The organism is Psychrobacillus soli (assembly GCF_006861775.1).
GTDB lineage: Bacteria > Bacillota > Bacilli > Bacillales_A > Planococcaceae > Psychrobacillus > Psychrobacillus soli.
This window is the reverse complement of record NZ_VDGG01000015.1, coordinates 1-57,671: the sequence shown is the minus strand read 5'-3', so window position 1 is coordinate 57,671 and position 57,671 is coordinate 1. Positions and strand designations below refer to the sequence as shown.

48 protein-coding genes and 2 pseudogenes (1 of these 50 running past the window's edge) are annotated in these 57,671 nt (G+C 36.4%); 42 read left to right on the top strand and 8 right to left on the bottom strand.

Going from position 1 to position 57,671, the window contains the following annotated elements:
* On the bottom strand, positions 1-1,194 hold the 5' portion of the coding sequence (locus FG383_RS09030) for a sensor domain-containing diguanylate cyclase (RefSeq protein ID WP_142607059.1). 123 nt of this gene lie to the left of the window's left edge; only the first 1,194 of its 1,317 coding nucleotides appear in the window; its start codon is at positions 1,192-1,194; its stop codon lies off the left edge, out of view.
* A 577-nt stretch (positions 1,195-1,771) separates the two neighbouring features.
* Here FG383_RS09030 and ltaS point away from each other — a divergent pair.
* Complete coding sequence (gene ltaS / locus FG383_RS09025; RefSeq protein ID WP_142607057.1) at positions 1,772-3,739, top strand: lipoteichoic acid synthase; 1,968 nt, start codon at positions 1,772-1,774, stop codon at positions 3,737-3,739.
* Between the two features lie 75 nt (positions 3,740-3,814).
* Here the strand turns inward: ltaS and FG383_RS09020 are convergent, their stop codons facing one another.
* Positions 3,815-4,255 (bottom strand): YtoQ family protein, encoded by a 441-nt coding sequence (locus FG383_RS09020; RefSeq protein ID WP_142607055.1) that lies wholly within the window; start codon positions 4,253-4,255, stop codon positions 3,815-3,817.
* A gap of 338 nt (positions 4,256-4,593) precedes the next feature.
* Here FG383_RS09020 and FG383_RS09015 point away from each other — a divergent pair, with 338 nt between their 5' ends.
* The 6 genes from FG383_RS09015 (at position 4,594) to FG383_RS08990 (ending at position 10,998) form a co-directional block, all read left to right on the top strand.
* Positions 4,594-5,565, top strand: a complete 972-nt coding sequence (locus FG383_RS09015; protein WP_142607053.1) for a tRNA dihydrouridine synthase — start codon at positions 4,594-4,596, stop codon at positions 5,563-5,565.
* A 30-nt stretch (positions 5,566-5,595) separates the two neighbouring features.
* Complete coding sequence (locus FG383_RS09010; RefSeq protein WP_142607051.1) at positions 5,596-6,162, top strand: DUF4256 domain-containing protein; 567 nt, start codon at positions 5,596-5,598, stop codon at positions 6,160-6,162.
* A gap of 159 nt (positions 6,163-6,321) precedes the next feature.
* A complete protein-coding gene (locus FG383_RS09005) occupies positions 6,322-6,975 on the top strand; it encodes a M48 family metallopeptidase (RefSeq protein ID WP_142607049.1) in 654 nt (217 codons plus the stop codon).
* A 196-nt stretch (positions 6,976-7,171) separates the two neighbouring features.
* The gene (locus tag FG383_RS09000; protein WP_142607047.1) at positions 7,172-8,089 is read left to right on the top strand and encodes a LysR family transcriptional regulator; all 918 of its coding nucleotides are present in this window, start codon (positions 7,172-7,174) and stop codon (positions 8,087-8,089) included.
* Positions 8,090-8,194: 105 nt separating this feature from the next.
* Complete coding sequence (locus FG383_RS08995; RefSeq protein WP_142607045.1) at positions 8,195-9,559, top strand: MFS transporter; 1,365 nt, start codon at positions 8,195-8,197, stop codon at positions 9,557-9,559.
* A 248-nt stretch (positions 9,560-9,807) separates the two neighbouring features.
* Positions 9,808-10,998, top strand: coding sequence for a DHH family phosphoesterase (locus FG383_RS08990; RefSeq protein WP_142607043.1), 1,191 nt, complete (start codon positions 9,808-9,810; stop codon positions 10,996-10,998).
* A gap of 113 nt (positions 10,999-11,111) precedes the next feature.
* Here FG383_RS08990 and FG383_RS08985 read toward each other — a convergent pair whose 3' ends face one another.
* Positions 11,112-12,674: an alkaline phosphatase family protein gene (locus tag FG383_RS08985; protein WP_142607040.1), complete on the bottom strand. Its 1,563-nt coding sequence runs from the start codon at positions 12,672-12,674 to the stop codon at positions 11,112-11,114.
* 294 nt (positions 12,675-12,968) lie between these two features.
* Between FG383_RS08985 and FG383_RS08980 the strand changes: the two genes are divergently transcribed.
* Positions 12,969-14,246 (top strand): glycosyltransferase family 2 protein, encoded by a 1,278-nt coding sequence (locus FG383_RS08980; protein ID WP_246096940.1) that lies wholly within the window; start codon positions 12,969-12,971, stop codon positions 14,244-14,246.
* Between the two features lie 134 nt (positions 14,247-14,380).
* Here FG383_RS08980 and FG383_RS08975 read toward each other — a convergent pair whose 3' ends face one another.
* The gene (locus FG383_RS08975; protein WP_246096935.1) at positions 14,381-16,063 is read right to left on the bottom strand and encodes a methyl-accepting chemotaxis protein; all 1,683 of its coding nucleotides are present in this window, start codon (positions 16,061-16,063) and stop codon (positions 14,381-14,383) included.
* A 330-nt stretch (positions 16,064-16,393) separates the two neighbouring features.
* Here FG383_RS08975 and FG383_RS08970 point away from each other — a divergent pair, with 330 nt between their 5' ends.
* From FG383_RS08970 to phoU, 6 genes are all read left to right on the top strand, one after another.
* Positions 16,394-18,763 (top strand): polyprenyl synthetase family protein, encoded by a 2,370-nt coding sequence (locus FG383_RS08970; RefSeq protein WP_142607038.1) that lies wholly within the window; start codon positions 16,394-16,396, stop codon positions 18,761-18,763.
* A 330-nt stretch (positions 18,764-19,093) separates the two neighbouring features.
* Positions 19,094-19,933 (top strand): phosphate ABC transporter substrate-binding protein, encoded by an 840-nt coding sequence (locus FG383_RS08965; RefSeq protein ID WP_142607036.1) that lies wholly within the window; start codon positions 19,094-19,096, stop codon positions 19,931-19,933.
* 63 nt (positions 19,934-19,996) lie between these two features.
* Complete coding sequence (pstC, locus tag FG383_RS08960) at positions 19,997-20,911, top strand: phosphate ABC transporter permease subunit PstC (RefSeq protein WP_246096934.1); 915 nt, start codon at positions 19,997-19,999, stop codon at positions 20,909-20,911.
* 1 nt (position 20,912) lies between these two features.
* A complete protein-coding gene (gene pstA / locus FG383_RS08955; protein WP_142607034.1) occupies positions 20,913-21,740 on the top strand; it encodes a phosphate ABC transporter permease PstA in 828 nt (275 codons plus the stop codon).
* A gap of 62 nt (positions 21,741-21,802) precedes the next feature.
* Positions 21,803-22,573: a phosphate ABC transporter ATP-binding protein PstB gene (gene pstB, locus FG383_RS08950; protein ID WP_142607032.1), complete on the top strand. Its 771-nt coding sequence runs from the start codon at positions 21,803-21,805 to the stop codon at positions 22,571-22,573.
* Positions 22,574-22,586: 13 nt separating this feature from the next.
* Positions 22,587-23,246, top strand: a complete 660-nt coding sequence (gene phoU, locus FG383_RS08945) for a phosphate signaling complex protein PhoU (RefSeq protein WP_142607030.1) — start codon at positions 22,587-22,589, stop codon at positions 23,244-23,246.
* Positions 23,247-23,394: 148 nt separating this feature from the next.
* Here the strand turns inward: phoU and FG383_RS08940 are convergent.
* A pseudogene (locus tag FG383_RS08940) lies at positions 23,395-23,835 on the bottom strand (SLC13 family permease); the annotation flags it as partial.
* A 110-nt stretch (positions 23,836-23,945) separates the two neighbouring features.
* Here FG383_RS08940 and FG383_RS08935 point away from each other — a divergent pair.
* The 12 genes and pseudogenes from FG383_RS08935 to FG383_RS08880 all read left to right on the top strand — a co-directional run bounded on the left by FG383_RS08935 (position 23,946) and on the right by FG383_RS08880 (position 36,940).
* A complete protein-coding gene (locus FG383_RS08935) occupies positions 23,946-24,452 on the top strand; it encodes a YehS family protein (RefSeq protein WP_142607026.1) in 507 nt (168 codons plus the stop codon).
* A gap of 157 nt (positions 24,453-24,609) precedes the next feature.
* Positions 24,610-25,974, top strand: coding sequence for a sigma-54 interaction domain-containing protein (locus FG383_RS08930; protein WP_142607024.1), 1,365 nt, complete (start codon positions 24,610-24,612; stop codon positions 25,972-25,974).
* A gap of 633 nt (positions 25,975-26,607) precedes the next feature.
* Positions 26,608-28,164 carry a long-chain-fatty-acid--CoA ligase gene (locus FG383_RS08925; protein ID WP_246096931.1) on the top strand — a complete coding sequence of 519 codons (1,557 nt, stop codon included), beginning with the start codon at positions 26,608-26,610 and terminating at the stop codon, positions 28,162-28,164.
* A gap of 18 nt (positions 28,165-28,182) precedes the next feature.
* On the top strand, positions 28,183-28,974 hold the full coding sequence (locus tag FG383_RS08920; protein ID WP_142607022.1) for an enoyl-CoA hydratase: 792 nt from the start codon (positions 28,183-28,185) through the stop codon (positions 28,972-28,974).
* Positions 28,975-29,019: 45 nt separating this feature from the next.
* Positions 29,020-30,375, top strand: a complete 1,356-nt coding sequence (locus FG383_RS08915; RefSeq protein WP_142607020.1) for an acetyl-CoA carboxylase biotin carboxylase subunit — start codon at positions 29,020-29,022, stop codon at positions 30,373-30,375.
* Between the two features lie 13 nt (positions 30,376-30,388).
* Entirely contained in the window at positions 30,389-30,601 is a 213-nt protein-coding gene (locus FG383_RS08910) for an acetyl-CoA carboxylase biotin carboxyl carrier protein subunit (RefSeq protein WP_142607018.1), read from the top strand.
* Positions 30,602-30,613: 12 nt separating this feature from the next.
* A complete protein-coding gene (locus FG383_RS08905) occupies positions 30,614-31,534 on the top strand; it encodes a hydroxymethylglutaryl-CoA lyase (RefSeq protein WP_142607016.1) in 921 nt (306 codons plus the stop codon).
* Complete coding sequence (locus tag FG383_RS08900) at positions 31,527-32,321, top strand: enoyl-CoA hydratase (protein ID WP_142607014.1); 795 nt, start codon at positions 31,527-31,529, stop codon at positions 32,319-32,321. The genes FG383_RS08905 and FG383_RS08900 overlap by 8 nt, the downstream gene beginning before the upstream one ends.
* Positions 32,322-32,333: 12 nt before the next feature.
* Positions 32,334-33,872, top strand: coding sequence for an acyl-CoA carboxylase subunit beta (locus FG383_RS08895; RefSeq protein WP_142607012.1), 1,539 nt, complete (start codon positions 32,334-32,336; stop codon positions 33,870-33,872).
* A gap of 33 nt (positions 33,873-33,905) precedes the next feature.
* Positions 33,906-34,346 carry a MaoC/PaaZ C-terminal domain-containing protein gene (locus tag FG383_RS08890; RefSeq protein ID WP_142607010.1) on the top strand — a complete coding sequence of 147 codons (441 nt, stop codon included), beginning with the start codon at positions 33,906-33,908 and terminating at the stop codon, positions 34,344-34,346.
* Positions 34,347-34,504: 158 nt separating this feature from the next.
* Positions 34,505-35,959, top strand: coding sequence for a GntP family permease (locus tag FG383_RS08885; RefSeq protein ID WP_142607008.1), 1,455 nt, complete (start codon positions 34,505-34,507; stop codon positions 35,957-35,959).
* Positions 35,960-36,229: 270 nt separating this feature from the next.
* A pseudogene (locus FG383_RS08880) lies at positions 36,230-36,940 on the top strand (DUF421 domain-containing protein).
* A 94-nt stretch (positions 36,941-37,034) separates the two neighbouring features.
* Here FG383_RS08880 and FG383_RS08870 read toward each other — a convergent pair.
* Positions 37,035-38,408 carry a PepSY-associated TM helix domain-containing protein gene (locus FG383_RS08870; protein ID WP_142607004.1) on the bottom strand — a complete coding sequence of 458 codons (1,374 nt, stop codon included), beginning with the start codon at positions 38,406-38,408 and terminating at the stop codon, positions 37,035-37,037.
* 223 nt (positions 38,409-38,631) lie between these two features.
* Between FG383_RS08870 and FG383_RS08865 the strand changes: the two genes are divergently transcribed.
* Positions 38,632-39,645 carry a glutathione S-transferase family protein gene (locus FG383_RS08865; protein ID WP_142607002.1) on the top strand — a complete coding sequence of 338 codons (1,014 nt, stop codon included), beginning with the start codon at positions 38,632-38,634 and terminating at the stop codon, positions 39,643-39,645.
* A gap of 22 nt (positions 39,646-39,667) precedes the next feature.
* Positions 39,668-40,171, top strand: a complete 504-nt coding sequence (locus tag FG383_RS08860; RefSeq protein ID WP_142607000.1) for a GNAT family N-acetyltransferase — start codon at positions 39,668-39,670, stop codon at positions 40,169-40,171.
* A gap of 73 nt (positions 40,172-40,244) precedes the next feature.
* Here FG383_RS08860 and FG383_RS08855 read toward each other — a convergent pair whose 3' ends face one another.
* The gene (locus FG383_RS08855; RefSeq protein ID WP_142606999.1) at positions 40,245-40,616 is read right to left on the bottom strand and encodes a helix-turn-helix domain-containing protein; all 372 of its coding nucleotides are present in this window, start codon (positions 40,614-40,616) and stop codon (positions 40,245-40,247) included.
* A gap of 264 nt (positions 40,617-40,880) precedes the next feature.
* On the opposite strand from FG383_RS08855, the gene FG383_RS08850 reads away from it, so the two are divergent.
* The 4 genes from FG383_RS08850 (at position 40,881) to FG383_RS08835 (ending at position 44,692) form a co-directional block, all read left to right on the top strand.
* Positions 40,881-41,174 carry an RNA polymerase alpha subunit C-terminal domain-containing protein gene (locus FG383_RS08850; RefSeq protein WP_142606997.1) on the top strand — a complete coding sequence of 98 codons (294 nt, stop codon included), beginning with the start codon at positions 40,881-40,883 and terminating at the stop codon, positions 41,172-41,174.
* Positions 41,175-41,401: 227 nt separating this feature from the next.
* On the top strand, positions 41,402-43,042 hold the full coding sequence (locus FG383_RS08845) for a GGDEF domain-containing protein (protein WP_142606995.1): 1,641 nt from the start codon (positions 41,402-41,404) through the stop codon (positions 43,040-43,042).
* A gap of 11 nt (positions 43,043-43,053) precedes the next feature.
* Positions 43,054-43,251, top strand: a complete 198-nt coding sequence (locus FG383_RS08840; protein WP_142606993.1) for a cysteine-rich CWC family protein — start codon at positions 43,054-43,056, stop codon at positions 43,249-43,251.
* Positions 43,252-43,358: 107 nt separating this feature from the next.
* Positions 43,359-44,692, top strand: a protein-coding gene (locus FG383_RS08835) for an IS3 family transposase (RefSeq protein ID WP_142606991.1) whose coding sequence is annotated in 2 segments (ribosomal slippage) — positions 43,359-43,743 and positions 43,743-44,692 — 1,335 coding nt in all. Because the reading frame shifts where the segments join, the coding sequence is not laid out codon by codon here.
* Between the two features lie 401 nt (positions 44,693-45,093).
* On the opposite strand, the gene pepF is transcribed toward FG383_RS08835, so the two are convergent.
* Positions 45,094-46,905: an oligoendopeptidase F gene (gene pepF, locus FG383_RS08830; RefSeq protein ID WP_142606989.1), complete on the bottom strand. Its 1,812-nt coding sequence runs from the start codon at positions 46,903-46,905 to the stop codon at positions 45,094-45,096.
* A 446-nt stretch (positions 46,906-47,351) separates the two neighbouring features.
* Between pepF and FG383_RS08825 the strand changes: the two genes are divergently transcribed.
* The 10 genes from FG383_RS08825 to FG383_RS08780 all read left to right on the top strand — a co-directional run bounded on the left by FG383_RS08825 (position 47,352) and on the right by FG383_RS08780 (position 57,230).
* The gene (locus tag FG383_RS08825; protein WP_142606987.1) at positions 47,352-48,554 is read left to right on the top strand and encodes an ABC transporter substrate-binding protein; all 1,203 of its coding nucleotides are present in this window, start codon (positions 47,352-47,354) and stop codon (positions 48,552-48,554) included.
* A gap of 88 nt (positions 48,555-48,642) precedes the next feature.
* Entirely contained in the window at positions 48,643-49,518 is an 876-nt protein-coding gene (locus FG383_RS08820; protein ID WP_142606985.1) for a branched-chain amino acid ABC transporter permease, read from the top strand.
* A gap of 13 nt (positions 49,519-49,531) precedes the next feature.
* Positions 49,532-50,482, top strand: a complete 951-nt coding sequence (locus tag FG383_RS08815) for a branched-chain amino acid ABC transporter permease (protein ID WP_142606983.1) — start codon at positions 49,532-49,534, stop codon at positions 50,480-50,482.
* Entirely contained in the window at positions 50,472-51,260 is a 789-nt protein-coding gene (locus FG383_RS08810; protein ID WP_142606981.1) for an ABC transporter ATP-binding protein, read from the top strand. The genes FG383_RS08815 and FG383_RS08810 overlap by 11 nt, the downstream gene beginning before the upstream one ends.
* Entirely contained in the window at positions 51,253-51,960 is a 708-nt protein-coding gene (locus FG383_RS08805; RefSeq protein WP_142607114.1) for an ABC transporter ATP-binding protein, read from the top strand. The genes FG383_RS08810 and FG383_RS08805 overlap by 8 nt, the downstream gene beginning before the upstream one ends.
* A gap of 688 nt (positions 51,961-52,648) precedes the next feature.
* The gene (locus FG383_RS08800) at positions 52,649-53,827 is read left to right on the top strand and encodes an ABC transporter substrate-binding protein (RefSeq protein ID WP_142606979.1); all 1,179 of its coding nucleotides are present in this window, start codon (positions 52,649-52,651) and stop codon (positions 53,825-53,827) included.
* Between the two features lie 85 nt (positions 53,828-53,912).
* On the top strand, positions 53,913-54,788 hold the full coding sequence (locus FG383_RS08795) for a branched-chain amino acid ABC transporter permease (protein ID WP_142606978.1): 876 nt from the start codon (positions 53,913-53,915) through the stop codon (positions 54,786-54,788).
* 13 nt (positions 54,789-54,801) lie between these two features.
* Positions 54,802-55,752 (top strand): branched-chain amino acid ABC transporter permease, encoded by a 951-nt coding sequence (locus FG383_RS08790; RefSeq protein ID WP_142606975.1) that lies wholly within the window; start codon positions 54,802-54,804, stop codon positions 55,750-55,752.
* The gene (locus tag FG383_RS08785) at positions 55,742-56,530 is read left to right on the top strand and encodes an ABC transporter ATP-binding protein (RefSeq protein ID WP_142606973.1); all 789 of its coding nucleotides are present in this window, start codon (positions 55,742-55,744) and stop codon (positions 56,528-56,530) included. Before FG383_RS08790 ends, FG383_RS08785 begins: the two co-directional genes overlap by 11 nt.
* On the top strand, positions 56,523-57,230 hold the full coding sequence (locus FG383_RS08780; protein ID WP_142607113.1) for an ABC transporter ATP-binding protein: 708 nt from the start codon (positions 56,523-56,525) through the stop codon (positions 57,228-57,230). Before FG383_RS08785 ends, FG383_RS08780 begins: the two co-directional genes overlap by 8 nt.
* Positions 57,231-57,671: the final 441 nt, after the last annotated feature.

Below are 57,671 nucleotides of genomic sequence, written 5' to 3'. Positions count from 1 at the left end.
AGGGGAGTGATGTGAAATTGTTGTGGCAACGCCAATACTTATAGTTATGTAAAGACTTGTTTGTGAATTTGCATGCGGAACTTTTAATTCCTCTACTTCATAACGAAGTTTATTGGCTAAGGAGATGGCTTGATCATTGTTTATGTTAGGTAATATAATACAAAATTCTTCTCCACCGATCCTACAGACAAAACCTATATCGCTTACATGACTTTTTAACGTATTTGCGACTAACGAGAGGCATTGGTCTCCCTTTGGGTGTCCGTACGTATCGTTATATTGTTTAAAATAATCAATGTCAATCATTAATAACGAAAAATCATTTTTAGAATGAATACTTTTCTTATATTCCTCATTTAGAATTTTATTGAAAAAACGTCGATTATGTACACCTGTCAATTCATCAATAAAAATGGCCTTTTGTAATCGATGTGTTTCTCTTTCTAGTTGGTTCAATTTTAATTTTTCTGTTGTTACATCTCTGGAAATGCAAAGGATTTCTTCACACTCTCCATTAGAAGCTAAAAATACTTGACATTTGGTTTCAAACCAAATGTACTTTCCATTTTTGCAGCGAATTCGATACGTTATGGTTTGAATTTTATCTTCATTTTGTATTAAATCTTGTAAGGATGTAAACAAATTTACATCTTCTGGGTGTATAAACGCTTCAGCAGATTTTCCAAGCATCTCAGAAGAATCATAACCGAGTGTTAGGTTACACATATGAGAAATATATGTGTACACGCCGTCAAGCGTTTGGGTAGAAATAAAATCAGTTGAACTTTCAGCAATCAGTCGATAGTAATTCTCACTTCTTTGTAAATTGAATTCTATTAATTTCTGATTTGTAATATCAACATGGGATACGATAACAAAAGAATCATCATCGGCATTATTAATAAAAGGCGTTGCACGTAATAAAAACCATCGTATTTCTGTTTTAGAGTGACAAGAATATTCGAAAATAAAATGACTTTTCCGTCCAGTTAAAACGCATTCAATACCCTTTCTTACTTTTTTCTTACAAACATGAAGGTAATTACTCCCAATTCCACTCGTAGATAAATCACCATCATTCTCATGAGAAAAGTTAATCCATGATTTATTAACAGCAATGATAAGTCCATCTTGATTTATAACTGCTATTTGGTCTAGAAGGGAATCGAGTACTTGCTGATTTATATGAGTCATGTAAATCCTACCTTTCTCGAAAATTTTAGGGTAACAATCTAATTAGTATTGTATAGAATAATGATACCTCAAATTCTACCTGTTTTTTTACATAAAGTTACAGGATGTTGAAAACTTTCTCTATTCCAGTGGTCGAAAAATATGAATTCATAAGGATTATACAATTGTTTCACAAAGGAAATAGAATCATCTTGTACAATTCTTATTCATTTTAATAGATTCGCATGAACTTGTAATCAATTCCAATAAAAAATTTAGCCATTATTATGTTTGACTTGAATCGGAAGGTCGCATATGTCAATGATCTGTTTGCTCAAACATAAAAAGCAGACGGTTTAGAAGTGCTATAATGCACCTCTAATAGGCCGTCTGCTTTTGCTGTTGTTTTATGAATGAAGGGAGCTAAGATTGCGATAGTAACAATTCAATATTGTAAGCTCAATAGATTTTTCTCCTTGACAGAAGTCCGGAAAAGATGTAGGCTATATAAGCTTTTAAAAAATATGAAAAACTATATTTTACCAAATTAATGTTTTAATGTAAATATTAATTTTTAGAATAATAGGAAGGTGAAAAAATGGATAGTTTAAATATTAAAAAGGGTGCCTTTTTAAATAAGTTTTTTGGCTTTTATTTAGTTGCCGTTTTCATGCTATGGATTAAAACATATATCACACAAGTAACACAATTTAACTTAGGGGTAGAAGGATTCCTACAACAATTCCTTTTACTTTTAAATCCTCTCGGTTCAGCTATGTTGTTTCTTGGATTTTCATTCATTTTCAAAGGGCCGAGGAAATATACATCACTTGTTGTAATTTACTCACTCATGTCCATGCTTTTATATGCAAATGCAGTTTATTATAGATTTTTCAGTGACTTTATTACATTGCCAACGATTTCTCAAACACAAAACTTTGGAGACTTAGGCGGCAGTATTATCTCTTTATTAAAACCCTACGATATATTGTTCTTTGTTGATGTATTTTTGTTGATTTACTTATGTTTATCTAAAAAAATACAAAAAGATAATAGTAGAGTTAGATACAAAAAAGCAATTCCAGTGATTGCTTTTGCTTTAGGGATATCTGCTTTAAATTTAGGACTAGCTAATGCTGATCGTCCGCAGCTATTAACTCGTGGTTTTGATAGAAACTATATTGTTAAGTATTTAGGTATGTATAACTATACGATATATGACGCTACAGAAACTATTAAGGCGTCTTCAAAAAGGGCTTTAGCTGATAGCGATGATATAACAGAAGTTATTAACTTTACAAAATCTAACTATGCGGAACCTAATAAAGAATTTTTTGGCGTAGCGAAAGATATGAACGTCATCTATATTCATTTGGAGTCATTCCAAAGCTTTTTGATGGACTATAAATTAAACGGTGAAGAAGTAACACCATTCTTAAATTCATTAACTAAAGATGAAAATACATTATACTTTGATAACTTCTTCCATCAGACAGCTCAAGGTAAAACTTCAGATGCTGAATTTATGCTTGAAAACTCTTTATTTGGTTTACCACAAGGATCTGCCTATATTACAAAAGGTCAGAATACGTATCAAGCAGCTCCTGCAATATTAAAAGAGAATGGATATGCATCTGCTGTATTTCATGGGAACAGCGGAAGTTTCTGGAATCGGAATGAGATCTATAAATCATTCGGGTATGACCATTTCTTTGATGCTAATTATTACGACACTAGTTCTGCAGAAGATATGGCTGAATATGGTCTATTGGATAAGCCATTCTTTGAACAATCATTAGATCTTGTAAAGACTTTACCTCAACCTTTCTATTCGAAATTTATAACGGTTGCGAACCATTATCCTTATAAAATGAATCAAGACTTATCAACAATTAGCAAAGCTGATACTGGAGATGCAAGTGTAGATAATTATTTCCAAACTGCTCGTTATGCGGATGAAGCGATTGAACAGTTTATGGATGAATTAAAAAAATCTGGCTTATATGATAACAGTATGCTTGTTTTTTATGGAGACCATTACGGTATTTCAGAAAATCATAATAAAGCCATGGAACAAATCATAGGAAAAGAAATCACCCCTTACGAAAGTACTAATTTGCAACGTGTGCCATTAATTATTCACGTTCCAGGAATGCAAGGGGGGATTAATCATACTTACGGAGGGCAAATAGACCTTCTTCCAACCTTATTACATTTACTTGGGATTGATTCTCAAAGTTACATTCAATTTGGTACCGACATATTATCAAAAGAGCATAATGAAATAGTTGCCTTTAGAAATGATGATTATGTCAGCCCTACTTTCTATTCAATTGATGGGAAATTTTACGATGCTACAAATGGTTTACCAATAAATGATGCAAATCAATTAGAAAAAGCGAATGAGTACAAAAAAGAAGTAGATAATAAATTACGAATTTCTGATAAAGTCGTGAATGGTGACTTATTGAGATTCTATACACCGACAGGATTTACTATAGTCGATCCTTCACAGTATAATTACAATAAGGATTTGACGGAAAGAACTGATAATAAAGAAAAGTAAATTCATTAAAAAAGGAGTAAGCGAACAAAAGTATTTTTTGTTTGCTTACTCCTTATTAATTTTCATTTTTTTATTTCAATCAAAAATATAACTGATAACCTCCATTGCTTGATCAACGGTTTCTACAGTTACATTTGCTTTGTTTGAAAGCTCTTTTAATGGGTGAATTAATGATTCAGGTCTAATGATAATCGTAGGCTTGTTCATGGCAATGGCCATGCTAGCGTCCATTGCTGTATTCCATTGTTTATATTTTTCTCCGAATAAGGCTATGACGATATCTGCTTTCTGCATTAACACTTGAGTTCTAAAATTATTAATATCTGACGCTGCATCATCTTTATATAGATTAGATGGCTGTTTTCCCAAAATTTCTTCGCCGATATTGTCTGAACGATCATGATTTGTTTGCGGGGCTACAAAACGAAGCGGAAGATTTTTTGACTTTGCTTTTTGTGCAACTTCATCTCTCCAATCATCATGAATCTGACCCGCTAAATAAACAATAAGTTCCATTCTGATTCCTCCAATACTATTTGTCCTGAATTATATACTACCTAATTTAATGAAGTTTTCAAAGTAATTACCAATAAACCATATGTGATAACAGCTTGTGAAGCGGTCAAGTAGTTGGACCTGTTATGATAAAAAAAGTTTCTATCATCTGCATTTTGGTTTAGAAAAATACCATTCAGGACAGATATAGGTTAAAATAAACATTGTCGATTTTCGTAGGTAGTTTTGCACAAATGAAATATCCAAATATACTTGTGTTTGATAATAAGTTATGTGGCTTTATATTTTTAAGCCGGGAGTTTAAAGTAATACCCATAGTGAGAGGATTTGAGTTTAAAATGATAGATAATTTTTGGCGTGATTTACCACGACCATTTTTTGTACTTGCGCCAATGGAAGATGTGACGGATGTTGTTTTTCGTCATGTAGTGAGTAAAGCAGGTAAACCTGATGTGTTTTTTACAGAGTTTACAAACTCGGATAGCTATTGTCATCCAGAGGGGATGAAAAGTGTGCGCGGCCGTTTGATTTTTACAGAAGATGAACAGCCGATGGTGGCACATATTTGGGGGGATAATCCCGAATATTTCCGCCAAATGAGTATTGGCATGGCAGAGCTAGGATTTAAAGGCATCGATATTAATATGGGCTGCCCAGTACCGAATGTAGCAACGAGAGGGAAAGGTAGCGGTCTTATCTTACGTCCGGAAGTAGCGGCAGAGCTTATTCAAGCAGCTAAAGCGGGAGGACTACCTGTCAGTGTGAAAACACGACTTGGTTTTAGCGAAGTTGACGAGTGGAAAGAGTGGCTAACACATATTTTCAAACAGGATATTGCGAATCTTTCTATTCATTTACGTACAAGAAAAGAAATGAGCCAAGTAGATGCGCATTGGGAACTGATCCCTGACATTAAAAAATTACGGGATGAAATAGCCCCAAATACGTTGCTAACAATCAATGGAGATATTCCTGACCGTCAAACTGGGCTAGAGCTTGTTGAGAAATATGGTGTTGATGGAGTTATGATTGGGCGAGGTATTTTTAAAAATCCTTTTGCTTTTGAAAAAGAGCAAAAAGAGCATAGCACTACGGAATACCTTGATCTTCTAAGATTCCAACTGGATCTTCAAGATCAGTATTCAGCAGAATTACCACGTTCCATCACGGCACTACATCGCTTTTTCAAAATTTATGTCAAAGGATTCCGTGGAGCTGGCGAATTAAGAAATCAATTGATGAACACGAAATCCACAGATGAAGTGCGTACATTGCTTGATAACTTTGAAAAAGAACAATCTAGTATATAAACGAGTAAAAACAATAAGGGTGAAACTAATATGACAAAGCAAAATTTGGAGTTGCCACTAGAACAACGGGAAGAACTACTCAGCGTATTAAAAGAACGTTTTGAGAAAAATATGAACCGTCATGACGGGATTGAATGGAGTAAAGTTCAAGCGAAGCTGGAAAAGAACATCGAAAAACTTTGGTCGCTCAATGAAATGGAAAAAACAGAAGGGGAACCGGATGTTGTTGGTTATGACAAAGAGAATAACGAATATATTTTCCATGACTGTTCCGCAGAAAGTCCTAAAGGTCGCAGAAGCGTCTGTTACGACCAGGAAGCATTGGAGTCAAGAAAAAAACATAAACCCGAAAATAGCGCCATTGATATGGCAACTGCGATGGGCATTGAACTTTTAACGGAAAAACAATATCGGGATTTGCAGAAACTTGGAAAATTCGATTTGAAAACGTCGAGCTGGGTGCAAACACCTGATAATATTAGAAAATTGGGTGGAGCCTTGTTTTGTGATTGTCGCTACGATACAGTCTTTGTGTACCACAATGGAGCAGACTCCTACTATGCTGCAAGGGGATTCCGTGGCTCGTTAAGGGTTTAGATTATATGCCGAGCTATCACCAGTGGAAGGTTATTTTATACTTCAACTTATATAAATTTAGAGTTAAGGTGTCAGATTCTAAAACAATTCAACATTGTATTAGGATCTGATGCCTTTTACTACATACGGCTTTAATCAAGCGAGAAACGGAGGCTAGTTATGAAAATTGAAATTGAAAATACTATGATAGAATTTAATGTTCAGTATGGAAATAGGAAGAAGCTATCAATTCATATAGATTCGGTGGGTTTCATAACTGTTAAAGTCCCAAAGGACACTAGTAAAGAAATTATTGTTAGTGCAATAGAAAGTAAAGGGAAATGGATACTAGAGAAAATCCATGAAATTGGTGTGGCTCGAGAAATTCCTAAGGCGAGAGAGTATCACGCTCAAGGGAAGTTTTTATACCTTGGAAAAGAGTGTTTTCTTCATGAATTAATAGATAGTAATGAGTTAAATGAAGAGGCACTAAAAAGAAATCTAAAGAAGTTCTATATCAATAGATGTAAGGCGATTGTAGGAGAACGGATAAAAATATATCAAAAACAACTGAAAGTAAAGCCTAAGATCATTGAAATAGTAGAATCTAAAACCAAGTGGGGTAGTTGTAGTTCGGATAAAAAGCTAACATTTAATTATCGTTTAGCTATGGCCCCGGTGGAAGTTATTGATTATGTGATAATCCATGAATTATGTCATTTAATACACATGAATCATGATCGTTCATTTTGGAGACGTGTTGGAAGTATTATGCCAGACTATAAAGAAAAAGAAGCATTTTTAGAAAGACACGGACATTCCATGTTACTTTAAAAATTCGGTAATATTTCGAGGGAAATAAACAATGGAAGATAAAATATTAACACCAGTGTTTGTGAGTTGAATTGGATTCCACTCTGCACTTATACATAACTGATTAATCATTTCTTTAGGGACGGAGAAATGATGACACATATCTTCTTTACGAAAACTACAAATTACATAATATAATAGAAAGAGGTACAAAATAATGACATTACAACAGTTAAAATATGTAATTGAAGTTGCAAGAAGTCGTTCCATCAGTAAAGCTGCGCAAAATTTATTTATTAGCCAACCAAGCCTTTCCAATGCACTAAAAGAGTTAGAAAATGAAATAGGAATTATAATTTTTTTGAGAACGAATAAAGGAATTATTATGACAGCTGAAGGGGCAGAGTTTTTAGGGTATGCACGACAAGTAGTGGAACAAGCTGCTCTTCTAGAAAATCGATATTCCAATACGCAATCATTACAACAACATTTCTCTGTATCGGCTCAGCACTATGCGTTTGCGGTAAGTGCATTTGTACGCCTGCTAAAAGAATATAATCGGGATGAGTACGAGTTCACGTTAAGAGAAACAAAGACCTATGAAATTATTGAAGATGTGAAAAATCTCCGTAGTGAAATTGGTATTTTATATGTAAATGATTTCAATAAAAAAGTGATTTATAAATTTCTTAGAGAAGGTAATCTCCTTTTTCACGAACTATTTGAAGCAAAGCCCCATGTATTTATTAGTTCACGAAATCCACTCGCAAAGCAAGACTTTGTGACATTATTTGATTTATATCCCTATCCATATCTTTCCTTTGAACAAGGGGACTATAATTCTTTTTACTTTTCGGAGGAAATTTTAAGTACCATTTCTAGACCTAAAAATATTACCGTCAGTGATCGGGCTACACTCTTTAATTTATTAATTGGCTTAAATGGCTATACGATTTCAACGGGTGTGATTAGTCATGAACTAAATAGTAAAGATATCGTTGCTGTTCCTTTACATGTAGAGGAACGGATTACCGTTGGGTATATTACACATAAAAATGTCAAAAATAGCCCTTTAGCAAACATTTATATTGAGTATTTAAAAGAAACAATTGCTGAAGAACAAACTCGACTATAGTTTAAAACTATGGCTAGTGATACATTTTATGTGTTATATGCTAGCTATTCTATCGTGCTACAATCTCCTTACATTACAGACTAAATTCGCATCGGAGAGGTTAGCATGAATACAGTAAATCCTATTGAAATAGTTAATCAGAGTAAATTAAAAGGCTTTCATTACATACTTATTCTTTGTTTATTTTTTATCATGATGTTCGACGGTTATGATGTTGTCATTTATGGCGCGACGATTCCTTTGTTAAAAGAAGACTGGGGCATCACGGATATAGTAGCAGGGTCGATCGGTAGTTATACGACAATTGGTACGGCAATTGGTGCTGTTTTATTTGGGCTGTATGCAGATCGTTTCGGAAAAAAACGCATTATTATTTTTACAACTTTCTTATTTAGTTTCTTTACATTATTATCTGGATTTGCACCGACACCTATATTCTTTGTTATTTGTCGTATTATTGCAGGGTTAGGTTTTGGTGGTGTTATGCCAAATATCGCTGCTTTAATCTCAGAATACGCTCCGACCAAATACCGTGTTGCCATTATTTCATTCATTTTTTGCGGTTATTCTGTTGGTGCAATGACTGCATCATTTAGCGGACAAGTATTTCTCGAAAAATTTGGTTGGCAACCAGTTTACTGGATTGGTGGATTACCACTTCTTTTGTTACCATTTGCTGCACGTATCCTCCCAGAATCGATTAGTACTTTAATGAAACAAAAGGATACAAAAAGTCTTGTCACTGTCCTTCGAAAAATAGAGCCAACGCTTTCGCAAGTTGTCCAATTTACATATGTTCAACAGGAAAAGTTACAAAAATCATCGGTTCGTGATCTTTTTAAAAACAAACTTGCTTTAAGCACGACGATGTTCTGGCTCTCTTGCTTCTGTACTTTCATATTGATGTATTCTTTAAATACATGGCTTCCGACATTAATGATGAGTGCAGGATATGATCTAAAATCAAGTCTTTTATTTGTTGCGGTGCTACAAATAGGGGCAATTATTGGAACACTGGTATTCGGAAACCTTATTCAATTACTTGGTTTCAAACGTGTTCTAATCCCACTTTATATAGTAGGGGCTGTATCATTGGTGCTGATCGGCTACTCGAAAAATATTTATATTGCTTACGGGCTAATTGCGCTTATTGGGGCTGCTTCAGTTGGTTTACAAAATATGTCTAATGCATATGTAGCGGAGTATTATTCGGTCGATGTTCGAGCAGCAGCACTCGGTAGTACAATGGCATTTGGACGTCTCGGTTCCATAGTAGCTCCAACTTATATGGGAATTCTATTAACTTTTAATCTTCAACCACAGTTTAACTTTTTTGCAATTAGTATTGCTGCGATTTTTGGTGCAATAGCAATGAGCTTTATTCGGGAAGACCGTGCAGACTATGCAGTAGAAAAACAAGTAACTTCTAAAAAAGTCACTATTTTAAAATCTTCTACGAATAGATTATAAACTTTCAACTACATCCAGCAAATGTTTTTTTACGACCAGCTTGCACCGAAGTGTATTTGATAAAGTACTTAATGGACTTTTTTAAAAAGGAACATATGACACCTGAATAATAGATGGTTTAATGGAATCGGTGTGAGATTTATTCATGCTGATTCCTTTTTATCATTTTGCGACATGCATTTCCTCCATACGTTTTCTTCCTTATAAAATACGCGTTTCATAACCATACTACGATGGAGGTGAAGTGGATGTATAAATTATTGTCCCATAATGATTTGGATGGTGTCGGATGTGGCATTTTAGCAAAACTTGCTTTTGGAAAGCAAGTGAAGGTGCGATATAATTCGGTAGCGTCGCTTAATCGAGAAATTGAATTCTTTTTAGAAAATGATCATCCCGAAACGTTTTTGTTTATTACTGATTTATCACCAAATAAAGAAAATGAAAAAAGGCTGCAAGATTTTTATGTTACAAAAGAGAAAGTCCAACTAATTGATCATCACAAAACAGCTACACATTTGAATGATTATAAGTGGGGCTATGTTTTAGTAGAGGATGATGAAGGCAAATTAACTTCAGCTACCTCCTTATTTTATCAATATCTTGTTGCGCATAAAGTTTTGGAAGCAAAGGATGCTATTACTGAATTTGTAGAGTTAGTGCGGCAGTATGATACATGGGAGTGGGAGAAGAATGAAAACCATCAAGCTCATTCGCTAAATTCACTCTTCTATTTAGTGTCTATTGAAGATTTTGAAGAAAAAATGATCGACCGACTTCTTACAAGTGAACATTTTGATTTTGATGAATTCGAAAAGAAAATGCTGAACATGGAAGAAGACAAGATTGATCGTTATATACGTCGGAAAAAAAGGGAAATCGTACAGTCAGAAACTGGAGAGTATATGGCTGGTATCGTTTATGCAGAATCGTACCATTCCGAACTAGGAAATGAACTAGGGAAAGAATATCCCCATCTTGATTTCATTGCTATATTAAATATGGGGGGAAAACGAATATCATTGCGTACAATTCATGATCATATCGATGTTTCTGAAATTGCAGGATTTTTCGGTGGTGGCGGCCATCAGAAAGCGTCTGGTTGTTCTTTAACAGAGGAAGCATATAAGCAGTTTGTGTTGGATACATTTCATTTGGAGCCAATACAAGAAGATGCGAAAAGAAATCGTTATAATTTGAAACATTCTTTATTCGGTTCGATGTACAAAAATAGAAAGGAAGATGTTTTTCTTCTTTATCAATCGAATGACCGGAACTGGATGATTGAAAAAAATAAAACGGTAATGGAACAAGCCTTTACAAGTTTTGAAGAAGGCGAGCAATTTCTAAAACGATATGATGAAGCATGGCTGGTAAAGGATGATCATTTTGTTGAGTATTTAATGAATGAGGTAAAAAAAGCTAGCTACCAGGATTAGATTTTATATATTACGAGAAAAGGAACTATGCCATGAATCTGACATAATTCCTTTTTGCTTTCTTTCTCCTTGCTTGTATTTTCAATTGGCTATTTAGTCCTTTTAGTAACCATTCATTTCGTTAAATTAAGAATCCATTCTTTGAAGTCCACGAGTCTATTGTATTCGGGTTTTGCATGAGTCCCAGCTATTATAAGCGGGACAACGGAATCGATTTTGTGTAAAGAACCATGTGCTCCTCCTCCAGCATGATCATGACTATGTTTTTCAATAAATTCATATTGTGGCTTTGCATCTACAATAATGAATCGACCTTCATGTGAATGTAGGGCACCATAAAGTCTTGCCAGAGCATCTGGATAATCGCCGTATTCGATACGTCCCCCGCTATCAATCGATAAATTTAAAATCGACTGATCACCATTCAACTCCCACGATTGGTCATACAAATCCTTAAACGAACCTTTTGGAGAAAAGGTAAACTCCAGATTAGATTGTGGAGAGATAACATAGTTTGTTTCCCCCTCTTTCCAAGCAATAATGCCAATGCGCTGATCCTTTTTTAATATCTTTACTACCTCTGAAAGCTCCATGTTTTCATCATTTAAGTTAATGTATGCCATTCGCTCGTTAATAGCGATTGCAATTTCGCCATTCGTATTTTCACGTTCCCAAAAGGAATAGTCCTTCAACAAATCATTTAAATCGATTAGAGAAGTGTCTTTATCCTTTAGAACCGTAGATTGAGCGCTATCTCCATGTACAATCCATATTGTTTGTTCAATCGCTTCTTCCCAAGTCGAATAAGAATTTAATAGTTCTTGAAGATGCTTATCTGCTTTTTCAATTGCTTTCATCTCATCTGGCCCATTTTTATGTAAATCTTTATCTGCATCTGGTAAATAGGCGAGCGTAAATGCGGGCAGTTTATTTTGTTCAATCAATAATTTTAACTCGTTAACGGTAAATTGATTATTCACACCCATTCTTTTCCAGGCTAACTTGTGATAATCATTTTCGGAATTATATTGAGATAATGTTCCTAATGAAAGTAATGTTGGTCCGCTGATATCTATATCATTCGGTAGAAGTCTCATTGCTGAAATTAGTTTTGGCACATTTAATTGGTGTTTGAAACTTCCACGATAGACAAGCCCGTTAATAGAGGCAGATTGAATGTTACTATTTGAGAGTTTTTCGTGAATGGTCTGAACATTTTTGCTCAAATGTTCTTCGTTTAAATGAACAATACTATCAAGCGCTACATTTCTCACTCCAAGACTCCATATTTCGCTCAGACCACTTCCATAGCTAATAATACGATTTTCATCTTCCTTAAACCAAATGAGGCCTGGGATCTTATGCTGATCTGCATAAGTGCCAGTCAACACAGTACTGTCAATCGTCACGGACATTGTAGGATAGGAGCTAATTACTTCAGGGTGGAATTGTCCGTTGTTTATTAAAAATGAAAAAGCAGGGGCTTTTCCTTCTTGGATGACTTTTTGGAGGGGCTGACTCATAAGCGAGTCGATTGTGATGAGTATGACTGGTTTTTTCGTTTTATTGATAACCGAGTCGTTAATATCTTTCGTAGGCGACATTGAAAAGGTCAATAGAAAACTAGCCATGAGAAAAATGAAAACTATAACCGTTATGAGTATATTACGTTTCATGCTTTCACCCTTTTAAATAATAATCGTTAGTATGGTTTAAATGAAATAGATGGATACATCCTATCAACTTATAGATTTTACAGTGCCTTGAATCTTAGAATTTATTTTCTAATACTTAGTTCCAAAAATTTACATGGACTTAACATTATTTTAATCCAAGATGTAAATTGATGTAATATACTTATTTTTTAAAGGGGAGTCAAATATGCTTGATACCTTTTGAAGGCGTATAAATTTAGGGAAAGAAGCCGAAGAATGTTAAAAGTAAAATGATAACCGCATGGGGGGATCGGCTTGGGCACGCAAGTATTAGTTTATATAAATAATTTTAATTTTTTCATGCTCCTATTATTTGCATTGATGTATTCCTATCAGATTGTCTACATGTTTGTTGCATTTAAGACCAAAAAAAGTAAAAAACCTTTGATGGAGAATGTTCATTCCTCCAAATATGCAATAATCATTGCAGCTCGAAATGAAGAACTCGTCATAGGGCAATTGATCAAAAGTATAAAAAATCAGAAGTATCCCAAGGAATTGATTGATGTATTTGTAGTAGCAGACAACTGTACTGATGATACTGCTAAGATTGCAGAGCAAGCCGGGGCTATTGTCCGGGAACGCTTTGATAAGTCTATTATTGGAAAGGGATATGCCCTCGATTATATGATTAAAATCATTGAAAGGGAATATTCATCTAGAAAGTATGAAGGATATTTTGTGTTTGATGCCGACAATCTCCTTGATGAAAATTATATAGAGGAGATGAACAAAACGTTCAATCAAGGCTATAGGGTAATTACTAGTTATAGAAACTCCAAGAATTATGACCAAAATTGGATTTCAGCAGGTTATGCGCTCTGGTTCCTACATGAAGCTGAGTATCTCAACCTACCAAGGATGGTCCTTAACACTAGTTGTGCAATTTCTGGAACAGGATTTTTGGTGCATGTTGATTTGATTAAAGCTAGTGGAGGTTGGATCCATCATCTCCTGACAGAAGACATCGAGTTTTCCGTTTCTCAGATTATTAAAGGTGAAAAGATCGGATATTGTAGAAACGCCATGTTCTATGATGAGCAACCAGTCACCTTTGAACAGTCTTGGCATCAAAGATTACGTTGGGCAAAAGGGTTTTACCAGGTCTTTGCTAAATACGGAAGTAGTTTGCTTAGAAATACTTTCAGGGGGCAACATAATCGGTTTTCATGTTTCGATATGACGATGACGATTATGCCGGCTATGCTCATCTCCAGTATTAGTATGATGGTGAATGGATCATTCTACCTAGTTGGTTTTTTTGATGGAAAAGAAATTATCCATGCAACTACAAAGGTACTTTTAAATTCCTTTGGTTGGTATTATGGAATACTGTTTACAGTTGGATTTATTACAACTTTGACGGAATGGAAAAAAATACATTGTTCTGGTTGGAAAAAGATTGCTTACACAATTACTTTTCCCTTCTTTATGTTTACTTATATTCCTATTTCTATCGTTGCTCTTTTTAAGAAAGTTGAGTGGAAACCAATTGCTCACACAGTGGTGAAATCGCTTGATGATGTTCGGTAATGGCAAAATGGAGTATATGTATTTTTGCTCAGGATGATAAATAGTACGGTGTTTTCAAACAGATGGAATATAGAACTTCAATCGTGAATAAAAGAAAGACCCATGGTTTATCATATCCATGGGTCTCTTCGTTCTCATAATTTGTATCGAAGTATCAAGCCATTCAGCTCTTCTGCCAATTTGGCAAGTTGCTCTGCGCTACCTGCGACTTCCTCCATCGAACCACTTGTTTGTTGGGATGAAGCGGATGTCTGCTCTACACCAGCGACTGCTTCTTCGGTGATAGCGGCAATTTCCTCAATCGATCCACTCATTTCTTGGCTGTTCGCCGCGATGTCGGCTAAGTTCTCGGAAACAATCTGAATATGCTCCGCCATTGCTGTTATAGCGTGATTGATGCTGGTGAATGTCTCATTCGTGCGTTGAATTTGCTCTGTTCCTTTTTCCACTTCTTCATAACCTACTAGTAGTGATTCTGCTACAGAACTGGACTCTTGTTGGATACTCCCTACGATGCTTGTGATATCTGTGACCGAAATGGAAACTTGTTCGGCTAGTTTTTTCACTTCTTCTGCGACAACAGCAAAGCCTTTTCCATGTTCTCCTGCTCTCGCCGCTTCAATAGCTGCATTTAACGCCAAGAGATTCGTTTGATCGGCGATCCCCTTCGTTACTTCAACTAACTTGGAGATTTCTTGGGTTTGCACATCTAATCCTCGGATTTTCTGAACCGCTTCCTGCACGATCTGATCGATTTTGACCATTTGTTCATTGGATGCTGCCATTAAACGACCGCCTTCCGAAGCCATCTTTAGAACTTCTTCGGATGAGTGTTGAATGTTTTCCCCTTTTTCATTTGCTTCTTCGACCCTAACGGTGAATGACTCCATTACTTCGGACAAATCACTCGCATGTCTAGCTTGCGATTCCGATCCAGCAGCCAATTCATACATCGTCGTAGCAATTTGATACGTGGCCGCTTTCACTTCAGTTGCGGATTGAATCAATTCTTCACTTTGACCCGTTACCGTTTTGGAGACGACATTGATTTCGTTCAATAATTGACGATTATTGTCGATCAATTCATTGGTTGCACGGATAAGTTGACCCGCTTCGTCTTTGGAACGCGTTTCCAGAGCTTCTCCAGTTAAATCTCCTTTCGCTATCCTGTTCAATCGATCCGTTACGATTTTGAGCGGTTTAGAAATCGAACTAGCGGTCACTAGTGCAGCTGCCGTGCTCAGTAAAATGACTAAAACGGTGACAATTATAACTGTACGAAATGTCGATTGCCCGCCTTCTATAATTGATTGCTCAATCTCGATGATCGTTGCTTCACTATCTTTGGCCATTTTTTCATAACCGGCCATGATTTCACGGACCTGTTCGGTGGATGTATTTAAATTGCGCAGCGCCACCTCTTTATTCCCTTTGTCATATTCCTGAAAGACATCCTTATCAATCATTGTTCTCCAAGAGATTGTCTCCTTAATAAGGGTATCGAATTCCTCGGAGTCCCGTATCCCCCTGACAACTGCTTCATATTCCTTGCCTTGTTCTGTATAGGCATTAAAACGATCTTTATAATCGCCACCGAATAATACATACCCGCGGGCAGTTGATATCCGATTCGCCATTGTTAACGCCATCTGCTCATTTGCGATTAATAGCGGGAGCTCTTTCTGCACAATCTGTTCCGCATCTCGATTACTCTTCATGATGACGGAAATATTATAGACGCCTAATAATAGGACAAGCATTATCACTAGCGAAAATGCAGCTAATAACTTGCTTTTAATACTTTTGAATTTAAACACTTATTATAACCTTCTCTCTCGTTTTCTTCATACTTTGTTTTCTGGTACTCTAAGTTACTATCGGACGAATTGGTTGAATTTTAAGTGGAATTACCTACCAAGTCTTTCGGGAAGAAAGTTCTATATATAAATGCCTTTCGGACCGAAAATAGGAATTTAGGAATTCAAAGTAGAATAGATTATTAATTAGAAGTCATGAAGTAGAAAACAAGTGAAAGAAAATGTCAGATGCTATAATAGAAAAACATTAGGTTTTAGATAGCATTTTATATTGGAGTTGCTTTTTTCAAAATGTATGAAATAGATCATGAATTGAAGGTGAGTTATGGGATGAAAAAAGAGTTAATAATAAATGCGGATGAATGCTATAGGCAGGCTGAGCAGAAGGCTGAACACTATTTTAAATTACTTTATACACAAGTTAGGCAAAAGACTTATGTCTCGACCCTAACTGTAGATATACAAATGTGGAAACATAACCATATTCACCATCATTCTTTATTTTCTCTTTTTTCGCGTGGAAATAGAAAACCCGATTCTCGTCAGTATCACCATTATATCCAATGGCTAAATTACGCAGGCAAACTGGATAATTACCTTGATCGAAGCATCTCTTATATTTTTATGCGTGATTTGAGCAAGTCACTTGATTCACCTGATACACTAAACAGGATCAAAAGCATAGTAGATAATTTAAAAAGTGATCTAACTAAAAAAGACAAAGATGAGACGTTTAGTATGGCAGGGTTGTACCGCATTGCCCAGAAAGAGGGAGTTGAATCGAGCCTAATTTGGGTAATAAACAAACTGAAGACTGTATCCTCCAATATTCCAAAGGGGATGGATGCTGAGCAAGCCCAAAGAAAACTCATTAAAATAATTGCTGGCGTTATCATGCAAGAAGTGGAAGAGATGGACGATAACATATCTTCTGTGGGACGTACTCGAAGACTGGATAAGGCTATTAGGCTTGGCTATTCTTACGGACTAACTTATCCATTTATTGACGATCTTCTCGATGCAAAAATTTTATCTAACGAAGAGGAAAAACAATATACTGATTTAATACGTACCACGCTTATTACGGGAAATGTGCCAGAATTAGGTGAGTGGAATGGTAATAACGTGGAATTAATCACATATATTCATTCGGAACTTCGCGATGCATTTGAGTATATTAAGGAGCATCAGCAACAAGAGACAAGAATAGGTTTTTTCGAGCAATCGTATGTATTTTTTCATTCCCAAGAAGTGGATCGTCTCAAAGACCTATCAAATGCAAACTACACGAACGAAGAACTTTATATACCAATCATCTTAAAATCCTCTTCTTCCCGACTGATTGTCCGTTCAGTGATTGGTGCTCCTGAGGATAAGGAGTTGGACAGTCGAACATTCTTTTATGGTATTTATAATCAGTTGGCAGATGATTTTGCAGATATGTTTGACGATCTGAAGGATGGTGCAGTAACCCCCTACACTTATTATTTGAAATACCACAAGACACGTCCAGATCTTATCAACCCCTTCGAATTGTACTGGACGGTTATTTCTAATTTGATTCATAACGTATACAACGCAGATAAGAAGACTTGTGAGGTGATATTGGATCGGGCTATTAACGGACTGAAGCGCTATAAAGAGCGTGTAGGTACGAACAAATACACCGAAGTGATGGACATATTTGCAAGCGGGGATGCTACATTCAATAAACTTATTCAACATATGGTACGAAAAGCAGATGATGTAGATTTCTTCGATAAATTGCTCCGCGATCACATGATTACCATTTTAAAAAATGAACGGAAAGAAAAAGAAGAATTTCAAAATACAATCAAAAGCTTACGTCATCAAATAAACGATATGCTAAATATTCCTAAAATAGAGAACAATTTTTTAACAGAAGAGCAAATAATTGATGCTGCAAATTATAGTCTAGAAGGGGATGGTAAGCGTTTAAGACCGATAGTAGCTTGGTTCATGGGGGTAAACGCGTATGGATTAAATAGTGCAGCAATAGAGCCCCTTTTAAAATCATTGGAATATATGCATACTGCTTCTTTAATATTTGATGACCTACCTTCCCAAGATAATGCATCCACCCGTAGAGGACGTTCGACTCTACATGAGGTGTATGGCATTGCCCTTGCCGAATTAACCGGTTTGTTTCTTACCCAAAAGGCTGTTGAGGAACAAGCATCTCTTGATAATCAATTCGATTCAAAGACTGTCCTTAAACTAATGAACTATTCTGCCCAAGCAACTGCAAATATGTGTAGAGGGCAAACGATGGACTTGGATTCCAAAGGGAAACAACTGACACTGGAACAGTTGAATATGATGTGTTTTTATAAGACAGGAATAGGCTTCGAAGCTTCTTTAATAATGCCTGCAATTCTCGCAGGGGAAAATGAAGTAGAAATGGATGCTTTGAAAAAATTTGCTCGCCATGCAGGTATTGCGTTTCAGATTAAGGATGACCTGCTAGATGTCGAAGGAGATACGACCTTACTCGGAAAACCAATAGGTAAAGATGCGGAAAACAATAACTCTACCTTCGTGTCCGTATTGGGTATAGAAGATGCCAAAAAAAAGATGTGGGAAAATTATTGTATTGCAATGGAAGTGTTACAAGAAGTGCCACGCAATTTGACATTTTTAAAGCATTTTCTGGATTATATTATTAGTCGTGACCATTAAGAAATGGGAAGAAATATAAACGAAAAAAGCATGAAAATTCGAAGTTGAATTTTCGTGCTTTTTATTATTCCAGTTTTTAATAAATAAGGAACTAACGAGTAAAGGATGATTGTGAAATAAATGGAAAGTTATATATTTACGATTTAAACACATCCTAAGTTATCTTCCATTCACAAAATTTTAGGAAAATTTAACATTCATCATCTTGTTTTTAATAAAATTTACAAAACCTTTACAAATTAAGCATCGAAAATTTACACTGTGCAATTATGCTATTATTAGACAAAATACGACATAGATAGTCGTTAACATATTTCATGGAGGTATGAAATGTTCAGTTTGAAAAAAATAAAAATAGTATTATTAATGCTGTTTATACTTACAATCTTATCAGCATGTACAAGCAATAATAAGGATACACAAGGGTCAGATGGTAGTGATGCTACAGTATCTATTTCAGGATCTACATCTGTAGGACCACTTGCTGAAAAGTTAGCGCACAAATATACAGAAGAAGATAATACAAATATTGAAATAAATCAAATTGGTTCTTCAGCAGGAATTACCAATGCTACTAGTGGAGTGTCGGAGATAGGGATGTCTTCACGTGACTTAAAAGAAGAGGAAAAAGCGAATGGTTTGAATGAAGTAGTTATTGCTTACGATGGAATTGTAGTAGTGACTCATCCAACGAACAAAGTAAAAGATCTTACGATGGAACAAGTAAAGCAGATTTTTACTGGAGAAGTGACAAACTGGAATGAACTAGGTGGAGATGACATGGAAATCGTAGTTGTCTCTCGCGAGGATGGATCGGGTTCACGTGATGCATTCCAAGAAATTGTTGACTACAGCTCCGGTGAATTAATAAGAAACTCTATTATTGCAAGTGGTAATGGAAATATTAAAACAACAGTTGCGAACAATAAACATGCAGTTGGATTTATCTCTTTTGAATATATCGACGAATCGATTTCAACAATCGATATTAATGGCGTAGAAGCTACTGCAGATAATGTTCTACAAGAAAAATACAGCTTATCTAGACCGTTCTTGTTTGTTTATAAAGAGGGACAATTAACAGAGGCAGGACAACGGTTTATAGATTTTATTTTAAGTGAAGATGGACAACTTATTGCAGCAGAAACAGGAGCAATACCTGTAAAGTAAAGTAAGGAACAGTAACATAGGAAGACAACAACATAATTTTTGACTTAATTTTGGAGGTATAAGGTGTCTATCCCAACAACTAACAAGCAAGCCGTAGAAATCGGTAAAGCAAATAAAAGGAAGTATATGTTAGAGAAGCTGTCTTCGAGAATTTTCTTGATTTGTGCTCTTCTCTCGGTAATAACTTTATTGTTAATCATTGGATTTGTATTTTATAAAGGAGCTCATCCCTTTGTAGCAGGGGGCTATAGCTTTATAGACTTTATTTTTGGTACTGATTGGGTACCGAGTGAAGATAAGTTCGGTATATTCCCAATGATTGTTGCATCCATTTTTGCAACAATCGGAGCATTAATTATTGGAGTTCCTATTGGCTTATTTACAGCTATTTTCTTGGCAGAAATTGCCTCTAAAAGGTTGGCCAAAATTATTTCACCAGCAATTCAGTTGCTAGCGGGTATCCCATCTGTATTATATGGTGTCTTTGGACTCGCGATTATTATTCCTTTTTTACAAAATACGTTTGGATTAGTAAAAGGGCAAAGTTTATTAGCTGTTATTCTTGTGCTAGCAATTATGATGTTACCAACCATTGTGACTGTAGCGGAGACAGCGATTCGTGCAGTGCCACAAACATATCGTGAAGGGTCATATGCTTTAGGAGTATCACAAATTGGGACGATTTTTAAAGTCATTGTACCAGCAGCAAAATCAGGTATTATGACGGCAATCGTATTAGGTTTAGGTCGAGCAATAGGGGAAACAATGGCTGTTATTTTAGTAGCTGGAAATAGTTTAATCGTTCCAACTAGCCTAACAGATAGTGTTCGTCCATTAACGACAAATATTGCATTAGAAATGGGTTATGCATTTGGTACACATCAAGAAATGCTATTTGCAACCGGGATTGTTTTATTCTCCTTTATATTGATTTTGAATTTTGTATTAGCAAAAATAAGTGCGAAGGGTGGTAACTAAGATGAGACAATTTAAAGATAACTTGTTTCGTGGACTTTTATGGTTATCAGCATTCTTATCCGTTGCCGTCCTTGTTATGATCGTTGGATTTATCTTTTACAAAGGGATTGGTTTGATTAGCTTCGATTTCATCTTTGGTGATTATTCTCCAGCTGGCGGTGGCGGTATTTGGCCAATGATCGTAACAACTATATACACCGTCCTTATTTCTTTAATCATTGCAACACCTATTGGAATATTAGCAGCTGTTTATTTACAAGAATATGCTAAACAAGGACGATTAGTTAGACTAATACGTTTTGCAACAGAAAGTTTAACAGGGATCCCCTCGATTATTTATGGTTTGTTTGGAGCGGTATTCTTTGTAACAACGTTAAAATTAGGTATGTCGATTCTAGCTGCTTCCTTAACGTTAACGATTATCGTGTTACCAGTCATTATTCGAACAACGGAAGAAGCATTAAAAACGGTGCCCCGTTCGTATCGTGAAGGTTCCTTAGCACTTGGAACAACAAAATTACAAACATTATATAAAGTGATTTTACCAAGTTCCATGCCAGGAATTTTATCTGGTATTATCCTTTCAGTTGGACGAATTGTTGGAGAATCAGCTGCAATATTCTTAACAGCTGGGACAGTGGCAGCTATGCCAGACAGCATTCTATCATCAGCTAGAACTTTAACGGTTCATTCTTACTTAGTAACACAAGAGGCTGGAGACATTGAACTTGCTGCAGCAGTAGGTATTGTATTAATAGTCATTATTTTAGCGATTAATCTTTCAGCAACATATATTTCGAAAAAATTTAACAGAGCAACTAATAAATAAGCTTATGAGAACATGCTGAGCTAACGACCAAAAAAATTCAAGTAGGGAAGGTATTTTAGCAGATGGAGCAACTTAAAGAAGGTAAATCGATCATTAATGTAAGGGATTTAAATTTATTTTATGGGGAGAAACAAGCGCTATTCGGAGTCGATCTTGCTATTCATGAAAAAGAGGTTACTGCGTTAATCGGCCCTTCCGGTTGTGGTAAATCGACTTTTTTACGAACATTAAACCGTATGAATGATTTAATTGATGGTGTGAAAATAACAGGTGATATTGTCATTAATCATGAAGATATTTATAAAACAAATGATGTTATCAAATTACGAACAAAAGTGGGAATGGTATTTCAAAAACCAAATTTATTTCCAATGAGTATATACGACAATGTTGCCTATGGACCAAGAATGCAAGGCATTAAAAATAAAAAAGAATTAAATAATATTGTGGAAGAGAGTCTGCGCAGTGCAGCCATTTGGGATGAAGTAAAAGATCGTCTTAAAACATCAGCACTTGGTTTGTCAGGTGGTCAGCAACAACGTGTGTGTATCGCTCGTGCAATTGCAATGAAACCAGATATTATATTAATGGACGAGCCTACATCAGCATTAGACCCAATTTCTACGTTAAAAATAGAAGAGCTCATCACCAATATGAAAGAAGATTATACGATTGTCATTGTTACACATAATATGCAACAAGCTGCTAGAGTCTCCGATAAGACAGCATTTTTCTTAAATGGAGAAATAGTGGAATATGATGATACGGATAACATCTTCTCTACACCACAAGATCAAAGGACAGAAGATTATGTAACAGGTCGTTTTGGATAATGGGGGGTAACAAATGGGCATTCGTGTAAACTTTGAGAATAATTTAGGGGAATTAAAAAGTAAAATAACCGAAATGGGTGAACTATCAGTTGTTGCCCTAGAAAGAGCTTTTAAGGCCTTAAAAACACAAGATGTGGAGATTGCTTTAAAAGTTATCGAGGGAGATACGGCTATTGATAATCTTGAAATGGATATTAATCAGTTCGCCATATGGCTAATGGCAAAAGAAGCACCTGTTTCCAGAGATTTACGTGAAATTATAGGTGTACTTAAAATTTCATCTGAAATTGAACGGGTCGCGGATTTTGCTGTAAACATTGCAAAAGCAACGATCAAGATCGGTAATACAAAATCTTTGCTGGAGATTACGCATCTAGAGAAAATGAAAGAGCTATCGATTGATATGCTTCAAAAAGCACTACAATCTTTTTTAGAGGAAAATATAATATTTGCTAAAGAAGTTGGTGACTTAGAGGATGAAGTAGATCAATTAAGTGGTGAAACATATAAAAAACTTACTGCCTATTTAAGTGAACATCCAGAAGAAACAAATCAGCTTGTACAACTATTATTTGTCAATCGTTATCTAGAAAGAACAGCAGACCATATAACAAATATCGCTGAAAGCACAGCCTATTTGATTAAAGGTCAAATATATGATTTCAATTCATAACACTAAACAAAACTGGAGGAGAAAATCAAATGATTTTCCCCTCCAGTTTTATTTCATATAAAGGCAGGATAGAAACTGGAGTCCCTATTGGAAGCTGGACAGTCCTTTAAAGCTAATCAAGATAAAATTGTTACAGCATTCCAATCCAACTTGTTACACTAACAAAACCTAAGTGAATAATCATATTGAACAAAGATAACAGGGCTATTGTCGCGAGTAGCGGCATATGCTCGAGTCCCATTGCACCAAATACTTTATTGGACAACCACTGGGCACCGTTTGTATCTAATAAAATAGTGCCTAGTGCAATACCTACTGCGAAGACAATGACCGTTCCCCACGGAATAAGCTTTTCGACCGTTTTCCAATCGAGCACACCGATTTTTGGCGAAAGTAGAATAGCAACAGCAATGACTGTTACCGTTGTCGTATCAAAGGGATGCAATTTCTCTTCTGTGGACCAAAAGAAAAGTAACGCAATGGATATAACAATGAGGCGAATCTCAGACGGTTTAATAGGTCCGAGTTCAGTCAACTGTTGCTGAATGAGTTCTTTCCCACCTCCTATAACTTGCGTTTCCTGTTTTAGCTGTTTTTAAGGTGAATTTACGATATCTCTGCTATAATTTATTAACTATCATCGACATTTTAATACATGTTGAAATGTTTGGTCATTAGGCAATATTAGGAGGCTTTTAAATGGATAACAACGATATATTAATTCGACTAAGATACGCGCTAGATATAAAAAATAAGGATATGATTGAAATATTTAATCTTGGTGGTTTGGAAGTTACAAAAGAAGAGTTACCAAAGATACTGACAAAATCAAAAGATGAATACGATGAAGAAGTGGATGTAGGGGAAACGGAAGATCAAATAAAATGCACGCATAAGATGCTAGATTCTTTTTTAAATGGATTTATTACATTTAAAAGAGGGAAACAAGATCCAAAACCAGGACAAACTGAAAGTTCTGTTCCTCCTGAGAGGAGTGCTAATAATATGCTCCTTAAGAAACTAAAAGTAGCGCTACAATTAACAGCGGAAGATATGTTAGAATTATTGCATGACGGTGGCATCGTAGTATCCAAGGGGGAGCTAGGAGCTATTTTACGCAAAGAAGGACATCGAAATTATAAAGTATGTGGTGATAATTTTGCACGGAAGTTTTTAAGAGGATTAGCAGTGAAACACCGAGAATAGGTGAGCGGCAAAACAGGGGGAGATTAAAGTCTTCATCCTGTTTTTTTTTCGTTAAAATGTCTCCAAGTAAAAAATGAAACATCTGTTTCTCGAAAATTCGGTTATCATGTAAGATAGGGGGAGTAAGGGTTCCAAATGGGAGAAGGGGGAAATAAATGTGGTATCTGGACAATTATTTAATCATAAATTACTCGATGTCGTATTTGAAAATGCAAACTATGGAACAATTATTATCGATAATAATGGAAAAATACAATATATTAGCAATAAATATTGCGAGTTTTTGGAAGTAGAAAGAGACGATATAATCGGGGGATATATCGTTAATTATATTGAAAATACGAGATTACACCTTGTCGTTCAAACAGGAAAATCGGAAATGGCAGATTTACAATTTTTGCGAGGAAGTTTTGTTATCGCAAACCGTATCCCCATTTTCGATAATAAGGAAATAATCGGTGCAATAGGAACGATCATTTTTCGAGATTTAGATGATTGGAAGAAAATGAATAGTAATATTAAAGAGTTATTAGCAAGGAACAATCTTTATATACCTGAGGTAGAGAAAGCAAATGGGGCAAGGTATTCCTTACATGATTTAATCGGAAAATCGTATGAGATGAACGAATTAAAAGAGCGTGTGAAAAGAGTGGCTGGTGGAGATATTACTGTATTGATAAGAGGTGAAAGTGGGACGGGAAAAGAAATAATTGCTCAAAGTCTTCATCAACTAAGTCCACGTAGTGCTAAACCATTTGTTAGTGTGAATTGTGGATCTATCCCAGAGCATTTAATCGAGTCCGAATTGTTCGGCTATGTGGAAGGGGCTTTTACGGGTGCTAAGAAAGGTGGAAAAGTAGGAAAGTTTCAAAGTGCTGATGGAGGAACTATTTTTCTAGATGAAATTGGGGATATGCCGCAGCATATGCAAGTAAAATTATTACGAGTTCTACAAGAGAGGGAATATGAACCGGTAGGATCCCCTCATCCCCTAAAAGTGAATGTCCGAGTAATTGCCGCTACAAACCAACCTTTAGAGAAAATGATTGAAAGTAAAGAATTTCGGGAGGACCTATATTATAGGATAAACGCAATTCAATTAGTATGTCCTCCCTTACGGGAAAGAGCAGAAGATATCCCACTTCTCATCCACCATTTTTTTGAAAAAGCGAAAGCACAAATCGGAAAACGAGTGAATTCTATACACGAAGACGTATATGATTTGCTAAAAAAATACAGTTGGCCAGGAAATATAAGGGAACTGGAAAATGTAATGGAAGCAGGCGTCCATTTATCAAATGAGAATGTATTGGAGATTGACGCTTTACCGGAATATTTAAAAAGAGATTCTAAGAAGGTTCGAAATAGATCATTAAAAGAAATAGTAGAAGAAACGGAAAAGAAGGAAATTGAAAGAATGTTGAAGAATTTTAAATTCGATAAAAATATGGCAGCAGAAGCACTTGGGATAAGTAATTCAACTATATATGAGAAGATTAAAAAGTATGGAATTACGGAGTAATATCGCACTAGGTACTCTATATATAGGTGCTTTTGGAGCACTTTGAACGGAACGAGTTCTACACCATTACCGAGACTTCTTGATGCGTAGGGATGCGACTTTGTCGCATCCCTACGCATTTTTTGGGGTAATCGTGTGGTATTCATTCGTTCGTCGCACTCCAAAAGCACTGGTAAACAATGTGCCAAAGCTTTTGTGAACGAAAGAATAGCCTACTTTCCTATCTAAATAAAAGCAGCCAAAGATGAAATTTAGGCTGCTCAGCCCTTCTCTATCGTATTTCCACCTTTTTGATTGATAGGAAGCGTTCCTTGTCTATATAGTATCAGCATATTACCAGCAAGAACTTTGCAAAAAAAAATAAGTAAGGGACGCCTGGTAGAAATTAGTTATTCAACAGATCTAAAATAATATAAATCCAGAATGTCGGAAAGCACTCCGATATGCTGGATTTTTTTATTTTGTTGAAATTCTAGTGAGTTACACCGACTAAGGAGTTATATTTTCCGGCAATTCGGAAAAAACACTCTGCAAATAAATATAAAAGTGGCTTCAAGCATTGAAAACTCGCATCTTTTCAACTTGGCATGATTCTTGCTTATATAACAGCGAGAGACGAAAGGAGGAATTTCATTGGACGTTGGACTTATAACTAGGAAAATGGCAAATGTGTTAAATGACGAACAACAAGAAAAAATAGCAATAAAAGAAGAAATGGGTAGAGCATGGACATATAAAGAGCTTCATCAGATTTCAAATGCATACGCAAATAAACTTGTTGAATTAGGAGTTCAAAAAGGAGATCGAGTTGGCGTATTGCTCTACAATTGCCTAGAATATTTCGGTTTATATTTTGCTATTGCGAAAATCGGTGCAATAGCAGTTCGTCTTAATTTCCGACTTTCGAGTGCAGAGATAGAATATGCATTAAACGATTCCGAAACGAAAGTATTATGCTTCCATTCTAATTTGGCAAGTGAACTGGAGGAAGTTCAAAAGCATGTTTCCGTAGAACAGTACATATGCCTGAAAAATGAAGAGGTTAACATTCCGGATTGGTCTAAACCATGGAGTCTATTAGAGAGCGGTTCACAGGATGAAGTAATGGACAAGAATATTAAATTAAGTGACCCAGTCATGTTGATGTATACATCGGGCACAACTGGTAGACCAAAAGGTGCTATTTGGACGCATGACACGACACTTTGGTTTTCTTCCATGCAATCGCTGAAATGGAAGTTTACAGGACAAGAAATTGGGATGACGACTGGTCCTCTGTATCATGTAGGTGCAATGGAAGACATCGGGCTCCCGATACTTTTGATGGGTGGAACACTTGTTATTACAAAAAGCCAAGGGTTCCAAATTGAAAGAATTTTATCCGTAATTGAACATGAAAATGTGAGTGACTGTTTCTTATTCCCATTTATGATTTATGAAATGCTAAATTACGATGATATCGATTCGTTTCAATTGAAAAATTTAAAAACAATTTATACAGGCGGTGATCCATTATTGCCTTCTGCACTCGAACAATTGAAAAAGAAATATCCAAACGTTGGAGTAGTTCAAGTATATGGATTGACAGAAGGTACGCCAATTGCAGCATCGCTCGATCCACAAGATGCTTTTACGAAAGGACAAACAGTCGGTAAGCCGATGCCACTTACAGAGATTAATATTTTGGATGACGATGGGTTCCCATTGCCAGCCGGTGAAGTCGGAGAAATTGCTATTAAAAGTCCTGCAGTTTCGATCGGGTATTGGCGAAATCCCGAAGCAACGATGGAGACATTTGTTGATGGGTGGTGTAAAACAGGTGATTTAGGCGTGTTTGACCAACAAGGATACTTAACAATTGCAGGTAGGAAAAAAGATATGATTCGAAGTGGTGGAGAAAATATTTATGCTGCTGAAATTGAAGATGTTTTATACCGTCACGAGGAGATAAAGGAAGTTTCCATTATTGGGATACCCGATTCTAAATTCATAGAAGCTGTTTGTGCGGTTGTCGTGAAAAAGGAAGGATCGAACTTAACAGAAGAGGACGTAGTTAATCATTGCGTGAGTAATCTAGCAAGCTATAAAAAGCCGAGAAAAGTTATTTTCGTAGATGAATTACCACGAACACCTTCCGGAAAAATCCAGAAATTTGTTTTACGACAAGACTATAGTGAAGTGAAAGTATAAGGAGGAGGTGTTAGAGCAATGCAAAAAGTCCAAGTAGTTTCATGGTCATTACAACAGCATATCGCAAAAATAGTCATCGATAATCCACCTGTAAATGTTCTAAGCGCAGATGTTATTGAACAACTAAACATTGTAGTGGATGAAATAGAAAAAAATCCAAATGTAAAGGTCGTTATCGTTACTGGAGCAGGAGAAAAGGCATTTGTAGCCGGTGGAGATATTAAAGGGTTTCCAGCATGGATAGGAAATGGAGTTGAAGAAGCGAAGCAAAAATCACTTTGGCTTCAACAACCATTGAATAAAATCGAACAGTTACCTCATCCGACTATAGCGGCTATTAATGGGCTTGCTCTAGGTGGGGGCTGCGAACTTGCGTTAAGCTGTGATATCCGAATCGCAGAAGAACATATAGAGATTGGACTACCAGAAGTTAAATTGGGATTATTTCCTGGAGCGGGTGGAACGCAAAGATTACCACGTTTAATAGGAAAAGCAAGAGCGAAGGAAATGATTTTTACGGGTGAGTCTATATCAGCTGAAGAAGCGGAACGAATTGGACTTGTAAATCATGTCGTTCCGAAGGGGAAATCTGTGGAGAAGGCGATGGAAATCGCAAGTAAAATTTGTAACTATTCGTCTATACCTATAACTTTTGCAAAGCGCTCGATTGATGTTGGATATGAGCAACCACTTGATGAAGGTCTAGTTACCGAAGCAACCTATTTCGGACATGTTTTTCAAACGAAGGATGTACAAGAAGGCGTAGAAGCATTTATACAAAAAAGAAAACCTAATTTTACGGATCAATAATTGATCTTATAAACGATTTTAACTTTTAAAGAAGGAGCGATTCATATGTTTTCTAAAATTATTATTGCCAATCGTGGAGAAATTGCATTAAGAATTATTCGAACTTGTAAGGATCTAGGTATTCAAACTGTTGCCATTTATTCAGAGGCAGATGCAGAGTCATTGTTTGTTCGACAAGCTGATGAAGCGTACTGCGTTGGAAAGCCACCGGTCAATCAAAGTTATTTAAATATCGAAGAAATCATTCGTATTGCAAAAGAAAGTGGAGCAGAGGCAGTACATCCAGGTTACGGACTTTTATCAGAGAATGCAGGATTTGCTAGGAAATGTGTAGAAGCGGGGCTTGTATTTATCGGACCTTCATCAGATATTATCGCTTCAATGGGAAGTAAAATCGAAGCGCGTAAAATGATGAAAGAAGCCGGTGTACCTGTTGTAGAAGGTATCGATACAGCTTTGGATAATGAAGAGCAAGCAAGAGAAGCAGGAAGAAAAATCGGCTATCCACTTATGCTCAAAGCATCTGCTGGAGGCGGTGGAATCGGCATGCAACTCGTTAACTCCGAGGAAGAACTAGTAAAAGCTTTCGAAGGAAATAAAAAACGAGCAGAATCATTCTTCGGTGATGGAACGATGTTTTTAGAAAAATATATCGCCGAACCGCATCATATTGAAGTACAAATTTTAGCCGACACGTATGGAAATGTCATTCCACTTTGGGAAAGAGAATGCTCTATCCAGCGTCGAAACCAAAAAGTAGTGGAAGAAGCGCCTTCTCCATTTATTAGTGAAGAAACACGACAAAAAATGCTAGATGCAGCTGTCCAAGCAGCAAAACATATTGGATATTCCAATGCAGGTACGATTGAGTTTTTAGTGGATCGTGAGCAAAATTTCTATTTCTTAGAGATGAACACAAGACTACAAGTGGAGCATCCGGTTACAGAAGAAATAACTGGTCTTGATCTAGTTGAACAACAGTTAAAAGTGGCATATGGAGAACGTTTATCTCTTACACGTGAAGAAGTCGGGCGAAAAGGACATGCGATTGAAGTGCGTATTTATGCAGAAGACCCTAAAACATTTTTCCCTTCACCTGGAAAAATAACAGAGTTTCAGCTGCCGCAAGGAGAAGGGGTCCGTAACGAATGTTCGATAGAAGCTGGTTCACAAGTGACGCCATTCTACGATCCAATGATCGGTAAACTAATCACTTGGGGAGAAACACGTAGTGAAGCATGTGCAAGAATGAAAGCAGCTCTTGAAAATTACAAAGTAGAAGGTATTAAAACCAATATCCCGATGCTCATTGAAACGGTCAGCCACGAACAATTTTTAGCAGGATATACAACAACTGATTTTGTAAATAAATATTACTTAGCTGAAAAAGCAACCAAATAAGGAGGAAATGAACATGACAAACATCGTAGCGAGTATGGCAGGTAGTGTATGGAAAGTATTAGTAGCAGAAGGGGAAGAAGTAAAAGAAGGACAAGACGTAGTGATCCTTGAATCGATGAAAATGGAAATTCCGATTGCCGCTGAGAAAACAGGCGTTGTAAAGAAAATCCATATTAAAGAAGGCGACTTCGTGAATGATGACGACTTACTCATCGATGTTGAATAGGAGGTTAAAACGTTGAAATTACCAAAAAGTGTAAAGATTAAAGAAGTTGGACCAAGAGACGGATTACAAAATGAAAAACAAACTATTCCAACAGAAGATAAGATTACTTGGATCGACTCGCTTTCAAAAACAGGGCTTTCTTATATTGAAGTGAGCTCCTTTGTCCATCCAAAATGGATACCGCAACTAGCAGACGCATCGGAAGTACTTGGGAAAATTCAGCGGGAACAAGGGGTTACGTATGCTGCCCTTGTTCCTAACTTAAGAGGACTTGAGCGGGCATTAGTAGCAAATGTAGATGAAGTGAGCATCTTCATGTCGGCAAGTGAAGCGCATAATAAAAATAATATTAACAAATCGATTGAAGAAACGTACCCAATTCTAAGTGAAGTAGTGAAGGAAGCGAAAGCAGCGGGAAAAACGGTCAGAGGTTATTTATCAACCGTGATAGGCTGTCCATACGAAGGACCAGTTGCGGCTTCACAAGTAAGGAAAGTAAGCGATCGTTTATTTTCCATGGGAATAGATGAGCTCTCGTTAGGCGACACAATCGGCGTTGGCGTGCCAAATCAAGTAGAAAAATTGCTGGAAGAATTACTTCCCCATTTTGATGCGAACAAGCTTGCTATGCATTTCCATGATACGAGAGGAACCGCATTAGCAAATATTGTGAAATCACTTGAAATGGGAATTACGATTTTTGATAGCTCCCTTGGAGGATTGGGCGGCTGCCCGTATGCAAAAGGAGCATCCGGAAATGTTGCTACCGAAGATCTATTGTATATGCTCCATGGGATGGGAATTGAAACTGGAATTGATATAGATACAGTGATGGAATCTGCAAAGCTTATTGAAAAAGTAAGAGGGAAAAAGCTGAATAGTCGTCAAATGGATATTTTGAATGCGGAAGAAGGGGCTGTTTGCAATGGTTGAAACCGTATTAACAAACGTACAAGTAGAAAAGCGTAGCGATGGAATTGCGATCGTTACATTAAATCGGACAGACGCAGCAAATGCTTTATCGAAGCAGATGCTCCATGATTTAAAAACGGCTGCGAATGATTTAAGAAATAATCCGGAAGTTCGAGTAATCATTCTAACGGGTGCCGGAGAAAAAGCTTTTTGTGCCGGAGCAGATTTAAAAGAGCGAAAAACAATGACAGAAAACGAAGTGAGACAAGCTGTTCGATTTATAGGGGAAGCTGTAAATGAAGTTGCCAAGCTTCCACAACCAGTTATCGCTGCTTTGAATGGAGTGGCGTTTGGAGGCGGGCTTGAGCTGGCATTGGCATGCGATATCCGCATTGGAGCCCTCGAGTCAAAAGTGGGATTAACAGAAACTTCCTTAGGGATTATTCCTGGAGCAGGAGGAACGCAGCGTCTCCCTCGCTTGATCGGTGTTGGAAAAGCGAAAGAACTTATATATAGTGCAAAGCGACTTTCAGCTGAAGAAGCAGAGGCACTTGGAATACTAGAATATGTAGTCCCTCGCGAAGACCTTTTAGAAAAAGCACTAGAAATCGCAACATCTATGGCGAAGAACGCTCCGCTTGCATTAGTTCAAGCAAAAATTGCCATTAATAATGGAATAGAAGTAGATCTAAACACAGGACTAAAAATAGAAGAGCTAGCATACAACGAATTGCTACCAACTGAAGATAGATTAGAAGGTTTACACGCATTTGAGGAAAAACGTGCACCACAATATACGGGTAAATAAGGAGGAAATAACATGACAACAACCATTTCACAGACAGATTATCAGAACAAGAAAGATGCTATCTTGCAAGGTGGACAAGAAAAATACCATAAAAAAAATCAAGAGCAAGCGAAAATGTTTGTTCGTGACAGATTGAATTTGCTGTTTGACGATGGCTTAAAAGCAGAAGATGGTATGTTTGCCAATTTACTAGCGGGTGATCTACCGGCGGATGGAGTAGTTACTGGAATCGGTAAAATTCATGGCCGTACCGTTTGTGTGATGGCTAATGATTCTACGATAAAAGCAGGTTCTTGGGGACAACGAACAGTAGAAAAGATTATTCGTATTCAAGAAACGGCTGAAAAGCTACGCTGTCCAATGTTGTATCTTGTTGACTCTGCAGGTGCTCGTATAACAGATCAATTAGAAATGTTCCCTGGTCGTAGAGGAGCTGGACGAATTTTCTACAACCAAGTCAAAATGTCAGGAAAAGTTCCACAAATTTGTCTTCTATTTGGACCGTCTGCGGCGGGCGGAGCATATATTCCTGCATTCTGTGATGTTGTTGTAATGGTGGAAGGAAATGCTTCCATGTATTTAGGGTCCCCTCGTATGGCTGAAATGGTTATCGGTGAAAAAGTATCCCTAGAAGAAATGGGCGGAGCGAAGATGCATTGTTCCGTTTCAGGATGTGGTGATGTACTTGTACCAAGTGAAGAAGAAGCGATTGCGTACGCTAGAAAATACTTAACGTATTTCCCAGAAAACTATACCGAAAAGCCGGCTAAAGCAGAAGCAAAAGAACCAGCTTTCTTTGAAAAAAGTATTGAGCAGTTAATACCGAAAAACCAAAACGCACCATTTGATATGTACCAACTAATCGAACGACTAATTGATGAAGATTCGATGTGTGAAATTAAGAAGCTTTTTGCACCGGAGCTTATTACTTGTCTTGGCCGTATCAACGGTCAGCCAATTGGAATTGTTGCAAACCAACCACGTGTTAAAGGTGGAGTACTTTTCCATGATAGCGCGGATAAAGCAGCGAAATTTATTAATCTTTGTGATGCTTATCATATTCCGTTGTTATTCCTCGCAGACGTTCCAGGCTTCATGATTGGAACAAACGTAGAAAGAGCGGGGATTATTAGACACGGTGCTAAAATGATTTCGGCAATGAGCGAAGCGACTGTTCCTAAAATGACAGTAATTGTACGTAAAGCATATGGTGCTGGATTGTATGCAATGGCTGGCCCAGCGTTTGAACCGGATTGCTGTATCGCACTTCCAACAGCTTCTATTGCGGTAATGGGACCAGAAGCTGCTGTAAATGCAGTTTATGCAAACAAAATTGCTTCCCTTTCGGAAAAAGAAAGAGCCGCGTTCATTGCTGAAAAGCGTGAAGAATATCGTGAAGATATCGACATTTATCGCCTAGCTTCGGATTTAATTATTGATGACGTTGTCGAGCCGAACCGTTTACGTGAAGAACTTGCATCACGTTTAGACGTTTACATGTCTAAGTATTTAGTTTTCACTGATCGTAAGCACGGGGTGTATCCAGTTTAAGTATTAATATTTCTAGAGAAAGGGGATGTAGAAATGTTCGATAAATACTTTGAAGATTTCCAACTTGGGGATGTTTGGGAATCGAAAGGAAGAACGATAACAGAAGCCGATATCGTTATGTTCTCCGCTTTAAGTGGGGATTGGTTCCCTCTTCATACTAATATTGAGTATGCGAAAGAAACCCAATATAAACAACGAATTGCTCATGGGATGCTAGTACTTTCTATTACGACCGGATTGGTACATTTTGAACCGGGGGTTGTCGTGGCATTTTACGGGATGGATAAAGTTAGATTTACAAATCCAACTTTTATCGGAGATACAATTCATCTTACGGGGAAAGTAATTGATTTGAAAAGCAAAGGATCGAACCAAGGGGTTGTGACAGTATTACAAGAAGTTAAAAAGCAAACAGGTGAAATAGTGGCGGTTTTTGAAATGAAGTTATTGGTGAACCAAAAAACGATAGAGTGAATGAGTGAAAAGGGGATGAAGATGGAATAACAGAGCGGTGAATAGAAAATAGCTTCCAACTGAAGAGGGACATGATTTACTGTGAAGTTATTGCTAGATTCATAAACCTTCCGAACGCTTTCTTTGCTATTAAATTTACTTAAAGAGGGAGAACATTTATGGATCTAATTATTATTCTATTAGCACTAGGACTACTCATGTTTTTAGCTTATCGTGGTTTTTCCGTTATTATCATTGCTCCGATATGTGCTTTACTTGCTGTATTTTTAACGGATCCGAGCCACGTATTACCGTTCTTTTCTAATATATTTATGGAAAAAATGGTCGGCTTTATAAAATCTTATTTTCCAGTATTTTTACTAGGAGCTATTTTTGGTAAAGTGATTGAGATGTCCGGTATTGCGGCAAGAATTGCAAAAGTAATTGTTCGATTCATTGGAGTTAGACAAGCTATTCTTACTGTCGTAATATTGGGAGCTATTCTAACTTATAGTGGAGTAAGTTTATTCGTAGCTGTATTTGCGATTTATCCATTTGCTAATCAGTTGTTCCGTGAAGCAAATATTCCGAAACGTCTGATCCCGGCTACCATTGCATTTAGTGCTTTTACTTTTTCGATGGATGCAATTCCTGGATCGCCACAGATTCAAAATGTTATTCCAACCACTTTTTTTGATACGACCGTTTATGCGGCAAAAACTCTAGGTATAATAGGTGCACTATTTATCTTTGTAGTAGGTATGCTGTATTTAGAAAGTAGTCGCCGGAAAGCAGCTAAGAAAGGTGAAGGTTATTATGGTATAGGAAAAAATGCGATTACCGAGTCACCTGCTGCTAGCGAAATGGCTGCTACAAGTGAAGCTATTGCTGCTCCAATTTCTCTGTTGAATACAAAAATAGAAGTGAAGGATTGGTTGGCTTTTCTTCCGCTTATATTAGTCGGAGTAATGAATAAGTTATTCACTACTTATATTCCCAAATGGTATGCAGATGGGTTCGATTTTGCCAATATTAATCTAGAACAGTACGGAACCGTTAATATGAATCAGCAACTTTCGCTTTGGTCAGTGGAACTTGCACTTCTCGTAGGTATTTTTACGGCAGTTGCTTTGAATTTCCAAGCAGTTAAATTGAGTTTCAAGGATAGTTTAAGTGTCGGTATAAGTGGTGCTTTGCTTGCTACGATGAATACGGCTTCTGAGTTTGGCTTCGGAGGAATTATTGCAGCTTTACCAGGTTTTGCTGTCGTTCAGAATTTCCTAGCTACAACCTTTACGCATCCTCTAGTCAATGGAGCTGTATTAACGAACGCACTTGCCGGGATTACAGGTTCTGGGTCCGGTGGGATAAGTATTACACTCGGACTTATGGCGGAAAAGTATGTGGAGGCTGCAAATGCTGCCGGTATTCCTTTAGAAGTTATGCACCGTGTCATTGCGATGGCAGCTGGTGGGATGGATACTTTACCGCATAATGGAGCAGTACTTACATTACTAATGGTTTGTGGACTCACTCATCGCCAAGCCTATAAAGATATCTTTGCAATTACGATCATTAAAACAATAGCTTGTTTCTTTGTCATTGGTGTGTATCTATTGACTGGACTTGTTTAAAAATCATATTTAGAAATAACCGCCAAATCCTATAGGGGATGGCGGTTATTTTTTTTCTGAAATTTTTTAGTTGGAAAACTAGAGAGGTTAGTTGGAAAAATGGAGCTTTTAGTTGCAAAAATCACCGATTTAGTTGTAATAGTAATTTAATGGAAAAAACTATCGTGACAAACAATCCAGTAATATCTAGTTTTTTCAGTGGAGTTTTATATCATAAGGCATTTGGAGATAACTAATTGGAAGAATAAGTGGAACGGGGTCGTTAGGGGGATGCATGTTTTAAATATTACAATGGAACTAATTGTCGGGTTTTTTCTTCTTTTCTTTATCTTTAAGTTTGTTGGGAAGAAAATTATTAAACAAATAAGCCCATTCACGTTCATTGCAGCGATTGTATTAGGTGAATTGCTAGGAAATGGATTGTATCATGATGATGTAGGATTATTTTATATTTTTTATACGATGGCATTATGGAGTATTTTACTTTTTATAGTGGAATTTCTTGGCCAAAAGTTTTTAGTGGTTCGTGGATTTTTTGAAGGTAAACCTTCCGCATTGATAAAACATGGTATAGTGGACCGAGAAGAGTTAAAGAAAAATCGAATGAATCTGAATCAGCTATAAAGCTTACTTAGACAAAGCGAAACATTTTCTATTCGAGAAGTTGCATATTGTTATTTAGAGGCAAATGGATCTTTAAGCATTTTGAAGAAATCCAAGTATCAAAAGACGACACAAGAGGATTTCCATCTAGTTTCGAAAACAGTTTATGAGCCAGTAACACTTATAAGGGACGGCAAAATTTTATGGGATGAAATAGAGGATTTAGGTTTTGATGAGGCATGGCTAACCAGTCAACTGAACGCGAAAGGTATTTCAAGTGATAACGATATCCTCATCGCTGAATGGTTAGAGGGAGATGGACTATTTGTCCAACTTCTTCAAGATAAACCTTCATCCTTCGATCAAACGCGAGCATGAGTGTGTGCTCGCTACACAAGCATTGGAATCTGACCCGGTAGACCCGAGGCTTTGAAGAATTCGTCGGATCAAATAAAAAACAGTAGTACAAATCTTAGAGATGATTTGTACTGCTGTTTTTATATTTTTGTAGTAGATAAACTATTAATTCTATTAAAGCAATCACTATTAACGACAAGCCGAAAAGTGGCATTATTATTCCGAGTATTACTAATAGAACGATGAATCCCCCAAAACTTTTACCCATCGGTGTTTTTGGCGGTGCGGATAATTTCCCTTTTACTTTTCTATCCAGCCACATCTTGTATCCCCAAATAATAATTGTTAAAAATGCTAAACAAACGAGTAGATTGATTATTTTATTGGGCCAACCAAATAAATGTCCTTCATGTAATGGAATACCCCATGTATACCATTTTCCTAAAATACCATAATCGGCGTAACCAACTTTTGAAATTAGCTTGCCGCTATATTGATCAAAATAGTTAGTCACTTCTTCATCAGGGCTAACATCTAAACCAGTGACACCGGAATTACTTCCTTTTGCTACGATATATACACCGTCTTCGTTCATTGGATAAATGATAGAATATGGTTTGGAGATATGCGATTCGTCAATCTTCTGCATCAGTTGTTGCACACTAATCGTATTATCATTATCGGTCATGTTACCAGCTATACCATGATGGTGAGCGTGTGCATCGCTAGAAGTTGGTGTTTCATTTTTACGGGTAGCCCAAGGAATTTCGTTGATCTCAGATGTCGGTGGAACTTGTTGTAACTCTGGAATACCAATGGACGGATGGGATTGTGCCGTTGAGTATATGATATTCCCCATAAGAGCCGACCATGGTAAACCAGTAAAGATTAAAATAACCATTGGAATGGCAATTATTGTACCGGTAATAGCATGAAGTTTTTTATGCTTTTGTCTCTTATTTTTGGTTCCTTTTTGTTTTTTTAAGATCTTTCCTTTAAAGGACATATAAACTCCTGAAATAAGTAAAAATATAGCCCAACATGCTGCTAATTCAACTAAATAGTTTACAACTGTTCCACCTACAAATAAAGAACTATGTAAACCTCTCATGACATTCGAATAAGTAGACGCCGCATTCTGACTTCCTACAATCTGATTATGATCATCTATGAAGACATATTTTTGATTGCCCTCTGTATTGGTCATTGTAAATCTTGTATTGTAATCATCTTTCAAAACACTGACTTTTGCTACACTATACCCTTCGTACCGATTTTCCGCATTCTCTATCGCTTCATCTATAGAGACACTTTCACTTTTGGTGCTATCGCCAAAAAATAAATGATCATACAGTTGGTTTTCCACATTTGTATAAAATAAATATCCGATACCACTTATTGTTAGCGTTATCAGTAAGGGAGCAATAAATATCCCCGCATAAAAATGCCAACGCCAAAAAATATTATAAAAGCGCTTTTTATTCTTCAAATTTCTTCCCCCATATTTGAATTTCCAACCTGGATTTTATTTTATAAAATGGTTGTGAAATTTGATTGAAATATAAAGCTCACATGAAAATTTTTTTATGGAAGTTAACCTAAAAATTTTACATCTTTTTATTATAATTATTACCTTGACTTCGAAATAATAAAATCATAAACTTAATTAAACCAAGAAGAAAACTATGCTTTAAAATAATTAAAAGAAGAGGATGATAAAAGTGGAAAAGACGCAGAAACAAGCTCCAACTGAAGTCGATGAAAAAGGGAAATTTAACCGACAAAAAAACCAGTTTAATACTCCATTTGGTAATAACCAAGGTGAACTTCCAGTAGAAGCAGGACGGTATCGTCTTTTATGGGCGGCTGTTTGTCCGTGGGCACATCGCTCCGTCATTGTGCGAAGTATACTAGGCTTAGAAGATGTCATTAGTTTAGGAACTGCTAGCCCAATGCGTCCTAATATCGACCGCGTAGATTGGGAATTCTCTTTAGATAAAGGTGGAGTAGATCCTGTATTAGGTATTCAATATATAAGTGAAGTGTATAAAAGGGCAGACCCAGAATATGCTGGTAGACCAACTGTGCCTGTCATCGTTGATATGAAAGAACAAAAAGCAGTGAATAATGATTATTTTAGATTAACGAATCATTTAGAAACGGTTTGGGCACCATTTCATAAGGAAAATGCACCAGATTTATATCCCGAACATTTACGCGAAGAAATGGATACTTTAAGTGATGTTATCTTTCATGAAGTGAATAACGGTGTGTATAAATGTGGATTTGCTCGCTCACAAGAGGCGTATGAAGAAGCATATGATGTTTTGTTTGATCGATTAGATGAGTTGGAAAAACATTTATCAACGAAGCGCTTTTTATTTGGAGACTTTATTACAGATTCAGATGTTCGCTTGTATGCAACGCTTGTACGTTTTGATGTTGCGTATTACTCCGCTTTTAAGGCAAATCGAAATCGTATCGTAGATTTTCCAAACTTATGGGGATATTTACGAGACTTATATCAAACACCTGGTTTTGGAGATACGACAGATTTTGAAGCGATTAAAATACATTATCTTTTATCCAATCATATTGCGAGCGATGATCAAAAGAGCCTAAATATTTTACCAAAAGGTCCGGATACGTCTAACTTCCATTCCGCACATAATCGCGAAGCTTTAAATGGAAAGAAAGAAAAGTTTCTCATACACGAAAGTAAATAAGACGTAAGGAGATGGAAAAGTAGTGATTATCCGAGACGCTGTAGAAGAAGAACTATCTTATATTAGGGAACTAAGATTAGCTGCCTACGAGGAACATGCAACAAAAATTCCGGCAGCTCACTTTCAAGCTTTAAGAAAATCCATCTTATCGGATGGGGATATCCAAACTGGTGTGGAACGCATGGTAGTAGAAAGTGATGGAGAAATTATAGGAAGTGTTGCGTTGTTTTCTCCTGATATAAAAGCATATGATGGACTCTTAGAAGATGAACTTGGTTATCCAGAATTACGAATGCTTGCTATCTCTCCAAAAGCAAGAGGTAAAGGAATAGCAACATTACTCATTAGTGAATGTATAAAACGTGCAAAGGAAAAAGGTTTCGGCGAAATGGGTCTTCATACAGCAGATTTTATGGAAGATGCTATAAAATTATATGAACATCTAGGTTTTGAACGGTTGCCACAGTTTGACTTTGAACCAGCAAATGATGGAATTATTGTTAAAGCGTTTCGAATTCGTTTTTAGCAAAATAAAAAGATCCCCTATACGAAATATAAAACTAGCTACAACGACTCCCAGGTCGTTGTAGCTAGTTTTATTATTTCTTCATTTTGGCATCCACCGTATCCAAAAAATCCTTTGTTGTACTCATTACATATTTGACTTCATCTAAATCTCTATCACGAAGAATAGAGAGATGTAAATCCAACATATAAGACTTTTCCTCAAAATCTGTTTTCGTAGCTAGTCTTTGAAAATTAAAAAGTTCGTTTGGATGGATTTCAAGAGCATTCATAAGCATCTCCAGTGTTTCTAATGTAATATTTGCTTCTCCACGTTCGATATCAGAAATACGAGATTTACCAACGCCTATTTTGCCTGTTTTTTCTGCAAGCTCCTCTTGTGTTAACCCTCTTGCTTTTCTAACCGTTCTTAGCTGTGCTCCGACTAATTTTAAAAAGTTTGACAACTATGATCACCTCTATATAAAAAGGCTATTCAGTTCTATGATTGAAGTAGATACCAATATACTGATTGATTTATTATAAGTACTTATATAATGGTACTTTTATTATATTAATTGATTTGTTCTAATTTATATTTAGCTGCTGGAGTCTGAAATACTCGATTGGTTGCCATTTTACCAGAACGTAATTTCTTGAAATAATATGGAACTTTGTTAGAATTTTTATGTATATTGGAAACCAATAACAGGATTAAAGGAGACCCCATCATGACAATTTCCAAGAAAAATGTAAGAACTTGCGACAATGGACATGAATACTATAAAAGCACTGACTGTCCTACATGCCCGACTTGTGAACAAGAGCGAAAACCCAAAATCGGTTTTCTTTCTCTCCTTTCCGCACCCGCAAGACGTGCATTAGAAAACAATGGCATCACTTCTTTAGAACAGCTATCTAACTTTAGCGAAAAAGACATTTTGAAGTTTCACGGAATGGGAAAAGCTTCGCTACCTAAACTAAGGGCTGCACTAGAAGGAGAAGGGTTATCGTTTAAAAATTGATGTTAAAGGGAACATAATAATTAGTACTTTTAAATGTATATTCTAAGATGAACCAGCTTCAACGACTTCTAGGTCATTGTTGTTGGTTTTCTTCTTTTTCGTATCCACGATATGTAGGTAGTATCTTTCTTTGTTGCTATTTAAAAAATCAGAATATAAAATTATAAATAGATTGCCAAGTACGAAAAAGATCTACAAATAGTTCGTAAGAGCAGGGGGAGACAGATGTGATTTCGGAGTCAAAAACATTAATGGAAAAAATTAATGAAGCAAAGGAAATAGCTTTAAAGTACCCGTCTGAAGCATTTGAAACAGCTTCTTCTACTTATAAAGAAGCGCGTATATCGAAGGCTAAAAAGGAAGAAGCCGCTTCCTTGTTTGTCATGGCACTAGCATGTAGATCAATGACAAAATTAGAGAGTTGCTACGACTATGCATATGATGCGTACCTAAAATATGAAGAATTAGGTGATCAAGCTGGTATAGCATCGGCACTAAATTTAATCGGTGTTGTCTATTTTTATAATGGAATGTATGAACAATCTCTTGAAAACTTTTTAAACGCACGGCGATTTGCAACAGAACCAGATGATGATGCCATTTTAAGTCGCATATATAATAATATGGGTGAAGTATATAGAGAAGTTGGAAATATGGAAGAAGCATTAGCAGCGTATGAAAAAGCACTATATATAGCAGAAAAGCAAGACATTAAAAGAAATCAAGCGGTTATTTTATTGAATATGGGATGGGTTTGTTTTAACCAACATTATTTAGATGAAAGCTTTGCGTATTATCGAAAGAGTTATGACATGTTACTTGAATTAGATGATGTCACTTCCCTCGCAGAAGTGGAGAATAAAATCGGTAAAATTTATTACTTACAGCAAGATTATGAGCAAGCAAAGCGCTATTACATGCAGGCTTTGGAGAGATTAAAAGCTATAGGAAATAAATTTTATACAATAGAAGTACTTATCAACTTAGCAGAATTTGAATTACGAGTCGATGAAGATTCTTTTTTGAATTATATGGAAGAAGCTATTAAAAATGGTGAAGAGATACAAGCAAGGCAATATTTAAGTAGAATTTTCAATCAGTTGTCTGTTTTTTATGAATCGAAAGGACAATTTGATTTAGCATTAAATTACTATAAAAAATATCATCTTTTAGAACAAGTCATAGGCTCTACAACGATGTCACATAAACTCGAGATTATTAAACTAGAATTAAATAAACTTTTTGCAGGGAAAGAAATGGAGGAAATAGCTAAAATGAATGAGCATTTGAAAAATGAAATTTCCACGCAAAAGAAAATAGTAGAGGATCTCGAACAAACGAATCAACATTTAAGTGGTGAAGTGTTCTATGATGATTTGACAAAGCTTGCGAATCGTAAATACTTTACCAAGTATCTGAACGAATTTTGGAACGATGAAAGCAATGCAGATATAAATGTTGCTTTACTGATGATCGATATTGATTATTTTAAACGTTATAATGATTTTCATGGGCATATAGAAGGGGACCGTTGTTTACAGCAAGTCGGAAACTGTATGAAAACAGTGATAGAAGATCATGGAGGCATATTAGGGAGATTTGGTGGAGAAGAGTTTGTTGGTTTTTTAAAGCATATTAGTCAAAAAGAATTTCTCCAAATCGCGGAAGAATTGAGGAAGTCAGTGGAAACTATGTCGTTACTTTACTGTTGGGAACAACATGCTTACCCCATTACAATTAGTGTTGGAGCGGCATTCGGTCAGTGTGAGCAGTTTGAAAGTAAGGATAATATGTATGCAATTGCTGATGAGGAATTATATAAAGCGAAAACGACTGGACGAAACCAAGTAAAAGTTTTCGCGAAATAGGGGGCATAATGATGGCTAATACACATTGTCCGCTTTGCGGGAAAGAAAACAAATGTATGGTCGATGCAACAGAACCGAATGGTTGTTGGTGTACGATGGAGAAATTTCCAAAGGGTATTTTTGAGCTAGTTCCAGTAGAAAGCAGAAGAAAGCATTGTATTTGTCATAATTGCTTAGCTAAATATAAAGAAGAAATGCAAAAAATCTGAGAGCCGTTTACGAGTAAAATGTACCCTATAGAATAGACACTTTTAAAAAAGTCTATCCTATGGGGTATTTTTGTTTATAATGAGAAAACATAGAAGGGCGGATAAACATGACAAAAAGATTACTAACTAAAGAAGAACAAAAACAATTAGCCTCTAATCCATATGTAGCTACGGTTAGTGATAAAGCTATTACTTATTCAGAAGAATTTAAACGTCTTTTTATTTCGGAGAATGAAAAAGGAAAAGCGCCACGTGAAATTTTTGAAGAAGTTGGTCTAGATGTTGAACTAATTGGCTTAAGGAGGATTGCTTCTGCCGGGAAGCGTTGGCGTGCAGCTTATCGTGAACAGGGTGTATTAGGATTAGAAGATACGCGTAAAATCCATTCTGGCCGTCCGCTGGAACGTGAACTGACCTTAGAGGAAAAGTACGCTCGATTAGAGGCGCAAAATCGTATATTGCAGGCTGAAAATGAATTATTAAAAAAGCTCGATCTACTCGAAAGGAAGCTGATGAAGAAGGAATCAAACTCGTAGCAGAACAGAAATTTCAATTGATCCATGACACGATCGAAAAGTATCAATTGAAACAAATGGTCCGTTTTCTATGTAAATTAATTGGCGTATCTCGCTCAGGCTACTACAACTATTTTACAGAAAAAGCGATACAAAACCGTGTAGATCGCGATTTAGTAGATAAAGAAGTAAAAGAAATTATTCTAAAAGCATTTCATTTCCGCCGTCGGAAGAAAGGCGCGCGTCAAATAAAAATGACGTTAGAGAATCAGTATCACATTACTTATAACTTAAAACGAATTCGTCGCATTATGAAAAAGTTTGATATCATTTGCCCGATTCGAAAAGCGAATCCTTATAGAAGAATGGCAAAGGCAACAAAGGAACATCGGACATTACCAAATTTATTAAATCGCCAGTTTAAGCAAGGAATAGCTGGAAAAGTTTTATTAACTGACATTACATATTTGAGTTACGGAAAAGGAAAACGTGCCTATTTATCTACTATTAAAGATGCCGAAACCAATGAAATTCTAGCGTATGAAGTGTCTGACAAAATAACGCTAGATATTGCCCTAAATACATTAAAGAAATTAAAGAAGATTGGTAGAAAACTAGCTGAGGGTGCATTCATTCACTCAGATCAAGGTTTTCACTATACAAATCCTCGATTCCAAAAGCTTATAAAGAAAATGGGTTTAGGTCAGTCAATGTCACGTCGTGGAAACTGTTGGGATAACGCTCCACAAGAATCATTCTTTGGTCATTTTAAGGATGAAATAGATATTAAATCATGCGAAACATTAGAAGATGTAATATGGGAAATTAAGAGTTATATGACTTATTACAATCATTATCGAGGTCAATGGAACTTAAAAAAGATGACGCCTGCACAATACAGACATCATCTTCTTCAAGTTGCTTAAGAGCTTTTTTTAAAATGTCCTTTACAAAGGGTACACTTTAGAGACGGTTTAGCTTTTTTCTTACTCTAGGAATTTATTCTATGGTATATGGAGAATTTTTTCTGAACGGCATAAGATGTGTACTATTTAGAAATAATGCGTCATAGTCATCGTTGTCTCACAATAAGTGAACTATTTATTTGAAGAACTGGTTGCTTTCAACCGTAATTTGGGTGCTATCGGACTGATTTGGTAGCTTTCCGAATAGAACTGGTTGCTTTCAATGATCGGTTGGTTGCCCTAATCCATTTACTGGATGCTCACACACCAAAAACTTCACCGTATAGGGTAATCCGCAACATTCCATTCAACATATCCATTTGCTTGTCGGGGCAGAGAAAGGAAAATGTGTTTTTTCTCTTTTAGTTATGTTCAATTACATCAGTTAAAGTGATCAACTCATCGATAAGTGAGCCGATATAGGAAATCGTATCTCGTAATGGTTCTTCTGTCGTAATATCTACTCCAGCCATTTTCGCAAGCTCTACAGGTGATTTTGTACCGCCTGCTTTCAGCACGTTTGTCCACTCATCAACGGCAACTTGACCTTCGTTTAAAATACGCTTTGCGACTTGTGTGGAAATCGTTAAACCGGCACTATACGTATAAGGATACAATCCCATATAATAATGAGGTTGACGCATCCAAGTGAGTTCAGCACCTTCTGATATTTCTACTGCCTCACCCCAAAATTCTTCCAACACGCTTCGTTTATACTCATTCAAAATTTGTGCATTGACATTCAGTCCTTGATCGACTCGCTCGTATACTTTCCGTTGATAAGCAGCCTCCAATAAATGTGTAACAAAATTATGGTAGTAAGTGCGTGCCACAATGGAAGAAATCACCCAACGTTTAAATTTCGGATCAGCCGAGTTTGCTAATAAATGATTCGCTACAAGCATTTCATTCATCGTAGAAGGGGCTTCAATAAAATATAAAGAAGGTCTTGCATTAAATATTGTCTGTTCTTTATTTGCATGATAAAAATGACCTGCATGTCCTAGCTCATGAGCAAGTACAAATACTTCATTCATTCTAGAAGACCAAGAAATAAGGATATATGGATGGTTGCCGTATGGGCTAGAACAAAATGCACCAGTAGATTTTCCAGTATTTTGTGCAAAATCAATCCAACGCTCTTTATACGCACGATCCACCATGTCCAAATATTCATCGCCCATTATAGCTAATGCATCGTCAATATACTTTTTGGATTCTTCTATCGAAATGGTCGGCTCATACGTAGGATCCAGTGAAATTTTTAAATCGGCAAATGTCATTTTGTCTAAGCCATGCACTTTTTGAAGTAACTTTGCGTATTTACGCATATGGGGTGCAAGCTCGTTCATGATCAAGTCAATTTGGCGGTTGTAAAGAGTGCGATCCACTTCTTGATTGAGCAGTAAATAATCAAAAATAGAGTCATATCCACGAATATCGGCAGTCGTTTTTTCCATTTGCACATGCATATCATAAGTTATAGCTGTCGTATGTTGGTATTCTTTTAGTTTCGCTGAAAAAGATTCGAATGCAGCTCGTCTAATCGCTGGATCTGATTCGGCTTCCCAATCATTTTCAAAAGATACATAGCTTAATGGATATGATTTTTCAGCTACTTCAAAGTTATCGAAAGAGATATCCTGCATTTTGGTCGTATTATATAATTTATATGGTGCATTAAACGAAGCGGAGTACGCGGCAAGAGTTTTCTCTACTTCCGGATGCAATTCATATTTTTTCTTCTCTAATAACTTGTCTAAATAATGTTGGAATGCAGGTGCAAGCTTAGACGCTTCTAAAATCATTTCATCTGGTAGCTCTACTAATTCACTCGTTAAAAAAGAAAGTTCGCTACTAATTTTAGCCGAAAGGGAACTGAATTTATTTGCTCTCATTTGTGCAGTTGTGTTTGTTTGGTCAGTACTAAGAGACAGACTAGCATATGTCCCTGCTGGAACAATTTTTTCATATACAGCCGAATAATCGGTTAGGGCTTCTATTATGATAGAAGGATTATTCACTTTTCCTTTATATTTTTCAGAAAATTGCTGAACCTCTTGCTCAATATCTACTAATGAATTTGTAAAATCCTCTTCAGCTGCAAATAAATCGGCTAAATTCCATGTGTATACCACTTTTACTTCGTCTCGATTAGGTAACTTTTGTACCATTTTTCATCTCTCCTTTTTATTACGAATGTCGAACTATTTTCTAGTATACAGAACAAAATAGGCAAAGTAAAAATAATCATACAACTTTTAGTTCTCTATAATTTTACAAATATATTAGTAATCATGATAAAAAAATACTTTAAAAGGATATTTGAAGAAATATATCGAGTATAATTTTTGATATATATTCGATAGGAAATAACAGTGAAAACCCTTTATTTAAAAGGATTTGGACATGTTCGCAAAATATTATTTTAGTGTAATATCAGAAACTTTAGAAATAAAAGAAAAATTAGTATAGACTGAATTTAAACTTTGTTTTACAATGAAGTTGTTCACAACAACAACTTGATAGTTTCTGAATAGTTTCTTACCAAAATAAGAGAATGGTAAGTAGTATGACTTATATATTCAGAATTATCAAACTAAAACAGGGGGTTTTATTTATGAAGAAATCGAAATTTGCTTCATTATTTCTTGCTTCTTCTTTGCTAGTTGGGGTACTAGCGGGATGCGGAGCAGAGGAAGAAGGTACTAGTTCAAATGGGGGAGAAGGAAGCAGTGCAAATGGGGGAGACACAATTAAAATAGGTGCCAATCTTGAGCTTTCAGGAGCTGTAGCATCATACGGTACATCCGAGGCGGATGCTATCGATCTAGCTGTAGAGGAAATCAATGCTGAAGGTGGTATTGATGGAAAACAAATCGAACTTATTAAAGTTGACAATAAATCTGACGCTGCTGAGGCAACTAGTGCTGCGATTAAATTAACGAGTCAAGATAAAGTAGTAGCGATTATTGGAGCTGCTACAAGTGGTGCCTCAGTTGCTCAAGTACAAATAGCAACTGACACTAAAACACCTATGATTTCTCCTTCAGGTACAAGTACAACTGTAACTGTTGGAGACGACGGAAAAGTAAATCCATTTACATTCCGTACAGCATTTATTGACCCTTTCCAAGGTACAGTAGCTGCAAACTTTGCTACTAACGAATTAAAAGTTAAAACTGCAGCAGTTTATGCGGATAATGCGAGTGATTATGCGAAAGGTCTTGCGGCTTCTTTCATTAAAGATTTTGAAGCAGCTGGAGGTACTATTGTTGCGGAAGAGTCTTATGTTGCAAAAGATACTGATTTCCGTTCCACACTAACGCGCATTAAATCTTCAAATCCTGAATTTGTATTTATCCCAGGATATTATGAAGAAGTAGGATTGATTGTTAAACAAGCTCGTGAATTAGGAATTACTGTTCCATTAATGGGTGCTGATGGTTGGGATTCTCCAACAATCGTTGACTTAGCTGGAGCAGATGCATTAAATAACACGTTTATTATTACTGCCTATTCTGCGGATGATCCAGATGGTAAAGCGAAAGCATTTGCGGAGAGCTTTTCTAAGAAGTACGGTAAAGACCCTAACTCTTTTAACGCACTTGGGTATGATTCCGTTTATTTATTAAAAGATGCAATCGAACGTGCTGGATCGACAGATGGTACAAAAATTAAAGAAGCGATTGAAGCTACTGACCAATTAGAATTAGTAACAGGATTATATTCCGTTGATGAAAATCACCATCCGATAAAATCAGCTGTAATTATTGAATTTGTAGATGGAAAACAAGTATTTAACACGAAAGTTAATCCTTAAGATTAGCCTGATTATAGAGGAGGGATTATATCCCTCCTCTTTTATTTCTAACTAATTGAATTAGAGAGACTTTAAGGAGTGGAAATGGATGGAATGGTTACAGCAATTGATTAACGGTATTTCACTCGGCAGTATATATGCATTAATTGCCCTTGGCTACACGATGGTTTACGGAATTATTAAATTGATCAACTTTGCACACGGCGATGTGTTCATGGTTGGTTCTTTCATTGGATTTTATTCTATTACTGTCTTTGGGTTAGGGTTTTTCCCGGCGCTTATCCTTTCGATGGCAGCGTGTGCATTATTTGGTGTAATTATTGAACGTATTGCATATAAACGTTTACGAAATGCAACAAGAATTGCGGCGCTTATTACGGCAATCGGTGTATCGTTATTGATTGAATACGGTGTAATTTATATTAGAGGGGCTCAACCAGAAGCATATCCTAATGTATTCTCTAATCGTTCTTTTGAATTTTTAGGCGCTCAAATTAGCATTCAATCTATTCTTATTCTTTCAGTTTCTGTTGTACTTATGATCTTGTTGCAGTTTATTGTGCACAAAACGAAAACTGGAAAAGCGATGCGTGCGGTTTCTCATGATACAGAAGCTGCTAAATTGATGGGGATAAACGTTGACAATACAATATCAGCAACATTCGCAATTGGTTCTGCTTTAGCTGGAGCAGCAGGTGTTATATTTGGTGTATATTATACGAAGATTGACCCACTAATGGGTGTGATCCCAGGTGTGAAAGCATTTGTTGCGGCGGTTCTTGGTGGAATTGGAATTATTCCAGGAGCAATGGTGGGTGGATTGGTCCTGGGAGTTGTTGAAACGATCGTTAGTGCTTTAGGATTCTCTTTATGGAGAGATGCTGCAGCATTCGTTATTTTAATATTAATTCTTATCTTTAGACCATCTGGAATCTTTGGAAAAAATACACGAGAGAAAGTGTAGGTGGTACATAATTATGAAAAAGTCAAAACAGTTTTGGCCATTTATTATAGTGGCAGTATTAGTATACACAGTTGTTCAGATTTTGATTTCAAATGGAATGTTGAATCAATTCTATTCTAATACGCTAATATTAATTGCCATCAACATAATTTTAGCGGTAAGCCTACATTTGGTAATCGGTATTACTGGACAATTTTCGATAGGTCATGCTGGATTTTTAGCTGTAGGTGCTTACCTTTCAGCCATAGTAACAATGAAATTACATCTTCCATTTGTAGTTGCTATTATCGTAGGTGGTATTGTAGCTGCTCTAGCAGGATTAATTGTTGGTATTCCAAGTTTAAGGCTAAAAGGAGATTATTTAGCGATTGCAACACTTGGATTTGCAGAAATTATTCGTATTGTGTTCTTAAATATTGACGCTGTTGGTGGTGCTGCTGGGATGCAAGTATCCCACTTAACTACTTGGACATATGCGTTTGTTTGTCTCGTTATTACGATTATAGTTATCGTCAATTTTACGAACTCGAGACATGGTTTAGCGGCAATCTCCGTAAGGGAAAATGAAATTGCGTCTGATGCAATGGGGATAAATACTACGTATTATAAAGTAATTGCATTTGCAATCGGTTCCTTCTTTGCAGGGGTAGCAGGTGCTTTATTTTCCCATAACTTTTATATTATCCAACCAAGCCAATTCGGCTTTTTAAAGTCTTTTGATATTCTAATATTCGTAGTGCTAGGTGGTCTTGGTAGTCTTTCAGGTGCAGTTCTTTCAGCTATATTATTAACAGTAGTTTCAACATATCTTCAAGGATATCCTGAAACTCGTATGATTATTTATAGTCTTGTATTAATTTTAGTAATGTTATATCGACCTAAGGGATTAATGGGTACGATGGAAATTACAGATTATTTCAAGCTATGGAGAACGCCAAAAGGGGGCGGCCAACATGGAAAATAAGCCTTTATTAGAAGTGAAAAATACCGGTATTCAGTTTGGTGGTTTAAAAGCAGTTCAAAACTTAAATATGGTATTAAATCAAGGAGAATTAGTTGGTCTGATTGGTCCCAATGGTGCTGGAAAAACGACTAGTTTTAACTTGTTAACAGGCGTATATGTACCAACTGAGGGAGATATTCTTTTTAATGGAGAACGAGTAAATGGCTTACCTCCTTTTAAAGTTACTAGAAAAGGAATAAGTCGTACGTTTCAGAATATTCGTCTGTTCAATGATTTGTCTGTATTAGAAAATGTAAAGGTTGCCTATCATTCACTTGCTAAGCATAATATTCTCAGCTCCGTCTTCCGTTTACCAGCTCATTTTAAAGGTGAACAAGAAATGGAAGAAAAATCAATTGAATTTCTGAAAATTTTTAGTTTAGATAAGTACAAAGATGAGTTAGCTAAAAATTTACCATATGGACAGCAACGAAGACTAGAGATAGCTCGTGCTTTGGCAGCTGGTCCAAAACTTCTTTTATTGGATGAACCTGCAGCGGGTATGAACCCTCAAGAAACAAAAGATTTAATGGACTTAATCGCATTTATTCGAGATAAATTCGATTTAACTATTTTACTTATCGAACATGACATGAACTTAGTAATGGGTGTTTGTGAACGAATTTATGTACTCGATCATGGTCAACTTCTTGCGGAAGGATCACCAGAAGAGATCCGTAACCATCCTAAGGTTATTGAGGCTTATTTAGGGGAGGAAGTTCACGATGTCAATGCTTAAAGTGGAAAATATAGATGTATTTTACGGGAACATTCAAGCCCTTAAAGGTGTTTCGATTGATGTAAATGAAGGAGAAATTGTAACATTAATCGGGGCTAATGGGGCTGGTAAAAGTACTTTGTTGAAAACGCTATCAGGATTATTAAAACCGAAAAAAGGAAAAATAGACTTTTTGGATAAATCCATCTCCGGTAAACAAGCACAATCGATTGTGAAGGCAGGGATATCGCATGTTCCAGAAGGGCGTCGTGTATTCGCTAATTTGACAGTTGAAGAAAACTTAGAATTAGGAGCTTTTTTACGAAAGGATAAAGCGGGAATCCATAGTGATATGCAAAAAGTGTATGAGATTTTCCCAAGACTTTTAGAACGTAAAAAACAGCATTCTGGCACACTGTCCGGTGGGGAGCAACAAATGCTCGCAATGGGTCGTGCTATTATGGCGAAGCCTAAACTAGTCTTACTAGATGAACCTTCGATGGGGTTGGCTCCTTTGATGGTTAAAACAATCTTTCAAGTGATTGAAGATATTAACCGGGATGGTACAACCGTTTTATTGGTCGAACAAAACGCTAATATGGCCCTTTCTGTAGCGAGTCGTGGCTATGTAATCGAAACTGGCAGAGTCGTTCTCTCGGGTCCTGCACGAGAATTACAAGCAAGTGAAGAAGTACGACAAGCATATTTAGGCGGACACTAAAAAAGACAGGGCTGTAAAATATGCCTATAAATTGAAACAGGTGTAGAAAAAGACTTTTCTACACCTGTTTTTTTGTATACTTTTTTAGTGAACGATTCAAAGTTATCAAAAGAGCTATCGAGTGTTTTAGTAGTATCCAGTAATTTATATGGCGTACGAAAGGAAGCTGTATATACGGTAACTGTTTTTAATTTTTGGAAGAAATTGATATTTTACCTTATCTTGATTGCGTTACTTTAGTACCGTATTTCACATCTTTTTTATTGCGGATATCGAACTAGTTTCTAGTATACATAAATGAAATTTGAAATTAAAATAAATTAATAACCTGATGATTTTCAATAAATTAACAATTATAGTAGTCTTATTGATAAAAAAGTTCAGTTAAGTACATATTTATAAATAAAATATTGATTAATTTTTTTGGTAATATATAGAATACATTATATTGAAAACCCACTGTTTACAAGGGTTTATAAATACTTATAAAATATTATACTAATGTAATTTCTGAAATTTTAGAACTAAAGGAAAAATTGTTGTAGACTGAATATATACTTTGTTTTACAATGAGATAGTTCATTCGAATAATTGATAGATTCTGAGCTGTTACTTATTAAAAAATTAAATATTAAGAAGTACGACTTATAAATTCAGAATTATCGAACAAAATAGGAGGTTTTATAAAATGAAGAAATCGAAATTTGCTTCATTATTTCTTGCTTCGTCTCTACTAGTTGGAATACTTGCAGGATGTGGAGCGGGGGAAGAAGGTAGTAGTTCTAAGGGAGGAGACGAAATTAAAATCGGTGTCAACCTAGAACTATCTGGTCCAGTAGCATCATATGGATCATCTCAAAATGACGGATTTAATTTAGCAGTAGAAGAAATTAATGCCGCTGGTGGTATTGATGGGAAACAAGTTAAATTAGTAACAGTAGACAATAAGTCGGATGCTGCTGAATCTACAAATGCTGCGATTAAATTAACAAGTCAAGATAATGTAGCTGCAATTATTGGACCTGCAACAAGTGGTAACTCTGTAGCTCAAGTACAGATTGCTAATGACAGTAAAACTCCAATGATTACACCTTCAGGAACAAGCCCAAATGTAACAGTTGCAGATAATGGTTCTGTCAATGAATTCGCGTTCCGTACTTCATTCATTGACCCATTCCAAGGGACTGTAGCTGCTAATTTTGCTGCTAATGAACTAAAAGTAAAAACTGCAGCAGTATATGCCGACAATGCGAGTGACTATGCAAAAGGTCTTGCTGCTTCATTTATTAAAGACTTTGAAGCTGCTGGTGGTACAATCGTGCAGCAAGAATCTTATGTAGCAAAAGATACAGATTTCCGATCTACGTTAACTCGTATTAAAGGAGCTAATCCAGAATTTATCTTTATCCCTGGTTATTATGAAGAAGTTGGTTTGATCGTTAAACAAGCTCGTGAACTTGGAATTACAGTTCCTCTAATGGGTGCTGATGGATGGGATTCACCAACAATCGTTGATTTAGCTGGAGCAGAGGCGTTAAACAACACATTTATCATTAATCACTATTCTGCAGAAGATCCAGATGGAAAAGCAAAAGAATTCGCAGATAAGTTTAATGAAAAATTCGGAAAAGCGCCGAACTCATTTAATGCCCTTGGCTATGACACGGTTTACTTATTGAAAGATGCAATTGAGCGAGCTGGTTCTACAGATGGAACGAAAATTAAAGAGGCTTTAGAAGCTACAGATGATTTAGATTTAGTAACAGGTTTATACTCAGTAGATGAGCAACACCACCCAGTTAAATCGGCTACAATCTTAGAATTCGTAGATGGAAAACAAGTATTTAATACGAAAGTTAATCCTTAAGATTAACCAGTAAAATGGGAGGGATTGATATCCCTCCTTTTCTCTATGTAAAAAGAAAAACGAATGCATAAAGGAGTGAAACTTCATGGAATGGATACAACAATTGATTAACGGTATTTCACTCGGAAGTATATACGCATTAATCGCCCTCGGTTATACGATGGTGTATGGCATTATTAAATTAATCAACTTCGCACATGGTGATGTGTTCATGGTTGGTTCTTTCATCGGATTTTATTCAATTACTGTCTTTGGTTTGGGATTTTTCCCAGCGCTTATCATATCAATGGCAGCGTGTGCATTATTTGGAGTAATTATCGAACGTATTGCATACAAACGTTTGCGTAATGCAACAAGAATTGCTGCACTAATCACAGCAATCGGGGTATCTTTACTAATAGAATATGGTGTAATTTATATTCGTGGAGCTCAACCAGAAGCGTATCCAGATATTTTCTCCAACAAAACATTTAGTATTTTAGGAGCTCAAATTAGTATACAATCTGTGTTAATTCTTTCTGTTTCTATCGTTCTTATGATATTGCTACAATTTATCGTACATAAAACGAAGACAGGAAAAGCGATGCGGGCTGTTTCGCATGATGTAGAGGCTGCGAAGCTAATGGGGATTAATGTAGATAATACGATTTCTGCAACGTTTGCTATTGGTTCTGCTTTAGCAGGGGCTGCGGGTGTAATTTTTGGTGTGTATTATACAAAGATCGATCCTTTAATGGGGGTCATTCCAGGTTTAAAAGCGTTTGTTGCTGCGGTTCTTGGAGGAATTGGAATTATTCCTGGAGCAATGGTAGGCGGATTGGTACTCGGAGTTGTTGAAACGATTGTTAGTGCTTTAGGTTTCTCTTTATGGAGAGATGCTGCGGCATTCATTATCCTCATCTTAATTCTGATTTTCAGACCATCTGGAATCTTTGGAAAAAATACACGAGAGAAAGTGTAGGTGGTATATAGAGATGAAAAAGTCTAAACAGTTTTGGCCATTTATCATAGTAGCTGTATTAGTGTATGTAGTCGTTCAAGTGCTTATTTCAACTGGGATGATGAATCAATTTTATTCTAATACACTCATACTAATTGCCATTAACATTATTTTAGCAGTCAGCCTACATTTGGTTATTGGGATTACAGGTCAATTTTCTATTGGTCATGCAGGATTTTTAGCAGTAGGAGCATATATTTCCGCAATCATAACAATGAAATTACAACTCCCTTTTGCACTGGCTATCATTGTTGGTGGAGTTGTTGCTGCATTAGCAGGACTAATTGTAGGAATTCCAAGTTTAAGACTAAAAGGGGATTACTTGGCTATTGCAACACTTGGATTTGCAGAAATTATTCGTATTGTGTTCTTGAATATTGATGCAGTTGGTGGAGCTGCCGGGATGCAAGTATCCCACTTAACTACTTGGACATATGCGTTTGTTTGTCTTGTGATTACCATCATAGTTATAGTCAATTTCACCAACTCGAGACATGGTTTAGCGGCAATCTCCGTAAGGGAAAATGAAATTGCTTCTGATGCAATGGGGATAAATACTACGTATTATAAAGTAATTGCATTTGCAATCGGCTCCTTCTTTGCTGGAGTAGCAGGTGCTTTATTTTCCCATAACTTTTATATTATCCAACCAAGTCAGTTCGGCTTCTTAAAGTCTTTTGATATTCTAATATTCGTTGTGCTAGGTGGTCTTGGTAGCCTTTCAGGTGCCGTTCTTTCAGCCATCTTATTAACTATAGTTTCTACATATCTTCAAGGATATCCTGAAACTCGAATGATTATTTATAGTCTTGTATTAATTATAGTAATGTTATATCGACCTAAGGGATTAATGGGTACGATGGAAATTACGGATTACTTCAAACTTTGGAGAACACCAAAAGGAGGCGGCCAACATGGGAAATAAGCCTTTATTAGAAGTAAAAAATACCGGTATTCAGTTTGGTGGTTTAAAAGCTGTTCAAAACTTAAATATGGTATTAAATCAAGGAGAATTAGTTGGTCTGATTGGTCCGAATGGCGCTGGGAAAACGACTAGTTTTAACTTGCTAACTGGAGTTTATGTTCCCACTGAAGGAGATATCCTTTTAAATGGAGAACGGATTAATGGGTTACCTCCTTTCAAAGTAACTAGAAAAGGGGTTAGCCGTACGTTCCAAAATATTCGCCTTTTTAATGAACTTTCTGTATTAGATAACGTAAAAGTTGCCTATCACTCAATTGCCAAGCATTCTATTATAAGTTCTATTTTAAGACTACCTTCCCATTTTGCTGGTGAAAAAGAAATGGAAGAAAAATCGATTGAATTCCTGAAGATTTTTAGTTTAGACAAGTATAAGGATGAGTTAGCAAAGAATTTACCCTATGGGCAGCAAAGAAGATTAGAAATTGCTCGCGCGTTAGCAGCCAATCCAAAACTTCTTTTATTAGATGAACCAGCAGCAGGTATGAACCCTCAAGAAACAAAAGATTTAATGGACTTAATTGCATTTATTCGAGATAAATTCGATTTAACTATTCTACTTATCGAACATGACATGAACTTAGTAATGGGTGTTTGTGAAAGAATTTATGTACTCGATCATGGTCAACTTCTTGCGGAAGGATCACCAGAAGAGATCCGTAACCATCCTAAGGTTATAGAGGCTTATTTAGGGGAGGAAGTTCACGATGTCAATGCTTAAAGTAGAAAATTTAGATGTATTTTACGGGAATATTCAAGCCCTTAAAGATGTGTCAATTGTTGTAAATGAAGGGGAAATTGTAACATTAATCGGAGCAAATGGTGCTGGGAAAAGTACATTATTGAAAACTTTGTCAGGATTATTAAAACCGAAAAAAGGGAAAATAGAATTTTTGGATAAATCTATTTCCGGTAAGCAAGCTCAAATGATTGTGAAATCGGGAATTTCACATGTTCCAGAAGGACGCCGTGTATTCGCAAACCTTACAGTAGAAGAAAACCTAGAATTAGGAGCTTTTTTACGGAAAGATAAGGCTGGCATTCATAGTGATATGCAAAAAGTTTATGAGATTTTCCCTAGACTTTTAGAACGTAAAAAACAACTTTCAGGTACACTTTCCGGTGGAGAGCAACAAATGGTCGCAATGGGTCGTGCTATTATGGCAAAGCCGAAGCTAGTCTTATTAGATGAACCATCGATGGGATTGGCTCCTTTAATGGTTAAAACAATCTTCGAAGTAATTGAAGATATTAACCGAGATGGTACAACTGTTTTATTGGTCGAACAAAACGCAAATATGGCACTTTCTGTAGCGAGTCGTGGGTATGTAATCGAAACTGGTAGAGTCGTTCTATCTGGTGCTGCACGAGACTTACAAGCAAGTGAAGAAGTACGCCAAGCATATTTAGGTGGCCATTAATAAAAAAACTTTCACTAAGTTCTAGTAACTTAGTGAAAGTTTTTTTATGCTTTAGAAAATAATAAAATCTATGGCATGTAGATTATTTTCGCCAAACAACATAGAGTTCATTTTTTTTATATGGAGCTTTATATAGGATTGTGCGCAGTAAGAAGTGACCGCTAGGCATTTCTTGCTAATTTGGCGTCAACAGTTAGTAGAAATTTAAATGGATCCATTGCACCGTATAGGGATACTGCGTGGTAGTGCGTTGAATAAAGTGTTCGCTGGGATTTCCGCTGCAGCCCAACGCTTTCCGCCGGGTGAGCGATGAGCCATCCCCGCCGCTTAGGCGTCGTAGGGATGTCTCATTTGCTCACAGAGGAACAAAGGCTAAGAGCGCCACATCGTGTGGCAACGCCTTCGTGACCAACATCCTGTTGGCCTCGGCAGGAGTCGTCG

Bases quoted from the DNA above. Each gene is read 5' to 3' on its own strand.
- ltaS (WP_142607057.1), top strand. From the start codon at position 1,772: ATGGATAGTTTAAATATTAAAAAGGGTGCCTTTTTAAATAAGTTTTTT.
- FG383_RS09020 (WP_142607055.1), bottom strand. From the start codon at position 4,255: ATGGAACTTATTGTTTATTTAGCGGGTCAGATTCATGATGATTGGAGA.
- FG383_RS09015 (WP_142607053.1), top strand. From the start codon at position 4,594: ATGATAGATAATTTTTGGCGTGATTTACCACGACCATTTTTTGTACTT.
- FG383_RS09010 (WP_142607051.1), top strand. From the start codon at position 5,596: ATGACAAAGCAAAATTTGGAGTTGCCACTAGAACAACGGGAAGAACTA.
- FG383_RS09005 (WP_142607049.1), top strand. From the start codon at position 6,322: ATGAAAATTGAAATTGAAAATACTATGATAGAATTTAATGTTCAGTAT.
- FG383_RS09000 (WP_142607047.1), top strand. From the start codon at position 7,172: ATGACATTACAACAGTTAAAATATGTAATTGAAGTTGCAAGAAGTCGT.
- FG383_RS08995 (WP_142607045.1), top strand. From the start codon at position 8,195: ATGAATACAGTAAATCCTATTGAAATAGTTAATCAGAGTAAATTAAAA.
- FG383_RS08990 (WP_142607043.1), top strand. From the start codon at position 9,808: ATGTATAAATTATTGTCCCATAATGATTTGGATGGTGTCGGATGTGGC.
- FG383_RS08985 (WP_142607040.1), bottom strand. From the start codon at position 12,674: ATGAAACGTAATATACTCATAACGGTTATAGTTTTCATTTTTCTCATG.
- FG383_RS08970 (WP_142607038.1), top strand. From the start codon at position 16,394: ATGAAAAAAGAGTTAATAATAAATGCGGATGAATGCTATAGGCAGGCT.
- FG383_RS08965 (WP_142607036.1), top strand. From the start codon at position 19,094: ATGTTCAGTTTGAAAAAAATAAAAATAGTATTATTAATGCTGTTTATA.
- pstA (WP_142607034.1), top strand. From the start codon at position 20,913: ATGAGACAATTTAAAGATAACTTGTTTCGTGGACTTTTATGGTTATCA.
- pstB (WP_142607032.1), top strand. From the start codon at position 21,803: ATGGAGCAACTTAAAGAAGGTAAATCGATCATTAATGTAAGGGATTTA.
- phoU (WP_142607030.1), top strand. From the start codon at position 22,587: ATGGGCATTCGTGTAAACTTTGAGAATAATTTAGGGGAATTAAAAAGT.
- FG383_RS08935 (WP_142607026.1), top strand. From the start codon at position 23,946: ATGGATAACAACGATATATTAATTCGACTAAGATACGCGCTAGATATA.
- FG383_RS08920 (WP_142607022.1), top strand. From the start codon at position 28,183: ATGCAAAAAGTCCAAGTAGTTTCATGGTCATTACAACAGCATATCGCA.
- FG383_RS08915 (WP_142607020.1), top strand. From the start codon at position 29,020: ATGTTTTCTAAAATTATTATTGCCAATCGTGGAGAAATTGCATTAAGA.
- FG383_RS08910 (WP_142607018.1), top strand. From the start codon at position 30,389: ATGACAAACATCGTAGCGAGTATGGCAGGTAGTGTATGGAAAGTATTA.
- FG383_RS08900 (WP_142607014.1), top strand. From the start codon at position 31,527: ATGGTTGAAACCGTATTAACAAACGTACAAGTAGAAAAGCGTAGCGAT.
- FG383_RS08895 (WP_142607012.1), top strand. From the start codon at position 32,334: ATGACAACAACCATTTCACAGACAGATTATCAGAACAAGAAAGATGCT.
- FG383_RS08890 (WP_142607010.1), top strand. From the start codon at position 33,906: ATGTTCGATAAATACTTTGAAGATTTCCAACTTGGGGATGTTTGGGAA.
- FG383_RS08885 (WP_142607008.1), top strand. From the start codon at position 34,505: ATGGATCTAATTATTATTCTATTAGCACTAGGACTACTCATGTTTTTA.
- FG383_RS08865 (WP_142607002.1), top strand. From the start codon at position 38,632: ATGATAAAAGTGGAAAAGACGCAGAAACAAGCTCCAACTGAAGTCGAT.
- FG383_RS08850 (WP_142606997.1), top strand. From the start codon at position 40,881: ATGACAATTTCCAAGAAAAATGTAAGAACTTGCGACAATGGACATGAA.
- FG383_RS08840 (WP_142606993.1), top strand. From the start codon at position 43,054: ATGGCTAATACACATTGTCCGCTTTGCGGGAAAGAAAACAAATGTATG.
- pepF (WP_142606989.1), bottom strand. From the start codon at position 46,905: ATGGTACAAAAGTTACCTAATCGAGACGAAGTAAAAGTGGTATACACA.
- FG383_RS08825 (WP_142606987.1), top strand. From the start codon at position 47,352: ATGAAGAAATCGAAATTTGCTTCATTATTTCTTGCTTCTTCTTTGCTA.
- FG383_RS08820 (WP_142606985.1), top strand. From the start codon at position 48,643: ATGGAATGGTTACAGCAATTGATTAACGGTATTTCACTCGGCAGTATA.
- FG383_RS08815 (WP_142606983.1), top strand. From the start codon at position 49,532: ATGAAAAAGTCAAAACAGTTTTGGCCATTTATTATAGTGGCAGTATTA.
- FG383_RS08810 (WP_142606981.1), top strand. From the start codon at position 50,472: ATGGAAAATAAGCCTTTATTAGAAGTGAAAAATACCGGTATTCAGTTT.
- FG383_RS08805 (WP_142607114.1), top strand. From the start codon at position 51,253: ATGCTTAAAGTGGAAAATATAGATGTATTTTACGGGAACATTCAAGCC.
- FG383_RS08800 (WP_142606979.1), top strand. From the start codon at position 52,649: ATGAAGAAATCGAAATTTGCTTCATTATTTCTTGCTTCGTCTCTACTA.
- FG383_RS08795 (WP_142606978.1), top strand. From the start codon at position 53,913: ATGGAATGGATACAACAATTGATTAACGGTATTTCACTCGGAAGTATA.
- FG383_RS08790 (WP_142606975.1), top strand. From the start codon at position 54,802: ATGAAAAAGTCTAAACAGTTTTGGCCATTTATCATAGTAGCTGTATTA.
- FG383_RS08785 (WP_142606973.1), top strand. From the start codon at position 55,742: ATGGGAAATAAGCCTTTATTAGAAGTAAAAAATACCGGTATTCAGTTT.
- FG383_RS08780 (WP_142607113.1), top strand. From the start codon at position 56,523: ATGCTTAAAGTAGAAAATTTAGATGTATTTTACGGGAATATTCAAGCC.